Raw genomic sequence first — 56,610 nt, forward strand, 5'->3', positions numbered from 1 at the left:
TCGCAGATTTTCGCCATCGCCGCGGCCGCGCCGTCGATCACCTGGAGGGTCAGTTCGTTCAGCAGGCCCAGCCGGTTCGCCTCGGCTACCAATTGGTCCGGCGCGATGATGCCCAAGTCCTCGTCTTGGTAGCGGGCCAGCGCCTCGAAACCGACGATCGCATCCAGATCCAGTGCGACGATGGGCTGCAGCGCCACGCGCAGCAGGTGCCGGCGGATGCCGCGCTCCACGGCCACAGCCAAGCTGGTCTCGGAACCGGAGCCGGCGCGCTCGGCCTCACGCAGCCGCTGCTGCATCCGTTTGTTGCCGTACATGCAGGCGTCCGCGTTGCGCAGCAACTCCTCGATGTCCTTGGCCGGACGGTCGGAGTAAGCCAGACCGATGCTGGCCTGGGCCTGCAGGGTGCCGCCACGGATGGGGAGCGGGCGGGCGATCGCATCGGCGATGCGCTCGGCGGCGGTGCGCGCGTCGGCCTCGCTGCCGACGTCGCGGAGCACGACGACGAACTCGTCGCCGCCGATGCGCGCGGCCACGTCTGCCGGACGGATCTCCGAGCGGATGCGCTGGGCGGTGGCCGTCAGCAGCAGGTCGCCCACGTCGTGACCATGCTGGTCATTGACGGACTTGAACTCGTCCAGATCCAGATAAACGACGGCGATCGCCTCGCCGGGGCGGCGGCCGGTGTTGATTTCGGTCAGCCGGTGCCACAGCGTGCGGCGGTTGCCCAGCCCGGTCAGCGCATCGGTGTCCGCCTGCAGCCGCAGCTCGTGCACCAGTTCGTCGTGCCGGACCATGATGCTGCCCACGTGCGCCAGCGCGTCCAGCACCTGCTCGTCTTCTTCGGTGAACTGGGCCCCGCCGTTGCGGGACGCCACCAAATACTTGTCGCCGTCGTCCCAGCGGCGCATCCGGACGCCGATTTCCTTGTCCCCAGGAGCCTCGGGCTGGAGGGTGACCTTGTCCGCCCGCACGGAAGAACTGGCCGCGGCGAGCAGGGTTTTGTCGATCCCGTCGGGGCTCCAGGGCAGCTCCAGCGAGGCGTGCACCAAGCCGGTGAGGCGGCGGCGCAGGTCGGCATTGCGCAACCAGCCTGTCACGGCCAGCGCCAAGACCGAGGCGAAGACCAGGAAGAACGACTGAACGCCGTCGCGGTGGAACTGCTGGGCGGCGTGCTGCCCGGCCAGGCACAGGAGAAGGTTGATGGCCAGCGTGCCGAGCGCCGGGGGCCAGCCGATGCCGTTGCGGAACGTGCTGCGCCGTTTCGTCGACGTGGTGAAGGCGCCCTCGACCGCAATCGCCGTGAGGAAGAAGGCCAGCCAGCCGGCCAGCAATGCGGCCGGCCAGATCAAGCCGGAAGCTTGGGCAGCTTGGAACACCGCTATGAGGATTGCGGCGGCGAGCAGGCGGCTGATGAACCAATATAGATCTGCCCAGCGGAACCGCCGGAACACCACCCGGGTGGCCAGCAGCCCGACTCCCACCACCGCGACAGTCTGGTGAAGCGGTGCGGTGAGATCGTTACAGATAATCACGACGGCGGTCATCGCGGCCGTGGTCTGGCGCCGCATCAGCGGCGTATCCACGCGCAGGTGCCAGGCCAGGACCAGTACCGCCACGGAAATGGCAGCCACCAGGCCGAGACGCGGCGGCGCCGCGAATGAGGCAGCTACAACCTGCACTAGCACCAGGAGGCCCGCGGCCGAAATGCCGGCGATGGCAGCCCACGACAAAGCGGCCGCCGCTTTGGTGGCCGTCATGATGCTGCCGGCATGCCCGTACCCCACTTCTGCCGTCTGATGTTTTCGTTTCACCTATGGTAGCTGCGAGGCACAAGCTATCGGGGCTGACTCTCCGCGGGCACCGGTGATCGACCAAGGCCGCCGGCTTTTAGCGCCGGTGATCGACCAAGGCCGCTTGCGGCCGCGTGGAGATCCCCGCCCAACTAAGGTTTCCTGCCGGCAGTGCGGGAAGGGCCGGCCGGATGATCCGGCCGGCCCGCCCGGAGTTTCGCCGGTTTGGTCAGTGCTTCAGCAGGCCCCCGAGGAAGGAGGTGGGCCGTTGCATCTCACCGTGCTTGGCGCCCAGTGCAATGACCGTGCCGGCGAAGGCCGGGATGGTCCACTGCAGCGCCTTGAGTTGCGTCTGAGCGGCCTTCAGCTCCGGCGACGCGTCGGGGGAGGGCTCAGTGGCACCCTCGGCTCCCTCCTCAGCCAGCCGTTCCACCTTCTTGCCCAGCATGCCGGCGTAGAGGGTGACGGCCGCGCCGACTAAGGTGACAGCGGACTTGATGACGGTGTCCCGCATGACCCCTTCCTGCTTGAGCATCCGGCCTTTGTTGCCCATGAGCAAGGACGCGCCGGAAGCCAGATGTGCTGCAAAGGCAGCAGTCTGGACCGGCGCCCATTTCATCCATCCGGCACTAGACAATCGGGTGCGTTCGCGCGGATCCTCGGCGGTGGCGGCCGCTCCATTCAGGCCCACTGCGCCCATCAGCGAACCGCCGAACCAGGCGGCGGCAGTAAGGTCGTGCACAGAACGGGCCAAGAGATTTCCGGACATTGCTGACTCCTTAAATGTGTGGTGGGTGCCGTGCGGCAGGAACCGCACTAAAGGTCGACGACGTCGTTCTTGCCGATGTCGTCAGCTTTGTTACCGGTGACCATCCCCTTGGCCAGCTTGAACAGCGTGGCCACCTTGGGGGAGTCCGGCGTCCAGTATTCGGCTGTGTGCGCCTCGACATGAATCAACGCAACCGTCGGGTCGTCCTTGCCGTTCTCAAACCACGGCTCCATCGTGGGGCCCCACAGGTCGTCAATTTTCGCCTGGTCGCGGACGATCTTGGCCATGCCCGAGATGGACAGATAACCGTCTGATCCGCTGACGGAAACGTTGACGTGGGGGTTGCCGCGGATTTCATCGGCTTTGGGCGAGGGATCCTGCGTCACGAACCACAGGTCGCCGTCGAACTCGGCTTCCTGCAGTGCCAACGGGCGGCTGAACAGCTGGCCGCTGGCATTGACAGTGGTAAGGACGGCAATGTCCGCGTCCTTCAGGATTTTGGCGACTTCCTTGCGTCCTTCATCATCGTTGGCCATGTAACCACCTTTCGTATCGGGTGCAGGGAATCCTCAGCATACTTTCTAATCTCGACGACGCCAATGGTGGTGGCCGAAGACTGCCCGGCGGAAGGTGTGGTTAACTGCCCGAGCGAACGGCGCGGCGAAGGGGTCGGAGCCAGCAGACTCCAACCCCTTCGCCGCAGTGGGTCTCCTGCGGTTTACCCGGTCCGGACGCCGCAGAGCAGTTCGTCCAACCGCTCGTAGCCCTCGGTCATGCCGGCTTCCATGCCGGACTGGGCCATGCCGTCGCGTGCCTCGAGCGAGGGGTAGACCGAGTGGCCGATCAACTTGCAGCGTCCATTGCCGAGGTCCTCGAATGTCATGAACTCGATGCTGACAACATCCGGATAGCCGCCGAACTCGAACGTCTGGACAGCGAACTCGTTCTCGCGGACCGTATGGAAGACGCCAGTGAAGGCGTATTGAACGCCGTCGGGGCCAGTGTGGAGGTACCGGTAGCTGCCGCCGGAACGGAAATCGTAGTGGTCGATGTCCATCTTCATGCCGCGCGGCCCCAGCCACTGCTTGATCAACTCAGGGTCCTTGTGGGCTCGGAAGACCTCGGCGACTGGATAGTCGAATTCTCGTTCCGTTTCGATGAACGGGACGCCGTCGGGGACGGTCACTGTGAGTGCATTGCTCATGGTTTGTCCTTGGCTAGTTGACTGAGCACGGCATCCAGCCCGCGGTACTGCGCCTCGCGGACCAGCCTGTATTGGTCGATCCACGCCGTGAGCGTCTCGAGCCGTGCGGCGTTCAGGTGGACGGGCCGGCGCTGGGCATCCCGGGTGCGGGTGACCAGTTCCGCCTGCTCGAGGACCTGGATGTGCTTCGAAACCGCCTGCTTGGTGATGTCGAAGGGCTCGGCCAGCTCGTTGACCGTTGCCGGTCCGCGGCTGAGCCGGGCGATGATGCGGCGGCGGGCCGGATCGGCCAGGGCCATGAACGCCCGGTCCAGGAGTGCCTCGTCGCTGCCATCGGTCACGGTATTCAACTCTTCCCTTGATCAACCTTTCGGTTGACTAAGAACCTACTCCGATGGTGCGGGTGCGGTCAAGGGTGCCGGAACGTTGCCTAGGGCCCGTCCGGCATTAGGCTCCCGTTCGACGCGTTCCTCGGGAGTGGCCTTGAGGGGGCCGGTGGAACCTCGGTCGCATGGGCCGCCGGGCTGGCCGCAGTCGCACTGGCGCGCTGGTTCCTCCGCCGACCTCCGGCGTGGGCGGGTTGAGTGAAAGCCCCACCACTTCCGGGGCTGCCTTCCTTCTGGCGCGCCGGTAAGCGGCCAAGCCGGATGCGGAGCGGCGACGCGGTGTAACGGGTCGCTCTGCCCGCCGCTCGGGGCCGAACACCAGCACCACAAAAGGGGCGAAGGCGAGGACAACGTCGATAACAAAAAGGGTGACTTCCATGGCGAGCTCCTGCCCTTGGCAAAAGGGTAGGCGTCGATGTGTCGGTACACAATGGGGAATTTTTTGGGGCGGTAAGCCGTCAGAAGGAGTGCCGCCAGCCGGACTGGTCAAGGGGTGCGACGGCGGAATTTTCCTTGGCTGCCTCAGCGCCGCAACGGGGGCGGTGCGGTCAGCGGACGGTGACGTGGCCGGCGTCGACGTCCCAACGGGTGTCCAGCCGGACGTTTTCCAGCAGGCGGCGGTCGTGGGAGACCAGCAGGAGGGTGCCGTCGTAACTGTCCAGCGCTTGCTCCAACTGCTCGATGGCGGGCAGGTCCAGGTGGTTGGTGGGTTCGTCGAGCACCAGCAGGTTCACACCGCGGGCCTGGAGCAGGGCAAGGGCGGCACGGGTGCGCTCGCCGGGGGAAAGCGCGCCGACCGTGCTGGCCACCTGATCCGCCTTGAGCCCGAACTTTGCCAGCAGCGTGCGGACCTCGGCCTGGCTGTAGTCGGGCACCAGCTCCTCGAAGGCTGCGCCCAGCGGCTGGTCCTCCGCGAGCTGGCCGCGCGCTTGGTCGATCTCGCCGATGGCGACACTGGCACCCAAGGCGGCAGCGCCGTCGTCGGGCTCCTGATGTTCCAGCAAAAGGCGCAGCAGGGTGGACTTGCCCGCGCCGTTGGGGCCGGTGATGCCGATACGCTCGCCGGCATTGACCTGCAGCGAAACCGGACCGAGCGTGAAGCCGTCCCGGCGCACCGTGGCCTGGTTCAGCGTGGCGACCACGGAGCTGGAGCGCGGGGCGGCACCGATGCTGAACTGCAGCTGCCACTCCTTGCGCGGCTCCTGCACCTCGTCCAGCCGGGCGATCCGGGACTCCATCTGGCGGACCTTCTGCGCCTGCTTCTCGGACGATTCCATGCTGGCCCGGCGGCGGATCTTGTCATTGTCCGGGTTCTTCTTCATCGCGTTCCGGACGCCCTGCGAGCTCCACTCGCGCTGAGTGCGCGCACGGGACACCAGATCGGCCTTCTTCTCCGCGAACTCGTCGTAGGCCTCGCGGGCGTGGCGGCGGGCCACGGCACGCTCTTCCAGGAAGGCGTCGTAGCCGCCGTCGTACACCGCCACCTTGTTCTGCGCCAGGTCCAGCTCCACCACGGTGGTGACGCAGCGGGCCAGGAACTCGCGGTCGTGGGATACCAGCACCACGCCGCCGCGCAGGCCCTGCACGAAGGACTCCAGCCGAGCCAGCCCGGCCAGGTCCAGGTCATTGGTGGGCTCGTCCAGCAGCACCACATCGAACCGGCTCAGCAGCAAGGCAGCCAGCGCCGCCCGCGCGGCCTGACCGCCGGACAGACTGGTCATGGCTGCGTCCGGGCCAACATCCAGCCCGAGTTCGGCGAGCACGGGCGGAATCCGGTCCTCCAGATCCGCGGCGCCGCTGGCCATCCAGTGGTCCAGCGCGGCGGCGTAGGCGTCGTCGGCCTGCTTGGAGCCGGAGCCCAGCGCTTCGGCGGCCGACTCCATCGCTTCGGTGGCTTCGGCCGCGCCGGTGCGCCGGCCGATGTACGCGGCGATGGTCTCGCCGGGAATCCGCTCGTGTTCCTGCGGCAGCCAGCCGATGAACGCATCCGACGGCGCGGTGCTCACCGACCCGGCCAGCGGCGCATCCACGCCGGCCAGGATGCGCAGCAGCGTGGTTTTTCCGGCGCCGTTGGCGCCCACCACGCCCACCACATCGCCGGGAGCGACGGTCAGGTTCAGGTTGGCGAACAGGGCGCGGTGGCCGTGGCCGCCCGAGAGGTCTTTGGCCACCAGCGTTGAAGTCATGCCTACCAGTCTAAGGAGCGACGGCGATGGGGCCGGGCCTTGGAGCCCGGGGAGAGGCGCCATCGGCCGCTGGCTATGCTGGAGGAACCGCGTCGCAGCGCCACGAGCCGGACAGAGAGCCGGCCGCGCGCGACGCCATACCTGTGTGGGCAAGCGAGAAGGCGGGATGCAAAATTTCGGGCATAGTGGCAGCTTACGGAGACTTTGACGCGACAACGGGCGAACGAATGCTGGACAGACTGGCACACCGCGGGCCGGACGGTTCGGATTCGCGGCAGGTGGGACAGTCGTGGCTGGGAAGCCGCCAGTTGATGATTGTGGATCGCGAGCACGGGCAGCAGCCGCTGTCCGGGCGCGACGGCGGGACGTGGCTGGTAGGCGACGGTCAAATCTACAACTATCAGAGGATCCGCGAGCGGCTGGGGGCCGAGCGCTTCAGAACACGGTCCGATCTGGAGGCCGCGCTCCAGTTGTACGAAGAACGTGGCATCGCCGCCTTCGAGAAGCTATGGGGCCCGTTTGCCTTGGTGATGGCGGGCGGCGACGGGAGGTTCGCCGCCACCCGGGACGTCCTCGGATTGGCCCCACTGTACTGGGCGCGCCGGGAGGGGACGGTGCTGTTTGCCTCGGAGATGAAGGCGTTCGACGACGAATGGCGGCCCCTGGTGGAACCTTTCCCGCCGGGTCATGCCTGGACCCCGGAGGACGGGTTGATTGCAGGCCCGGTTTTCCCGGCCGGAGCCCCGGTGCTGCTCAAGAGCCGGCGACCGGACGAGGACCCGCCGCAATGGGTCTTTGATGCCCTCCGCGACACCCTGGTCCGGGCGATCGAACGGAGCCTGACCGCCGATGTTCCGGTGGGCGTGCTGTTGTCCGGCGGAGTTGACTCGAGCATCGTCACGGCTGTGGCGGCCCAGAAGCTGGCAGAGCGGGGGCTTACGCTGAGAACGTTCGCCGTCGGGCTGGAAGGAAGCGCGGACCTGCTGGCCGCCCGCACCATGGCGGACGCGGCCGGCACCGAGCACCATGAGTTGGTCTACACCGCCGAGGACGCGATCGAGCTGGTGCCTCAGGTCATTGCCAAGCTTGAATCCTTCGACCCCACCCTGGTGCACAGTGCGGTGCCGAACTACCTGGTGTCCCGGTTGGCGGCCGAACACGTCAAGATTGTGCTGGTGGGCGAGGGCGCGGACGAGCTGTTCGCCGGGTACACCCATTACGGCCGCCACGACACCGGCGAGGCGCTGCACGAAGAACTGCTGGAGACGATCGAAGGCATGCCCATCGGCGGGCTGCAGCGCGTTGACCGGGTGGCCGGCGCCCACGGCGTGGAGCCCCGGCTGCCTTTCCTGGACCTGGACGTGGTGGAACTGGCCCTGGCGCTGCCACCAGCGTGGAAGCTGACCGGCGAGGATCGGCCGGCGAAGTGGCTGCTGCGCAAAGCCTTCGACGGGATGGTTCCCGACGAGGTGCTCTGGCGGCCGAAGGAGCAGTTCGGCGAAGGCACCGGCATGAACGATGTGCTCCGGGAACACTTTGAGGCGTCAGTCAGCGAAGCGGATCTGGAGCGCGACGCCGGCGTCCTGGACCCGCCTCTGCGGACCCGTGAGGAACTGGCTTATTACCGCATCTTTGCCGCTGCCCTGCCGGGGATCGATGCACAGAAGACGGTGGGCCGCTTTGCGGAAGCCTGAGACCCGAGCCGCCTAGCGTCAGCATGAAGACGGCCGGTGGCCGCCAGTCCAAGAGACAGGCGGCCGCCGGCCGTGGATGGGTGCGGCGGTCGGCTGCTAGCCCGCCAAGCCTTGCTCCTTCAGCCATTCTGAGGCGACGTCGCGGGGATCTTCGCCGTCGTTGTCCACGCGGCCGTTGAGCTCGGTGATGACTTCATTGGTCAATGCGGCGCTGATCGGGGCCATGATCTCCGCAATGGCCGGGTATTCGTCCAGAGTCTCCTGGCGCAGGGTCATCGCACCCTGGTAGGGGACGAAGAAGTCCTTGTCATCCTGCAGCACTGTCAATTGGTTGGAGACGATTCTGGCGTCGGTGGAGAAGACTTCACCGAACTGGCAGGATTCGCCGACCTGCGGGTAGATGAGGTTCAGGTCGAGCTCCACCACCTTGCTGAATTCGAAGTCGTAGGCCTTTTCCAGGCCCGGGAGCCCGTCGTCGCGGTTGATGAACTCGCTGGCAGCGCAGACGGCGCCTTGGTCCGGGTTCTCCTTGATGAACGCGGCGGCTTCGGTCATGTTGGTGATGCCTTCGGCCTGCGCAAATTCCGTCTTCGCGGCAATGCGGTAGGTGTTTTCGAACGGTGCCGGTTCCAGCCAGGCGATGCCGTTCTCGGCGTCCTCCTTGGCGACGGCATCGTAGAGGTTTTCCGGCACGTCCTCGGTGGTGTGGCCCAGGACATTGACCCAGCCGGTTCCGGTGTAGTCCCAGTAGAAGTCCACCTGGCCCGACTCCAGGGCCTCGCGCACGGTTGCACTGCCGGAGATTCCGGTCTTGTCCTCAACCGTGGCACCGGCATTTTCCAGCGCGACGGCGGTGATCTGGGCCAACAGGATGGATTCGGTAAATTCCTTGGAGCCCGCGGCGAATTTCGCGCCCGCGAGCTCGCCGTCACCGGTCGAGCCGCCGGTGTCACCGCCGCCGCACGCCGTCAGCAGCAAGGCCAGGCCGGCGCCCAACGCGGCGAGCGCCGTCTTCGGTGAAGTTTTCGCTTTCATCGTTCCTCTTTCGTCGTGTCGGTGATGGTCTAAAGCCCCTTCGGGCGCAGGAAGTCTTCGGCGATGCTCGCCAAGTAATCGATCAGCAATGCCAGTATCGCGGTGAGCGTTGCGCCGACAATCTGGATCAGCACGCGGTTCGTCGACAATCCGGCCACGATGATGTCTCCGAGTCCGCCGGCGTTGATATAGGTCACCAGGGTGGCCGTGCCCACGTTGATCACCAGCGCAGTGCGGACACCGGCCAGGATGATGGGAACAGCCAGCGGCAGTTCGAGCCGGCGCAAGACGCCGAGCTTGGAAATTCCCATGCCGCGCCCGGCCTCCAGCACGGAGTCGTCAACCTGTTCCAGGCCCACCATGGTGTTGAGCAGCACAGGAATGATGGCGTAAAGCACCAGGCCCACGATGGCGGCCTGGAACCCCAGAAACAGAAATCCCACGGCCAGCAGGACCAAGACCGCGATGGTGGGAACAGCCTGCCCCAAGGTCAAGAGCGTAATCAGGTATGGCCGGACCCGGCGGGTGAAGGGACGGGTGAACAAGATCCCCAACGGAACGGCAATGACGAGCGTCAACAGCGTGGAGACTGCGGTCAGTTGCACGTGTTCCCACACCGCGCTAGCCAGATTGGCCGGGGCCAGCACGCGCGCCTCAATGCTGTCCAGTTCCTGGCTACTGACGTACAGATACAAGGCGAGGCAGGCCAGCGCCAAGAGCACCGGCATCACCAGATAACCGGTCAGGGTGCGGTGTCGCGTCCTGGCCGGTGTCTGCACAACAAGGTCCCGGTCGTGCGCCGTGTCCTGTGCGGTCGCCCCGGCCATGTCATTCACCCGCCTGTCCAGCGCCGGCCATCTCGCCCAGTCCGGCACGGGCGCGGGTCACCGCGTTTTCCCGCATTGCCCGGATGGCTTCGTTGATCTGCTCGATATCCACCACGCCCTGGTAGACACCGTGCGAGTCCACGACAATCGTCACGCTGTAGCGGGCGGTAATCAGCTCGTTCAGTGCATCCGACAGGGTAGCGCGCGGTTCCAGCACTGCTTCCGGCGGCAGCCCAATTCCATCCAGCGCGCGTGTGCCTGCCCGATGCAGGTCGTCCGCACCGACCCAACGGCGCGGCCGTCCGGCCTCATCAAGCACCAGCAGCGCAGAGCGGTCGCTGCGCCGCAGTTGCTCCAACGCTTCCTGCGCGGGTGTGTCCATTCGGACGGTCGGCCACTGCGTCAGCCCGATATCGGACACGCGGCTAAGGTTCAGCCGTTTCAACGACGCGCCGTTGCCAATGAAGTCCGAGACAAAGTCATTCGCGGGAGCGGTCAGAATCTGTTCCGGAGTGTCATATTGGGCAATTCGGGAGTGGTCTTGGAGGATGGCGATCCGATCACCCATCTTGATCGCTTCATCGATGTCATGGGTGACAAACACGATGGTCTTGCGCACCTCCGACTGCAGGCGCAGGAATTCGTTCTGCAGCCGGTCGCGGGTGATCGGGTCGATGGCACCAAACGGTTCGTCCATCAGCATGACTTCCGGATCAGCGCCCAGGGCACGCGCCACCCCGACACGCTGCCGCTGTCCGCCGGAAAGTTCCTTGGGATAGCGGTTGCGGTACGTTGCCGGTGGCATATTGACCATTTCCAGCAACTCGTCCACCCGGGCGGAAATCCGTTTGCTGTCCCAGCCCAGCAACTTGGGCACTGTGGCTACGTTGTCGCCGATGGTCATGTGCGGAAACAAGCCGACCTGCTGGATGACGTAGCCGATGCGGCGGCGCAGTTGGTCCGGGTCGGTGGAGGTGACATCCTCGCCGTCAAGGATGATCTGGCCCGAAGTGGGTTCGATGATCCGGTTGATCATCTTCATGGTGGTGGTCTTGCCGCACCCCGACGGGCCGACCAGCACCACGATCTCGCCCTCGTAGATGTCTATGGTCAGGTCGTCGACCGCGTTGTCCTGCTGTCCGGGAAACCGCTTGGACAGGTTTTGCAGGCGGATCTTCACCGGGCGGGGCTGCGGGGTCTGATGTTCAGGCAGGGTCATCGGATTCCTCTGGAGGTAGTCAGCTTGCTAACGGTGTAGAACAGCAGATCGAACAAGATGGCGAGGACAACGACGCCCAGGGCGCCGGCCAGCACCAAATTGACGGCCACGGGCGTGCCCACACGCGCCAGACCGGTGAAGATCAGCTCTCCGTAACCGGGGCCCAGCACGATGGCGCCGATGGCAGCAATGCCCAGCAGGACCAGGGTGGTGACACGGATGCCGGTGATGATCACCGGCCACGCCAACGGCAGTTCGATCCGCAGCAGCCGTTGGACACGGCTCATGCCCATGCCCTTGGCCGATTCGACGATGGCAGGGTCCACTTCGCGCAGCCCAGTGATGGTATTGCGGACAATGGGCAGCAGGCCGTACAGGGTGAGCGCGACGACCACGGGCGGGGCGCCCAGGCCCAGTGGGCCTATGAGGAGGATGAACAAGGCAAACGAGGGAACGGTCAGGAAGGCGCCGGTGACAGCGAGGACTAATTCACGCGGCCGTTCATGCCGATAGGTGAAGATGCCCAGAGTGACGCCAAATAAGGTGGCGAGCACAACAGACACGCCCACGAGCACCGCGTGCTCGATGCCCAATTCCAGCATGTCGTCGGCCCGGTTAACGAGGAATTCGAAGAAGTTCACGCATTCCTTTCTGCAGCCTCCGCCGGGAGCTAGGCACGGCTAGACCGCGGCGGGTGTGGGTTCTGGTGCCGAATGTGGCGGGTGGTACGACTGCCCTTAACTCTAGTTGATCTGTGCTGCCGCCCGCCCGGGCCGGTTTTCGGTTACGGCGTTGGGGCTGAGCACTCAGTCGCGAATCCGGACAGCCGTCTCCCGCAGGAACTGGTCCACCCGTGTGTAGGCATCCCGGGTGAGCGCTTTCCACAGACGCATCGCCAGCCGTGGGTCCCGTTCCTCCAGTTCCTCAATTGCCTCGGAGGAAAGCACCATGAGCTCAACCGGGCCGTCCGCTTTCTCGGTGGTTTCTTGCCGGTCTTCGCTGCCCAGCGCCAGTTCGCCGAATGTCATGCCGGCGCTCAGCGTGCTCAGCTTGACCCGTCGTCCCTCGGAGTCGGTGACGATGGTGCTGATCCGTCCGGAGACAATGAAGTACACGCCGCCAAACCGTTGGCCGACCCGGCGAACGATCTCGCCGTCGTCGTACTTGGCGGGCTCCATGCGTTCCACTAGCGCCACAATCTCATCCGGCTCCAGCGTGCCCAAGGCCAGCGAGTGCTCCACCGGCACCGACGTTGGCACGCCCAGCGGATCACCATAGCGGGAAATGAGCCGGTTTTCGGAGAACTCAACCGCGCCGGTGCGGGTATCGAAGACCGGCACGGGCCGACCGGTGTCGGTGAAGACGTCGGCGAGAGTGGCTTCGGGATCGATCAGCAGCAGTTCACGGTTGTCCGCGGCCAAGTTTTCCTCCAGGCGGGCGAACATGCGTAGTGCCACGCCGCCGATTTCATCTACACGGCGCAGGTCCAAGAGCACCAGTTCAACATCGTCCGGGAGTGAGCTGATCTCCCGGACCATCGATTCCGTACCGGCAAACAGCAAGTCACCGCTGAGCTCGATCACTTGCGCGCGATGACCGTTCTCCCGCAACACCTCGGCTGACTCTTCCGTGCGGCGAATGCCGGAAGGGACGGTCGTGATGTCGTAGCTTGCGCGGATCGCAGAACGTCCGGCACGCGCCGAGCGGACAAAGTGCATTTCCATGTCCTCCGACAACCGCCGGCTCACGGCAATGCCGCGGACCGACCCGCCGTGGGCGTCGAGCGGCGGGGAAAACACAGCTACTCCTACCTGGCCGGGAAGCACTGCCAAGGTGCCGCCGCCGACGCCGGACTTTGCCGGCATCCCGACATGGCTGACCCAGTCACCGGCGTCGTCGTACATGCCCGAGGTCATCATGACGGACAGCACTCGTTCCACCGGCCCGATGTCCATGACGTGGTTGCCGGTGACCGGGTTGGTGCCGCCGTTGGCCAAGGTCGCCGCCATGATGGAGAGGTCCCGGCAGGTCACCTGCACCGAGCACTGGCGCAGGTAGTTCTCCAACGCGGTAGTTGGGCTGTCTTCGATGATGCCGAACGAGCTCAGCAGGTAGGCCAGCGCGTGGTTGCGGTCGCTGTTGCGCAACTCGGCTTCGAACACGCGCGGGCTGCTCTTCAGCTTCCGGCCGGCGAAATCAGAGTACGTATTGACGATCCGTTTGATGGCTGACCGACCACCGGAACCTTTAATCATTCCGGTGACGGCGAGCGCACCGGCATTGATCATCGCGTTGGCGGGGCGGCCGGTACCTTCGGCCAGGGAAATCTCGTTAAACGGATCCCCGGATGGCTCCACATCCACTTTCTGGTCCACGGCGTCGAACCCAAGCTCGGCCAGCGCGAGCGCATAACTGAACGGCTTGGAGATCGACTGCAGCGTAAACTCCTTGCGCGTGGTTCCCACTTCATAGACGTAGCCGTCCACGGTGGCCAGGCAGATCCCGAAGTCGTCCGGATCGACCACCGCGGAGGCAGGACCAACCAGGTACGGGGTGCCGTCCCGGAGCTCAGAGACCTCGGCGTGCAGGGTGCGCAAGTAGCTGTCGATCGGCGATTCCATATCACCAGCGTAATTGGGGTGCAGGGTGTCCGGGGCAGCTGCCCGGTCCAGCCTCACGCCTCATTGTGTAGCCAGGCTGTTCCGCGCTGGGATGGTCATTGCAGCCACCTCTTTGAGCCGCGGGTGCAGGTGGTCGCCGTCGTCCACCACCCCTGTTTCCCACCGGATCCTCAGGCCGTCGCCATAGTCCTCGAGGCTGGCCAGGTTGTTGTCGAACCAGGGCCGTTTGAGACCCTTCCAGGAGAACGGCGGTTTCGGCACTTTGGCCCCCTTGGCCACCAGTGCACCGACCGGGGCGGCAACGCCGTAGGACATGAACGCGGTGAAGTAGCGCAGGAACCGGGGCAGCGGATTGCGGACGGGGGAGCAGACGGCCTGAATGATCCGGCTGCCCGAGGACCGCTGGACCTCGGACACGTAGGAGAAGTGGACGTCGCCCGAGAGGAAGGTGACGGTCTCCGGCGAAGGCCCGCGTCCGCCGTCGGCCACCTCCTGCACTATCTCTGCCACCTTCCGGAAGCTGCGCTGGAAGGCCGCCCAATGCTCCAGATCCACGGCCTGCCGAAGCTGCTCGCCGATGGCTGCGGGGAACCGGCCCCAGGCTCCTCCGCTCAGCGCCTCGTTCCAGGACTCGATGTGGTGCAGGCCCTGGGGGAGCAGGAACGGCAGCGAGGTCCCGATCAGCAGGTGCTTGAAACCGCCCTGCAGTTGCCCGTCCAGCCAGGCCATCTCCTCCGGGTCCAGCAACGCGCGCCGCTCCGGCTCCAGTTCCCGGGCCGCACGCGAGTCCATTACCACCAGCCTGGTTCCGCCGATATCGCGCGTGAAGCTCCACCGGTAGGTTTCCGGGTGCTGGTCCGCCCGCTCCGCGAAAGCCTCCAGCGCGTCGGTCAGGTCCAGTTCGGTCCGGTGCAGCTCGGCCGAGTCCAACTCGCCGTCGCCGGTGTGGTTGGTTACCTGCTGCCACAGTTCGTCCTGAACACGCTGTTCCGGCGACAGGTTGCCGAGGTGTTGGTAGACCCAATAAGACGCCAGACCGGAGACGATCCGGCCGTGCCACCAGGCCGTTTCCTCCATCTGCCGCTTCCAGGCCTGCGACGCGTTCCAGTCGTCACGGATGTCATGGTCGTCGAAGATCATGGCGCTGGGCACGGTGGACAGCAGCCAGCGGTTGGCACCGTCCGACCACGCGAGCATGTACAGGTGCGCGTACTCCTGATAGTCCTTGAGTTCCGCGCCCGGCGGTTCCTTGATGTCGCGCCGGGACCGGATGAAATCCTGCATTGCCTCGGTGGTGGAATCCGCATAGACCTGGTCGCCGAGGAAGAGGACCAGGTCCGGCCACCGGGAGTTGTTCCCCGCGGTGTCCCCGGCTTGGCCGGTCGTCGCTCGGTGCAGCGCGTACGCCCGCAGCGCGTCCACGCCATGTTTCCGGTTGCCCGCAGCGTCATGCTCGGTGCTGGTGCGGCAGGACCCGAACGCCAGGCTGAGCGGGCGCCCCGGCGCGAGGGTGCGGATCACCGGCGGCGGGTACGGCGAGTCCGGTTCCGGCCAGGCGGGAACGTCGTCGACCTCAAGCCGGTACGGCGTAGCGCTCCCGGGCTCCAGCCCGTCGACCTCGACCAGCGCATAGTGGTGGCCGTGCACGGCAAAGGTGCGTGCCTGACAGGACCGATCTCCAACAACGACGGCGATGCGGGCCGCTTCGCGGGTTTCCACCCAGACGCTGGCGGTCGTCTGATCCACGTAGCGAAGCATCGGGCCGAGTACCAGCGGCGATAAAGCCATGAATCCTCCTGCCTGATCTGACAGAACGGTGTCCCTCTGGGCGACACTCTGCCATTATCCGCGGTGCGCCGGAAGAGCAGAACGCGGCAGGCCGGCCGGTTAGCGTTGCGGTTCGGGTACGACCGGCAGTTCGGGGATTCGCGCCGGATCGGGCGAGGGCAGGCTGCCGTCCTGCAGTGGAAAGTCCTTGCCCGGGTGTTCGTTTAACCGGTCCGGCGTGGTCGGAGCAGGCAGCGTGCCGTCAAACGGAGGAGCGCCCGGCACGCGAAGTGGCGAGGCCGGAGGGTGCTCCACGCCGTTGTGCCCGCCCGTGACCGACCGGTGGTGCTCGCCCGGGGTTTCGGTTTGCTGCCCGGGCGCCAGGGAGCGTCCCGGTGCTACCTGTTCGGTTGCGTCGGTGGCGGGGGAATCTGCTTCCTTTTTGGCCGTTGCATCGTCGGCCGAGCCAGGGCGGTTCTCGGGGCTGTTGTTTTTCGACTCATCCTGGCCGGGCGCGGCAGGGACGCCGGCAGGACGGCCCAGCTCGGAGTAATCTGGGGCCTCGGCTTTACCTGGGGACGGCGCGAAGAAACCGACGACGTTTTGAACGGCCTGGTCCGCCGCAGCCCGGAAATCTGGGTTGGCCGCGGCCACTCCGGAGACGCCGAGGCCGGTCCCGGCCAGTGCGGCCGCGACCATCAGGGCACCCCGGACGTTGCGGCGCCGCCGCAGCGGGACGACCGGGGCAGCCGCCGTCGTCGTCATGAAAACCATCAGTTCCGGAGACGGATGAGGCGCCGAATAAGCTTCGCCGGCAGCGCGGAGGGCCAGCAGGGAGGATTCGAGCTGGTCAGAAGGGGCCACTTCGGCCTCATCCAGCAACCGGCGGACCGCATCGTCACCGGGAACCTCGAGGTGTTTCACAGTAGGGCCTCCTTCCTTTCCACCACGGATTTCAGTTTCAACAGGGCACGCCGTTGCAATTGCTTGATAGAGCCGGTGCTCCTGCCCATGATTTCGGCGACCTGTTCCAGCGACAGATCCGCCACCACGCGCAGCAGCAGCACTTCCTGTTGGTCGGGCTTCAGCTCTTTGAGTTGGCGGCCCACATCGCTTTCGCCGAGCGTCTCCAGTAGCACCGTTTCGGCTGATTCAACCGCCCGCCGATCGGCGTCGGGATCATAGGGCGAGAGTTGCGGTTGACGGGCACGGCGCCGGACATCGTCCACATAGCGGGCGTGCGCGATGGAGAAGGCCAGCGTGCGCAGTCCTTGGAAGCCGCCGCGCACAGATCCGATCCGCGAGAAGAGGGCCAGGAAGACCTCCTGCACCGCGGCTTCGTGATCATCCAGACCGCGCACTTTCAGGTACCCGGTGATACCGGGAGCCAGCGCCGCGTAGATCTCGCTGAAAGCCTCGGCCGTTCCTGATTGCGCAGCAGACACAACGTCGTCGGAGAGCATGCGAAGCAAACTAAGGTCCTTGCAACTGCGGGCGTCGGGTGCGGCGGCTTCAGTGTAGCCACCGCACCCGACAGCGTGCGAAATTACTGTCCGGCGTCGACCTTGACGGTAGCTGCACCGCGGAGTTCGGCGCGGGCTTCTGCCGCCTCGGTGCGGGCGTCGATCTTGGCCTGGGCGTCGGCGTTGGCGGATTCCGGCAGCTCCGGAACGGCCGGGATGGCGGGGACGGCGGGAGTGGCGGACTCGCCGTCGACGCCCGGAATGGCCGGGGTTGCCGGGACAGCCGGGGTCACCACGGCGCCCGAGCGGAGCTCAGCGGCGGCGCCAGCCTCATCGGTTCCGGCCTCGGCGCTGGCGTCGGCGCCGGCCTTCGCGTCAACGTCGGTGCCGTCCGCGCTCACGCCGGCGTTGGCGTCCGCGTTAGCCTCAACATCGGCCCCTGATTTGACGCCCTGCACGGCGGGCGTGGCCGGGACAGCCGGAACGGCCTGCTCACCGTCAGCGGCCGGAATAGCGGGGGTGGCCGGGACCGCGGGAGTGGTGATGGCGCTCGCGGTTTCCCCGGCAGTCAGCGCGGGCGCGGCAACGGCAGCGCCCGCTCCGCCAACGGCAATGACGGCGGCCAAAGCGGCTCCCTTGGCGGGCAGGCTCAGGGTACGGAAACGATTCGTCATGGATCTCCTCGATTTGTTGCTTGGCGCACGGCTGGCGGAAGCCCGCAGCGCGCCCGTACACCTGTCTAATCGAGCAGGGGAGGTGAAAGGTTACGCTTCCCCGTTTATTTTTTTGGCGGGGTAGACCCAAGCGTCTTGGCGAGGTCCGCCAGGCACAGATTTCGCCGACGAAGCCGGTGCCATCCACCCCTTTTGTCCTCCACAGACCGGTTAGCCGAGCGCCCGATCCACAACCGTCCGATCACACCGCAAACTGTCGTACCCGGCGCATAGGCTGTTTTCAGTTGTAGTTCAGCACCAAACGTTGGCCACCGAAGTGTATGTTCGGTGGCGTCCGTGGACTCGTGTTCCATGACCACTCGTATTCCTCGGTCGTGCCCTGTGGCACGCAGAAGATTGAGACGCTGACATGTTGGATTCGCCCGCACAACACCACCCGGAATGGCATGCCGCGGGCCGGCCGGCCCCAGCAGGCAGCGTGTCGACGGCCGGGACTGCCCCGGTTGGAGCGGCTGCAGTCAACGCGTTTGCCGGCTTCCTGGCGCATCTTGACCGTGACGTCTCCGATGCAGAACGGATCGAGCAGCTCACCGCGCTGGAGAACCTTAAAGACGCCGCTGCGGCCGCGCAGGCAACGGTTCAGGTCGGGCTGGATGAGTCCATCCGTGCCAGGCGCGCAGCGGCAGGGGTGCCGGAGGAGCGGCGCGGGCGGGGGATTGCGAAGCAGGTCGGGTTGGCGCGTCGGCAGTCACCGCACCGCGGCGGAATCCTGTTGGGCATGGCCAAGGTTCTGGTCAAAGAGATGCCGCACACCCTACATGCGTTAAAGGCCGGGGTGTTGAATGAGCGGCGGGCCCTCATCCTAGTCGGCGAAACGGCGTGCTTGACCCGTGAGGACCGAGCACAAGTGGATGAGGAACTGGCCGGAAACCCGGAACGCCTGCAGGGTCTGGGGGACAAGGCGTTGACGGCGGAAGCGCAGAGGATCGCCTACCGGTTGGACCCACATGCAGTGGTGAACCGGGCGGCGAAGGCAGAAGCCGACCGCCACGTTTCCTCCCGGCCGGAACCGGACACCATGGTCTCGGTCCGGACGCTGCTGCCGGTGGTCCAAGGCGTGGCAGTGATGGCCGCGCTGAACCGGGAGGCGGACCGGCTGCGCAATGCCGGAGATCCCAGATCCCGGGGGCAGGCGATGGCAGATACAGTGTTCGAGCGCCTCACCGGCCAGTCCACTGCCGATCCGGTGCGGCTGGAAGTGCAGGTAGTGATGACCGACCGGGCGCTGCTGCAAGGCGACAGCGAGCCAGCTTGGCTGACCGGCTATGGCATTGTTCCGGCACAGTACGCCCGCGACCTCATCCGCCTTCCACAAGACGCGCCGGAGAATGCCGGGTCGGCCGCAGCGCCCTCCCGGAGCGCGGCCCGGCCGCCAGATGGGCAGGCAGCGGCCGGGCCGCCGGACAGCAGGTTCGGACAGAAGGCGCCGCCGGCAGGAACCGAGCCGGGCTGGAAGACAGCACGTGAGGAAACCCGCCGCGCGAGGTTGAGAGCTCTCAGGGTCGGCGGGGTGGAGGACGTCTGGGTCCGGCGGCTCTACACCGCGCCGGGGACGGGGCAACTGCTGGGGATGGATTCGACCGCTCGAAAGTTTCCGGACGGGATGCGCCGGATGATCATGGCCCGCGACGCTACGTGCGCCGGTCCGTGGTGCGATGCGCCGATCCGACATATCGATCACATTGTTGCTTGGTCCGAAGGCGGAGAAACAACGCTGACCAATGGGCGAGGTCTCTGTGAGGCCTGCAACTACGCCAGAGAAGCAGAAGGCTGGTCCGCCCGAACCGTTGAGGGGCCGCTGCCCTGCGCGGAAACCACCACTCCGACTGGCCACGTCTACACATCCACCTCCCCACCCTTACCCGGCGCGACAACTCTGTATCCCAACACCGCCGAGATGGCGGCGTGGGAACCGGCCGAGGGCGAGAACAAAACAGACGCTGTAGCTGTTGAATCCCGACACATAGCTGGAGTCATCGGCAAGCAGGACAAGCGCACGGCGCGAAGCCGCCGACGCGTACGACTGATGCGGCGCCCTCGCACGGTGCGGGCCAGCCAAGTGGGTTGAACGCAGTTGCCCTCAGGTTAAAAAGCCGGTGGCCGGGACATGACGTCCTCGGCCACCGGCTTAGTCGCCCGGACCAGGCTCAGTAAGCCTTGACCCGCTGCTCAACCACCAAGTGGATCAATGCGAAGGTCTTGTCCTCATCAATGGCTTTCAGGGCAGCTTCAAGGGCGGCGGGCACATCGGCGTCGCGTTCAACCTTCACGCCGAAGCCACCGAAGGCCTGGGCCATCAGGGCGAAGTCGGGGTTCTTCAGCTGAGTGCCGGAGATGCGCTCGGGGTACCAGCGTTCCTGGTGGGTGCGGATGGTGCCGTATTCCTGGTTGTCCATAACGATGACCAGGGGGGTGGCGCCGTACTGGGCGGCGGTGGCCAGTTCCTGACCGTTCATCAGGAACTCGCCGTCGCCGGCGATGGTCACGACGCGGCGTCCGGGGTAGGCCAGCGATGCCGCGATGGCCGAGGGAACCGAGTAGCCCATGGAGCCGTTCCGTGCCGAGAGCATGGAGGGGTAGTCATGGGTGGGGAAGTAGCGGTGCGCCCAGTTGGTGTGCTCGCCGGCGCCCAGCGTGATCATGGCGTCGCGCGGCAGACCGCTGACCAGATTGGCCATCATGGTGTCCATCCGTGCCGGCCCGTCGGTGGGCTCAGCCGGCGGAAGGGCAGCAAACTTCTCCTGCTCGCCCCGCATGCGCTGGGTGAAGTCTTTCCACTCTTCCTTCAGCGGCAGGTCCATCATGACCAGGTCGCGGACAAACACGTCCGGTTTGGCCACGATCTGGTAGGAGACCGGGCCGGAGCGTCCGCGCAGCGATGGGTCGATGGTGACCAGGAAGTTTTTCTTGGACCAGTCCTGGCGGACCAGGAAGCCATCGGTGATGACGTCGCCCGGAACGGTGCCGACGAAGATCAGCAGGTCGGTTTCTTCGAGCAGGTCGTAGGTGGGCTTCGGCCGGCCGTAGCCGATCGGTCCTACGTAGGAGGGGGAGTCGAAGGGGATAGTGCCCTCGCAGCGCCACTCAACGGCAGCGGCAATGTTGTGCTCTTCGAGCCACGTGGTCAGCGTGCTGGCGCCTTCCTGCGTCCAGTCATTGCCTCCGACGACGAAGAGCGGCTTTTCGGCTTCCTTCAGGGCTGCCTGCAGCGCCTTCCAGTCGGTGACCGTCATGCCGCCCTGGGCAACGGGAATGACCGGATGCAGCGTGGCGTCGATTTCTTCGCGGATGACATCTTCCGGGAGGCCGACGACGACCGGACCCGGGCGGCCGCTGGTGGCAGCAAACATCGCTTCGGCGACGATCTCGGACGCGCGTTCGGGGTGGTCCAGAACCATGACGCGCTTGGCTCCGGTGTCAAACCAGGACTTGATGTCGAATTCCTGGAAGGCTTCGCGGTCGCGATGCGCGAAGGGGATCAGGCCCACGAACAGCACCATGGGTGTGGAGTCCTGCCAGGCGGTGTGCAAGCCGACGTGAGCATTGGCGGCGCCCGGCCCGCGGGTGACCATGGCGATGCCCGGCCGCTGGTTCATTTTTCCGTCAGCCTCGGCCATGTAGGCCGCGCCGCCTTCGTGCCGGCAGACGATGGTGTCGATGGTGGAGTTGTGGAGTCCGTCCAACACTTCCAGGTAGCTCTCGCCGGGAATGACATAGGTTCGTTCGACGCCGTGCGCAATCAGCGAATCGACAATGACATGTCCTGCCGATTTGCGGCCGGGCTGCTGCTCGGCTGCGACCGCTTCCTTTTGAACCTGTGTCACAGGAGACCTCTTTCACCTTTGAATCGAACTCAACCGCGGCATTCTTCTCGTGCGGATGCACGGTCCACGATGAATGCGCTTGAGCAAAAGTACATGATGACGTGTGTTATGACACCGTTCCTGTGACACGGCGAGGTAACGAACGTGACGTGGTTCGCATTAGCGGATTGAGGTTCTCCCGCCGGACAAGCTGAGCCCTCGTGCTGCGCCGGGGAATTGGGGATCCCGGAAAAGGGGCGAAAAGACCCGAGTCCAGCCGGTCTCAACAGCGTTGCACGCACAGCTGTGGCGGTTAGAGCGGATCTGCGGAGCCCGGCACCGGCGATTGGCAGGGCGCGGCGTGCATTTAGAGGTTGCGGTGACTGAGTGTCCAGAGGCGGCAGTGCCTAAGTGTCCAGAGGTGAAGGCACCTACGTTCTCAGAGCGGCGGTGCCCAAGTGTCCAAGGGTCGGTGCTCAGAGGCGGCGGTGGCGGGACATGAACCCGACGCTGCCTCGGATGGCGCCCGCCGCGAGAGCGATCAGTCCCAGCATGGCCAGAACCAGTGAATTGCCCGCGATGCCGATGAACAACAGGAGGGCACCGGCAACGGCCCACAGGGTTCCGGCGCTGAAGGCATGGCCGAAGACCATGACACTGCGAGCAGATAGGGAGCGGGCGAGGCGGGGATCATCGTTTTCAAGTTCATGCCCCAGCTTGTCTAGGCGCTGCTTTTCTTCATCCGATAGGGACATTCCGGCCTCCTGGAGTTCTCGGCGCCGCAGATGGTGCCGCGCCGGACACCGTGTATTAGACCAATCTAGCCGCGGGACGCAGTCTGCGGTACGGGTCGGAGCAAGCGAGGGCCGATTCGTTACGATCCGGGGTCCCCCACCTTCATTGAGGCTTCCTCTTTTGCTGGAGCCTGTCAGCCAGTGGTACCTTGTTCCGGATAAATCTGATTTATTGGCGAGAGATTAGTCACCAAATCAGATGTAATGATGCGTCTGAGGAGTTCTGCCACATGTCTCTGCAATATCCCCCATTGGTGGTGATGGGTGTCCAAGGATGCGGAAAATCCACCGTGGGTGCCGCCGTCGCAAAGCATCTGGGTCTGGAATTCATCGACGGCGACGATCTGCACAGCGCCGCCAACAAGGAAAAGATGGCCTCCGGGCATCCACTCACCGACGTGGACCGGCACCCGTGGCTGTCCGCCATTGGCCAGGCCATGGCAGACAAGTTGGCGGAGGGAACCACCGCGGTCGTTGCCTGCTCCGCATTGAAGCGCAGCTACCGCGACCTCATTCGCTCTTTCGCGCCCGGGGCCAGGTTCATCCACCTCACCGGCACCCGCGAGTTGATCGCCGCACGGATTAGCGGCCGCGACCACGAATACATGCCGCCAACCTTGCTGGATTCGCAGTTTCAGACCCTGGAGGCGCTCGCCGACGACGAGGCGGGGCTGGTAGTGCCCGTCACCGATTCGCCGGAGGAAATTGCCGTGCGGGTGGAGAACTATCTGCGGGAAACACGCGGCTCCACCGGCTCCACCGGCGCCTAAAGCTCAACCCACAACTAAACGGATAACCATCCGACATAACGAAGGACGATGATGACCGAACTCGAGCTCAACTGGACGTTGAGCACGCCCGGCCTCTTGCTTGTCGCCGTGGCAGCCATAGCGCTGCTGCTGGTGCTGATCATGCGGTTCCGGGTGCATGCATTCCTGTCGCTGATTATTGTCAGCCTGCTCACTGCCGTGGCCACCGGCATCCCGGCCGCGGACATCATGCCGACCCTGTTGGGCGGCTTTGGCGGGACGCTGGCCAGCGTCGCCCTTCTTGTTGGCTTGGGCGCCATGCTGGGCCGCATGCTGGAGGTTTCCGGCGGCGCGGAGGTGATGACGCAGGCACTGATTAAGCGTTTCGGCGAGAAGCGCGCGCCGCTGGCGCTGTCCATGGCGTCGCTGCTGTTTGGCTTCCCGATCTTCTTCGACGCCGGCCTGGTAGTCATGCTGCCGATCATCTTCACCGTGGCGCGCCGCCTGGGCGGCTCGCTGCTGTTCTACGCCTTCCCCGCCGCCACGGCGTTCTCAGTGATGCACATCTTCGTGCCGCCGCACCCGGGCCCGGTGGCCGCCACCGGCCTGCTCGGCGCCGACGTCGGACTGGTCCTGGTTTTGGGCATCATCGTGGCAATTCCTACGTGGTACGTGGTGGGCTACCTGTTCGGCCGCTTCCTGGGCCGCCGGTTCGACATCCCCGTGCCGGACATCCTGGATGCTCCGAAGGGTTCGGTAGAGTCCGAGTTCCGCTCCGCCCCGAAGCTCGGCACGATCTTCTTCCTGCTGCTGCTGCCGCTGGTGCTGATCTTCCTGAACACCGGCCTGAACATGCTGGCCACAGCCAAGGTGGTTTCGCTCGAGGACACTTGGGTGCAGATCCTGCGCATGCTGGGCGAAACCCCGGTTGCGCTGCTGATCACCGTGCTCCTGGCCATGTGGCTGCTGGGCAGCCGCCAGGGCAAGGAACGCAGCCTGATTGAAACCGTGGTGGACAGCGCGCTGGGCCCGGTCTGCTCGATCATCCTGATCACCGGCGCCGGTGGCATGTTCGGCGGCGTGCTGCGCTCGAGCGGCATCGGTAACGCGATCGCCGACTCGCTGGACGCGATCGGCTTGCCGATTATTGTGGCTGGCTTCGTCATTGCGGCCGTGGTCCGCGTTGCACAGGGCTCCGCCACGGTGGCACTGACCACGGCTGCCGCGCTGGTCCAGCCGGTAGTGATGGGCAATCCGGAATACAACCCTGTGGAACTGGCCGCCATTGTGCTGGCGCTGGCCGCGGGTTCGGTCTTCGCCGGCCATGTGAACGACTCGGGCTTCTGGCTGGTCAGCCGGTTCTTCCAGATGGACACTAAGACCACGCTGAAGACCTGGACCGTGGGCCAGGCTCTGGTGGGCGTCGTCGGCTTCGTGCTGGCGCTGGCCATCTTCCTGATCGCCACAAATTTCTAGTACTACCTTGAGCATCATGGACGGGGCGGCTTCGGCCGTCCCGTCCGCATTTGGAGAGATCAATGACTGTGAACCTGTTCGATATTTCCTCCCGGGTGGCCCTGGTGACCGGCTCCAGCCGCGGGATCGGCAAGGCCATTGCCCGCGGGCTGGCCGCCGCCGGCGCCGTCGTGGTGCTCAACGGGCTGGACGAGGAACGGCTGGAAGGCACCCGGGCGGAACTGGCGGCGGAGTTCGGCGAGGACAAGATTTTTGCGCGCGCTTTTGACGTCACCGATGCGCAGGCAGCGGCCGACGGCGTGGCCTGGGTCGAGCGCGAAGTGGGACCTCTGTGGGTGCTGGTCAACAATGCCGGCGTCCAGCACCGGGTCCCGATGCTGGACCTGGAAGTGGAGGACTGGGAACGCGTTCTGCGAACCAATCTAACCAGTGCGTTCCTCGTGGGCCGCGAGGCCGCTCGACACATGATTGAACGCGGCGCGGGGAAGATCATCAACATCGCTTCGGTGCAGACCGACCTGGCCCGTCCGACGATCGCCCCGTACACGGCCTCCAAGGGCGGCATCCGCAACCTGACCCGCGCGATGACCGCCGAGTGGGCGGCCGAGGGGCTGCAGATCAACGCGATCGCCCCGGGCTACATCCACACCGAAATGACCCAGAAACTGGTCGACGACGAGGCGTTCAACAGCTGGATCCTGGGCCGGACCCCCGCACACCGCTGGGGCACGGTGGAGGACATCGTGGGCCCGGCCATCTGGCTGGCGTCCGACGCGTCCAACTTTGTCAACGGCCAGGTGGTCTTCATCGACGGCGGTATGACCACCGTCGTCTGACCGGCGAGCGAAGCACCCAAGGCGGCGCACCGCCGTCGTACTTTTTCAGATTGAAAGGCAGTTCCGATGACAACCCTTCCCACGCAGTCCCTTGGCGTTGTGGCCCACGCGGCCGGCGACCTGCGGGTTGAACCGGTGGCGCTGGCGCCCGCCCGGCCGGACGAGGCAGTGGTGGAAATTGCGTACGGCGGGATCTGCGGCTCCGACCTGCACTACTGGCAGCACGGCGCGGCCGGCGAATCCATCCTGAAAGCGCCGATGCTTCTGGGCCACGAAGTGGTGGGCACCGTGGCGGCGGCTGCGGCCGACGGCAGCGGCCCGGCGGCGGGCACCGCGGTGGCCGTGCACCCGGCAACGCCCGGTCCGGGAGACGGCTCCAAGTACCCGTCGGACCGCCCCAACCTGTCCCCGGGCTGCACCTACCTGGGCAGTGCCGCGCGATTCCCGCACACCGAGGGAGCGTTCGCGCGCTACATCAACTTGCCCACCCGGATGCTGCGCGCGCTGCCGGAAAACCTGCCGCTGCGCCGGGCCGCCCTGGTGGAGCCGGCCAGCGTGGCCTGGCATGCGGTCTCGCGGGCCGGAGACGTGGCTGGCAAGCGGGTGCTGGTGATCGGCTGCGGGCCGATCGGTGCGCTGATCATCGCCGTGCTGAAGCGGGCCGGCGCGGCAGAGATCGTCGCAGTCGACATGCACGAGAAGCCGCTGGAGATCGCGTGCGAAGTCGGTGCAAGCAGGACGCTGCTGGCCACCGACGCAGAGGCGATCGCTGGGGTCGAGGCGGACGTTTGCCTGGAGTCCTCCGGCAACCACTACGGCTTGGCATCGGCGGTGCGCGGCGCTGCCCGCGGCGGCCGCGTGGTGATGGTGGGGCTGCTGCCGTCGGGTGAGCAGCCGGCGCTGATTTCGCTGGCCATTACGCGCGAGCTGGAACTGGTGGGATCCTTCCGCTTCAACGACGAGATCGACGAAGTCATTGCGGCGCTGGCCGACGGGTCGCTTTACGCGGATCCGGTGATGACGCACGAATACGCCGCGGCCGATGCGCTGGAGGCGTTCGGGATGGCGCGGGACTCGTCGCAGAGCGGCAAGGTGCTGCTGCGCTTCAACGACGCGGAGTAGCAGGCAGACCGGCCGGCCGGTCTAGGCCCCGGCTTCTTCGAACAGCCGGGGCTCGTCTTCCCAGACGCTGCGGACTTCCTCGATGGTCCGGCGCATGATCTGGTCCATCGCTTGCCGGGCGGCTTCGGGCCGGCCGGACTGGATGGCGTTCGCCACGTCCACGTGCAGCTGCAGCGCTTCTTCGTGCGGGTGAGCGGGCATCAGCCCGTAATCGGTCCGGCCGCGGAGCACCTCGGCGATCATGGAGTGCATCTGCGCGAACATCTCGTTGCCGGAGGCCGCCAAGACCAGCGCGTGGTACTGGATGTCCAGCTCCAGGAATTGCTGCAGATCGCCGGCCCGGCCCACCGCGCGCATCTTTGCGGCGATGGCCATGAGCTCTGCGGACATCTCCTCGGGGGAGTGCTGGGCCGCCAGTTCGGCGGCAGCAGGCTCGACGGCGGAGCGCAGCTCCGTGAGCGAGCGCAACTGGATGCCCTTGCCTTCTGCCGCCAGCCGCCAGCGGATGACTGACGGGTCGAACTTGTTCCAGCGCTCGGGCGGCAGCACACGGATGCCAATCCGCTTGACCGACTCCACCAGGCCCAGCGACTGCAGCACGCGCACGCCCTCGCGCATCACGGAGCGCGAGACCCCTAGCTCGGACTCGAAGTGCTCGGAATGCGTGGTGGCACCGGCCGGCAGTTCGCCCGAGACAATACGCTTGCCGAGCGTCTCGATGACGAGGCTGTGCAGGCGCGAACTCATGCGGGCCGAAAGGTAGCGGTCACCCGCTCATTGTAGGGTGGTCCGCCGTCCGCGTCCCTGCTTGTTGCCGCATGTCGCCGCGAGCTAGGGCCCGCGCGGCGGAACCATCGGCCCGGGATCGGGGAACGGGCCAGGCCCGGGATCCGGCGGCGCCAAGGGATCCGGATTTGGCTCCGGCGGCGCCATGGGGTCCGGGTTCGGCTCCGGCGGGAACGGCGGGTTGGGCCGGGGCTGGTTCGGATCGGGCCTGGGATCCGGCGGCGGGGGAATCGTCACGGTAGCCTCCTAGGGAAGCGGCGGGCCCGTCGGCCTGCTGTCCTGTCACGCTACAACTGCAGCCGGGACGTCTCAAGGGTCCGCGCCTCCTCACGTGCGAGGGTGCGCGATGGTCAGCAGCCGGCGCTCCTCGTCCGGTGTCAGTCCGGCGTTGCGTGGGCGGTCGGGGCCGGTTGCCAATTCCCAGTTCAGAATGTCGGCCAGTGTCTCTGCCAGAGGGCGCAAGGCCAGACCGGCCGTTTTGGCTGCCGCGTTGCTGCGGGACATGAAACCGGCGTAGTCGGGCAGCGGCAGCCAGAGCGGCAGGGACCGCTGGCCAGCCCACGGGTTGACGTCGGCTGCCGCCAACTCCTCCTGGTCCAGCATGAGGACCGGACCGGTATGGCCCGCAACGCCTCGGGCAACCTCCAGATGCTCGGCCAGCGCTAGGACGTCGCCCACGGCATTGAACTCCCCGGTCAGCTGCTGTTCCGCTGAAGCGACCAGCCAAGCCGCGAGGTCGCGGGCGTCGATGACCTGGGCGTCCAACCCTGGTGCATCGGGGACGAGGACGGAGCCGTCGTCGGCAACGGGCCGGGCGAAACGCAGCGGCCAATAACCGGTGCGGTCGGTGAGGTCGCCGGGGCCGGCGATCAGGCCCGGCCGGACGACCAGGCTCCGGTCGGGACCGAACGCGTTCCGGGCGGTGTCCTCGCAGGCGACCTTCGCCTCGCCGTAGACGTCCGGCGTGGTCATCACGTCGGACTCCAGGGGCGGCAGCAATCCGGCGGTTTCGTCGGCACCCGGGCTGCCGTGGTCGGCGTAGACACTGCAGGAGGACACGAAGGTGAAATGCCCGGCCGTGTCGGCCAGTGCAGCCACGGCTCGGCGGACTTGGCCAGGCTGACGGGAAACATCGAGCACGGCATCCCAGCGCTGTTCCGCGACGGCGTGCAGACCGTCCGGGGCGTCTCGGTCGGCACGAACCAGCCGTGCCCCTGCGGGAACCGATCCGGAGGTGCCGCGGGCCAGACAGGTGACCTGGTGGCCGCGGCGCAGCGCTTCGGCGGCGATTTCATGTCCTAGCCAGGCGGTGCCGCCCAGAATGAGAATCTGCATGCTGCCATCGAACACGTGTTTGGCGTTGAGCGCACCCGTTATACGCCCGGCGCAGAGAACAACGGCGCCGAGAGCAACACTGTCAATGCCGGCCGGAGATCTTCTGAGCGCACCGGCAAGCCTCCCGGCCGGAGAGCTCTCAGCTATGCTCCGAGGATGGCTAGACCGGACGATTTCACCCCGCGTATCGATGCCCCGGACCTGGGGCAATTGACCGACGGCGATGCGTCGGCCTTGGCGCCGGAGCGGCGCGTGACCGGCCTGCGGTTCGCCGGCGCAGAGCTGGACGGCCGGCGCCTGGCCGGTGTCTCGTTCACCGAGTGCACGCTTCAAGATGTCTCGGTGGACGGTGCCGACTTGCGGGCAGCGGGCTTCGTGGACGTAGCGATCGAGCGGTTGAACGCTCCGGTGTTCAGTGCTCCCCGCTCGCTGTTCCGGCGGGTGGTGGTTGACGGTTCACGGTTCGGGTCAGCCGAGGTGTACGAGTCCGAGTGGGAGTCGGTAGAGTTCCGCAACTGCAAACTGGGCTACGTGAACCTGCGCGGAGCGGAACTGCAGGACGTGCTGTTCACCGGCTGCATCCTGGACGAACTGGATCTTGGCGGTGCTGCTGCCCACCGATTGGCCTTTGCCGACAGCCGGGTGCGGCGGCTGGACCTGACCGCGGCGAAGCTGAAGCATGTTGATCTGCGGGGCTTGGAAATGCAAGAACTGGCCGGGCTGGAAGGCCTGCGCGGGGCGGCCATGACGCCCGTCCAGATCAGTGATCTCGCTCCCTTGTTCGCGGCGCACTTCGGCATCGTGGAAAAAACGTAGCTGGAATATGTGTAATTGCCGCGTCAAATTCACCCACAGTTCAGCATTTTTCTGTTTGTATGGTTTGTAGTGAACCGGACAGCACACGTCAGGCGAGCAGCAGAAGGTAGATGATGGACCTCCGTCAGGCCGAGCATCCACGGCCCAACCACTTCCTACTCCATATCAGTGACACGCATTTGGTGGGAGGCGACGGCCGGCTTTACGGAGCGGTGGACAGCGAAGCCAGACTGGGGCAGATCTTCGAGGATCTGCAAGACTCCGGTTCCCGGCCCGAAGCCCTGATCTTTACCGGCGACTTGGCGGACAAGGGTGAGCCGGAGGCCTACGCCAGACTGCGAAGAATCGTAGAACCGGCGGCGGTGAACCTCGGCGCCCAGGTGATCTGGGCGATGGGCAACCACGACGACCGCTCCGGGCTGAAGACCATGCTGCTGGACGAGCCCGCCAGCGCCGAACCGTTGGACCGGGTGTACGACGTCAACGGCCTGCGGGTGATGACGTTGGATTCAACCGTTCCGGGTGCACATTACGGCAAGCTGGAGGACGAGCAGCTGCAGTGGCTGGCCGACGAACTGGCCGAGCCCGCACCGCACGGAACCATCCTGGCCATGCACCACCCGCCGGTGCCCAGCGTGCAGGACCTGGCGGTGTTGGTGGAGTTGCGCGGCCAAGCCGAGCTGGCCGAGGTGCTGCGCGGCAGCGACGTGACCGGGATCATCGCCGGCCACCTGCACTACTCCACCACCGCCACGTTCGCCGGCATCCCGGTGTCCGTCGCCTCGGCAACCTGTTACACCCAGGACCTGGCCGCCGACGCCGGCAGCACCCGCGGCCGGGATGCCGCGCAGGCCTACAACATGGTCCACGTCTACGAGGACACAGTGGTCCATTCCGTGGTTCCGGCCCGCGGAGGGCTGCCGGTCGGACGGCAGGTCACCGCGGCGGAGACCCGGCAGCGGCTGGAGGACGCCGCCGTCGTTATTCCCGACGCCGTGCGGCCGGGCCGGATTCCGGCCCACCACTGACCGACGAAACCCCCGGACGAATCCGCCCCCCGGCCTGACATCGGGAGCCGAGAGGCTTTCTAGGCGGCCGGCTGCTTCTCCCACGGTGCGGGGAGCGGGAAGTAGCGGGCCAAGAAGTCGGTGACCACGCGCTGGCGTTCCTCGGCCGGGACCTCCGGGAAGCTGCCGTCATTAAGGCAGAAGAAGTCCCGGTTGCGCTTCTGCAGCAGCCTCTCCAGTTTCGCCAAGCCGGAATACATGGTGGTGTCCACGTAGCTGACCTTAGCGCCCGGATTCGTCACTGCCCGGCCGGTCAGCAGCGCGTAGTAGTGGTACAGCGAGTTGGTCACCGAGATGTTGTCCTTGGCGCGGAACCGGCTGGCCGCGGTGGACTTGAACTCGTCGGCGAATTCTTCCTCCATCTCCAGCAGCACGGATTTGCGCAGCGGCGCCGCGCAGTGCTCCAGATGCCTGGTGGTGATCCGGCCGAAGCGATCGTACAGCAGCTTGCGGTTCACCCGGGCCGCGTTTTCGAAACCGGAGCGGTCCAGATGGTTGTCGCCAAGCCCGATCCGGGTGTCGGCCTCCACGAATTTGGTGATCCCGCCGGGGGAGAAGAACATGTCCGGGCCTACCGGCCGGCCAAAGAACATGTCGTCGTTGGAATAGAGGAAGTGCTCACCCAGGCCCTCGATGTGCTGGAGCTGCGCCTCGATCGCCTGCGAGTTAAAGACCGGGAGCACCGACGCGTCGCGGAAGTGCTCCGCGCTGCGCACCACCTGGATGTCCGGGTGCTCCGCGTCCAGCCAGTCCGGCAGGGGCGAGTCGGTGCAGATAAAGATGCGCCGGATCCAGGGCGCGAACATGTACACCGAGCGCAGCGCATACCGCAGTTCGTCGATCTGGCGGAAGCGCGCATCGGCGTCGTCGCCTTCGCCCACCACCGCGTTTTCCATGAAGCTGTTGCGGTATCGCTGGTACTCGCGGTTGTTCCCGTCCACCCAGGAAAAAACGATGTCGATCTCGAAGTCGATGTCCGTGGCATGGTCGGCGAACATGTTCTCGATGGTCGGCCAGCGGTGCCCGTAGCGTTCCACCTCGCCGCGGACCGCCTCCGCGGCTGGCAGCGTGCGCCGGGTCAGCGAGTTTTCGATCGGCAGGTGGATCAGCCCGTTGTCCCAGCGCCACAGCTCCACCTGCACACCGGTGCCCTGGCCGTAGCGCAGCCCGCCGGTCGGCTCGATCCGCGGGCGGTACAGCCGGATGGCCCGCGCCTGGTCGCCCTCGGCGAGCTCGCCGTCCGCCACCAGCCGGGCGGTCTTCTTCTTCGCGTCCATGGTCAGCGAATAGAACGGCTCGTCCGCGCAGGCCGCCAGCAGGGCCGCGCGCAGCCCGTCGCGCTGTTCCCAGTTCACCGCCATCACCGGCCGGGCGTCGTTGCCGCGCACCAACAGGTAGGGAATCTGCGCTTGGTCAAGGACCCTGCGGACAAACAGCAGGTCCTCCACCATCGCCTGGTGCGGGGTGAGGGACGTGTTGACCAGCGCGTAAACGCCCTTGACCTTGACCACATCGGGGCGCTCGGTGAGGCGCACGACGGTGGCGGGCGAGGTGATCTCGACCGCAGCCTCGGGAGCGCGGTCGGGTTCGGGCTCGGCGTAGAACGCGTCCTGTGGTGCAGGCATGGTGGTCATTGAACCTCCGGAAGTTGGCGGCGCCAGCCGGCAGCCGGGCTGGTGCCACCCGTGGTAGAACGTGGGCGGGCGGGAATTGCAGGCGCTGCCGTGAGGACGGCGGCGGCGCAGGTGTCAGTGGGGGACCATACTGCGACGGTACATCGACTTAGACCTGCCCGTGGACGCGGTCGCGGACCGGCCCGCTGCCGGCAGGCGGGACCGAGCCCCGCCGGGCAGCAGCATGTTTCCGCTGAGCTCACGGCTCACGGGGGCGACATCGGTGGGCATGGAATCACTTTCTCACCGGCACCGGTTGGCCACAAGGGCCCATCCCGGCTGAGGTTCAGGGCCTGCGGGCGTCCGGTGCGGCGCTGTAGATTTGGAGCACCCGGAACCGCGTCCACAGACCCGGCTCATCCTCAGCACCACCTCGACGGAAGCGGGACAGTGGACCAACTGGCACTCATTATCGGACTGCTCTTTGCCACGGTGGTGGCCGTCGGCCTCGGCGAAAGGCTGCGGCTGCCCTACCCGGTGCTGATGCTGCTGCTGGCGGTTGCCTTGACCTTCATTCCGGGGTTTCCGCAAATCCACATTGTCCCGGAGCTGATCCTCCCGCTTTTCCTGCCGCCGCTGCTCTACGCCACCGCGCAGCGCAGCTCCTGGGCGGTTTTCCGGATCCGCTGGCGCACCATCGTCCTGCTGGCGGTGGCCCTGGTGGCGGTGACCACGGCGGTGGCGGCCGGGGCGGCGTGGCTGATGATCGGCAGCATCGGCATCCCGGCAGCCATTGCGCTGGGCGCCGTGATGGCGCCGCCCGACCCCGTGGCGGTGGAATCCGTTGCCGGACGCGTCCACATGCCGCGGCGGCTGATCACGGTGCTGCAGAGCGAGGGCCTGTTCAACGATGCCGCGGCGATCGTGATCTTCCAGGCCGCTGTGGGAGCGTCACTGTCCGGCAGCGACATCGGCGTGGGACTGTTGCTCCACTTCCTGCTGGGGGCCGCCATCGCCGTCGCGCTTGGCATTCTGATGGGCTGGATCACCATGATGATGACCCATTTCGTCACGGCGCTGGTGGCCCGCAGTGCCATTACGCTGGTGGTGCCCTTTGCCGCCTACATCCTGGCCGAAGAACTTCACGCATCCGGCGTGGTGGCGGTGGTGGTGACCGCGCTGGAGATTCAACGGCGTTCCCGGCCGCAGGATGCCGCCGAGCGGGTCACCCGCCGGGCGTTCTGGGACGTGGTGGAACTGCTGGCCACCGGCTTGGCCTTTGGCCTGATGGGGCTGGAGATCCGGCAGGTGGTCGCGGAGGAAGGCACCGCCGTCTTCGGCATGCTCGGCCTGGCCGTCACCGTGTGCGTCTTGGTGATCGCGGTGCGGTTCCTGTGGATGGCCGGGCTGGCGTGGCTGTCCCGCGGCAAGGACGACGCGCTGCCGCCGACCTCGACCAAGGACGTGCTGATCCTGACCTGGTGCGGCATGCGCGGGCTCGCCACGTTGGCGCTGGCGCTGGCCATCCCGGTGACGTTGCCGGACGGCACGGCCTTCGCGGGCCGGCACGAGATCCTTGTGGTTGCCTGCGCCGTGCTGCTGGCCACGTTGGTGCTGCCCGGCCTGACCCTGCCATGGTTGATGCGCGTGTTGAAGGCCCAGGACGGCGGCACCGAAGAACATGAAGCGGCGCGTGTCTTGGCCGGCCGGGCGCAGGAGGCTGCCATCGCCGCGCTTCACGACTCCGAGCTGATGAAGGATCTGCCGGCGGAAAAAGTTGAGGCGGTCAAGCAGCGGATGCACCGGCTGGGCAGCGACCTGCTGCATGCTGCCGGAGGCAAGCAGCCGAAGTCGCGCAAGGCGGGCCGCGAGGTGCTGGTCACCGCCCAGACGATTGCGCTGAATGCCGCCCGGCAGGAGGTGGTGGCGGCGCGCAGCGAACCGGACATGGATCCGGAGGTCGTTGACCGCGTGCTGCGGCAACTGGACCTGCGGACCATCTCCATCCGCTGAAACCACGACGGCGGAGGGCCGGTTCAGGCGGCAGAGCCTGCTTCCTGCCGGGACGCTAGGCGGCCGCGCCACCAGTTCACGGTCTCCGCTGCGGCCTGGTCCAGTGGAGTCGGCTGGAGCCCCAGGAGTTCTTCGCTCCGCGCCGAGGACATCACGAACGGTCGCTCGAACTGGTAGTTCATCTCCGCCAGTTCGCGCATTCCGGCGGCGAAGGGGCCCACGCCGCGCAGCAGCCAGCCCGGGATGGAGCCGACCCTGGGAGCGGGAGTGCCGGCGGCCCGGGCATACGCCTCGACGATGCCGCGCTGCGTGACGGCCGGAACGGTCGGGGCATGCAGCACCGTGTTCCATACCTCCCGGTTGCCGGCGGCGGCAATCATCGCAGCGGCCAGATCCGGAACGTAGGTGAAGGAGTGCGGCTGGTCCGGCTTGCCCAGTACCCGGATGGTCTTGCCGGACAGCACCAGCGGCACCATGCGCTCGCCGGCATGCGCGTTGAGCACATGCGGTCCGAAGAAGTCCGAGGCCACCACGCTCACGGTGGGCGTGGTCGACGCAGCCCGGCCGGCTAGCAGCGCAGTGCGCACGCCGCGTTTGCCGCCGTCGGCCCGGCGAGGACTGTCTTCAGTCATCACCTGATCCGGCCGGTCGTAGGAGTAGAGGCTCTCCGGAAAGACCACCACCGCTCCCGCCCGTCCGGCCGCGGCCAGGACATTCTGCTCGGCCGCCGGCAGTTCGGCCTGCCACGCAGCGGCACTGTAGGCGCTGCCGTGGATGCAGTGGAAGACCGCGACAGCGCCGGCGAAAAGTTCGTCCAGCTCGCCCGGACGGGAAACGTCCACGGACCGGCGCTCCACCAGTGGGTGGACCGGCCCGCTGCCGGAGCGGGTCAGGATCCGCACGCGGTGGCCCTGCCCGGCCAGTTGCTCGGCGACGGTGGTGCCAACAGGGCCGGCTCCGGTGACGATGTAGAGGTTGCTCATGGTGATGTTCCTATCCGTGGTTAAAGTCGGGTTCGTTGCGGCGTCGACGGGCGTCTCGGCAATTCCGAGAGCAGTGCTCTCGGCAACTACTGTGGACCCGGGTGCCGTGCTTGTCAAGAGCAGTGCTCTCGAAAGTTGACAGTGCTCTCGCCAGTGCGGCAGGATCAGGGCATGGCCGGCACCCCGCGCGAACGCGCCCGCGAGCAAACCATCAACGACATCGTCCGAATCGGCCGCGAACAGCTGAGCCAGGTGGGCGCTGCGGCGTTATCGCTGCGCGCCGTGGCCCGTGAACTCGGCGTGGTGTCTTCTGCGGTCTATCGCTACGTGGCCAGCCGGGACGAGCTGTTGACCCTGCTGGTGGTGGAGGCCTACAACGAACTGGGCGAGACCGTGGAGCAGGCGGTCGCGGCTGCCGGAGAGCACAACGCCGGGGCCAGGTTCCGTGCGCTGTGCCGAGCAGTACGGGAGTGGGGCCTGCGGGAACCGGCCCGCTACGCCCTGTTGTTCGGGTCGCCGGTGCCCGGGTACCAGGCTCCGGCCGAGCGCACCACCGGTCCCGGCATCCGGGTGGTCTCCGCGCTGGTGCGGATTATCGACGACGCCTACGGGGAAGGTGCGATCACGGCGCAGCCCGAAGCGGAGGGGGCCGGACAGCAGCCGGCGCGGCAGGAAGCGGTGGAGCATGAAGCCGTGCAGCATGAAGCAGGCCTGCACCGTGACCTCGCCGCCATCCGCCGGGAGATGGGTCTGACCGCTCCCGACGAGCTGGTGGCCCGCGGCGCACTGGTCTGGACGGCGCTTTTCGGCGCCGTGAGCTTCGAAGTGTTCGGCCAATACGGGCGGGAAACCTTCACAGAACCCGCGTCCCTGTTTGAACACCATCTGGACGTGTTCGCCGGCATCCTCGGCCTGCCCTAGCGCGCACGGTGGTCGACCAAGCGAGCGTCAGCGAGCGCGTGGAGGCCGGAGTGGCGGCCGGCTGCAGCACCGCCGTCGTCGTTGCTGCGCCGGCCGTGCAATGTTCAGCAAAATTTTCCCCGGAGAATCCGCCGGGTGGCATACGATCTGTCCATGCCAGATCTTGCCACGTCCATCGGCTTGGTGACCGAAGTGCTGACGTGGGCTGCGCTAGTACCGGGCGTGCTGTTGCTGTTGGTGGCCGCGGTGCTGCGGCTGGCCGGGATCCGCTGGCACAGTGCCGACGGCGTGGCGTTCGACGACGGCCGCCGCCGGGGCGTGCGCTGGTTCGACACCCGGCACGGGTTTTTGGAAGGTGTCTTCCCGACCGGATCCAGCTCCGACGTGGCGGCCGGCTCGGACGTGCTGGTTTACTACGACGCCCGCCGGCCCGACCGGTGGCAGGTATCCGAGCCTGAACCGCCGGGCAAAACCGTGCTGCTGCTGGGCAAGATCCTCACGGCGGTTGGCGTGTTGTCCGCCGTGGTCGGGCTGCTCGCCATGGTGCTGGCCGGATAGAAGACCGGTTCACGGGGCGCTCGCCCTGCGACTGTGCCCCTGCTGCCTGCCCGCCGCCCCCATGGGTCCCTAGTTGCCACCACACCTACTCAGCGCCGCCGGCTTCCCCTAGGGTGGGGGCATGGAAGAGGTCGTCCTGGTGGGATTCGACGGCTCGGAAACCAGTGGCCGGGCACTGGACTGGGCGCTGTCCGAGGCGCAGTCCCGGGGCTGGCCGGTGCGGCTGGTCACCGTGGTTTCGACCGCCGGGGTTGATGATCCGCAAGTGGACCACCAGTATCTGGCGACCGCCCGGCGCGGCGGGGAAGGCGTGCTGCAGACGGCGCTGGACCGCGCGGGAGCCTTGGGGCTGCGCGCCGAAGGGCACGTGGTCTCCGGGGATCCGAGCGAGGTGCTGGTGGACGAGTCGGCATCCGCCGGGCTGGCCGTGGTGGGCAAGCGCGGCCGCGGCGGCTTCGCCGGCCGGCTGCTGGGCAGTGTCTCCTCCGGACTGGCGGCCCACGGAGAATGTCCCACAGTAGTGGTGCCGGAGCGGTGGACACCCGGGAAAACGGCGGCTGAAGTCGACGACGACGCCGCTGCGGCCCTGCCCGTGGGGCCGGTGCCGTGGCTGGTCCCGTCGCCACAGGGCGGAACAGACCAGGGGTTGCATCCGCCGGACCCCAACGAGAAGTTCAGCTACGCCGGGCAGGTAGTGGTCGGTGTTGATGCTGCGGGCAGCTCCAATCCGGCCTTGTGGGCAGCCGCCGAACTAGCCGTCCGGCGTGCCAGCCCGCTGCGGATACTGTCCGCCCGGGCGCCGTTCTACCGCGACTCGCTCTGGCTGGACAATGCGGCAGGGGCGCAGCGGTTCCGCGAGGAAGTCACAGCCGAACTGGACGCTGCGCTGGGCGAAGTTCAGGGTCGCTATCCGGAGCTGGATGCCAGCTGGAACTTCTACCTCACCAAACCCGCCGAGGTGCTGATCCATGCCACCCGCACTGCCGGATTGATGGTGCTGGGCACCCGCGGCCACGGCGGCTTTCCCGGCCTGTTGCTCGGCTCGGTGAGCCAGGCCGTGCTGCACCATGGAATGTGCCCGATGATGGTGGTGCCCAAAGGCGTGCAGGTCTAGCCGGCTGTTCCGCCGGAGTTGGCATTCGGTCAGACTTTGACCGATCGGCGTCCGCGGCGCAGCGCCTGGCTGAACGTTGACACGGCGTAGCTGGGCACCGCCTGGGCCGCAACAAATCCATCCGGCCGGACCAAGTACAGTTGCTCCGGATCCAGCGTCGTGTTCCCGTTGCGCGGCAGCACGTGCATGGTCAGTCCCAGTGCCGACTGCACATGATTGACGACGGCGGGGCCCGGCTTACCGTATGAGTGCACCTGCCACTGCAAGCTGCGCAGCGTGTCGAAGTTGCTGCCGGTGTAGGGCAGCCGCCGTCCCACCACCTTGCCGCGCCGGCCACCGGACGCTTCCTTCGCGTCGGGGCTCATCCAGTAGTGGATCCGGGTCTGCGACAAGTAGCCGAACATGCGGGAAGCGCCCCGGGACCGCGGCACCACCCGGGTGACCACCGGAATCAGGAACTGCAGGGCCCACTTCCGGGCGGCGATGGCCCAGGGCGCGGTCGACGTGATGAACCCGAACACCCGGTCCGTGGTTTGCAGCAGCCGCACCGCGACCGGCCGCCGCTCGGCCTGATAACGGTCCAAGTAGGAGTCCGCGGCCCTGCCGCTCAGCACATCGGCGAACTTGAACGCCAGATTATGCGCGTCCTGCAAGCCGGTGTTCATGCCTTGCGCGCCTACGGGGGAGTGGACGTGCGCGGCGTCACCGGCGAGGAACACCGGACCGTCGCGGAACTGCCCGGCGATCCGGTGATGCACGCGGTAGGTGGAGAACCAGTTCGAGCCGCCGTAGCCGACGTCGAAATGGTGAGCCAGACGCTGCCGGATGGCCTCCTCCGAAACCTCCGCACCGCCGTCGTTGGTGGGTCCCAGGGAACTGACGGAGGGATCTGGGACCACCCCGATGAGCCGCTCGTGGCCGGGGCCTGCCATGGGGAAACCCAGCAGGAAGTCGTCGACGCCGGCGCGGATGTTGACCGAGCCAGGGGACAGGCCGTGGACGTCGGTGGCGTCGCAGACGAAGAACGTGTGCGGGCTGGTGGATCCCTCGAAGACGATGCCGCGGCTGGTGCGTACGGTGGACGAGGCGCCGTCCGCTCCGACACAGTAGCGGGCGCGGACCACGGCCTCGCCGTCCGGGCCTATTAGTTTGGCCCGGACCGGGTGGTCCGGGCTCGGAGTGCCGTCCGCGATGTCCAGCTCGCCCAGCCGGTGCTCCCAGAGCACTTCGCCGCCCAGTGCCTTCAGATTCCGCAGCAGCAACTCTTCATTCTTGCTTTGTTCGTAGAAGATGACACCCGGGAACGGCGTGATGCCACGGCCCATTCGACCCAGCGGGATCCGGCCGCGCGGCCGCGGCCCGAAGCCAATGATGATGGACTCAGCCAAGCTTCCTTCGGCCACAACCGTCTCGGCGAGATCCAGCTGGTCGTAGATTTCCATGCTCCGCGCTTGGACGCCCAACGCCCGCGATTCCCGGGTGGGGCCCGATTTGCCGTCCGCGATGATGTGCTTGATGTCCAGCTTGGCCAGCCAGTTGGCGAGCATGAGGCCGGTGGGGCCGGCCCCGATGACCAGCACGTCGGTCTGAAGTTCGGCTGCCATGGCGTTACCTCCTGAAACCGAGGGTACCGCTGGCGGCGCGGCAGCGGCAGGGGATCCAGCCCTGGTGGTCGGGGTCCGCCGGTAGAATTGATCGGTCCCCCGCAAGAAGATCGGAGCCCACTGGTGCCTACCACGACCGCGCAGCCGGACCTGACCCCCGAGGAGCGCCAGTCCGTGCTGCGGACGCTCACATCGCCGCGGCTGCTGAAGACGGAAGTGCTCGGCGGATTGGTGGTTGCGCTGGCCCTGATCCCGGAAGCCATCGCTTTCTCCATCATTGCCGGTGTCGATCCACGGGTGGGACTGTTTGCGTCGTTCACCATGGCGGTGTCGATCGCGTTCCTCGGCGGGCGCCCGGCGATGATCTCCGCGGCCACCGGTGCGGTGGCCTTGGTGATCGCCCCGCTGGTTGACAGCCACGGGCTGGACTATCTGGTGGCCGCCGTGATCCTGGCCGGGGTGTTCCAGGTGCTGCTGGCGCTGCTCGGGGTGGCCAAGCTGATGCGGTTCATTCCGCGGCAGGTGATGGTGGGCTTCGTCAACGCGCTGGCCATCCTGGTGTTCATGGCGCAGGTGCCCGAACTCTTGGGCGTTCCGTGGCTGGTGTACCCGCTGACCGCTCTGGCGCTGGTGATCGTTTTTGGCCTGCCGAAGCTGACCAGCGCAGTGCCCGCGCCGCTGGTGGCGATCGTGGTGCTGACGCTGATCACGGTATTCGCGTCCGTCGCCGTGCCCACGGTGGGGGACAAGGGCGAACTGCCGGACAGCCTGCCCGTACTGTTTCTACCGGACGTTCCGCTGAACATGGAAACGCTTCAGGTCATCTTCCCGTATGCCTTGGCCATGGCCTTCGTGGGGCTGCTCGAATCGCTGATGACGGCCAAGCTGGTAGACGACATCACCGACACCCGTTCGTCCAAGACCCGCGAGTCCTGGGGGCAGGGGGCGGCCAACATCATCACCGGCTTCTTCGGCGGGATGGGCGGCTGCGCGATGATCGGCCAGACCATGATCAACGTCAAAGCCTCCGGCAGCCGGACGCGCATCTCCACGTTCCTGGCCGGCATGTTCCTGCTGATCCTGGTAGTGGTCCTGGGCGATGTTGTGGCGCTGATCCCGATGGCCGCGCTGGTGGCCGTGATGATCTTCGTGTCCTGGGCAACCTTTGATTGGCACAGCATCAAGCCTTCGACCTTGAAGATGATGCCGAAGAGCGAGACCGCCGTCATGCTGGTCACCGTCGTCGCCACGGTGGCAACCAACAACCTCGCCGTTGGCGTGGGCCTCGGTGTGCTTACCGCCATGGTGCTCTTCGCCAACCGGGTGTCGCATTTGGTGACGGTGGAGCGGACGGTGTTGGACCTGAACGGCGAAGAAACGGCTACCTACGTGGTCGACGGCGAGTTGTTCTTCGCGTCTTCGAACGACCTCTACACCCAGTTCGACTATGCGCTGGACCCGGCCCGCGTGGTCATTGACATGCACGCTTCCCATCTCTGGGATGCCTCCACCGTTGCAGCGCTGGACGCGATCACCGAGAAGTACCGCCACCACGGAAAGGATGTGCAGATCATCGGGCTGAACTCCGCCAGCGTGGCCATGCGCGAGCGGATGGCGGGCAAGCTCAACGGCTGACCCGGCAGTCGCCCGGCCTTTTGACCGGGTGACCGCGCCGCGTCGGCGGCAACGGCGTATTCTAGGGGCACTCCGGTTCGGAAACCGCCGGACTGCGCGACGATGGGAGGCCAGCATGAGCGACCAGCTAACCCGGGACGAGGTAGAGCATTTCGCTGCCTTGCTGGATGCGCGGGAGGCGTCCGACCGGGAACAAGTTGAACGTCTTACCGTGGACATCGCGGAAGTCACTGCGGCGACCCGCGACATCCCGGCCGACGACGAACACGACCCGGAAGGTTCGACGGCCACACTGGAACGGGCCCGCGAGGTAGCCCTGCTGGTCAGCACGGAAAAGGCGCTGGCCAACATTGCCGCCGCACGCGCCCGGCTGGAGGCCGGAACCTATGGCCGGTGTACGTCCTGCGGCAACACGATTCCGCGTGAACGGCTGGAGATCAGGCCGGAAGCGCAGTACTGCGTCAGCTGCGCAGCGAAACACCGCAACTGAAGCGTTGCCGGTGCAGTTTCGTCCAGCCGCGAGTGGACTGAACCGCGTGGCGTTATCTGGCGGCTGTAGCCTCGTGGAGGCGGCCTGAGCCGCTGTTAGCCATCTAGGCCCGCGCAAGGAAACAACGACGCCGGTGCCCCGCCTCATGAAGGCGGGGCACCGGCGTCGTTGTGCTCTCCTGTGCTACTTTGAGGGAGAAAGTGCGGATTTGATCGATCTGTGGGAGGCCCGTCCATGCTGGCACCGGAACGGCGGCGCTACCTGCTGCAGGAACTCAGCGTCCGCGAGACCGTCCGCGTCTCCGAAGTGGCGCACACGCTGAGGGTATCCGAGATGACCGTGCGGCGGGACATCGACGCGCTCGACGGTGAAGGCGTGCTGCGCAAGGTGCACGGCGGCGCCACCAGGCTGCGCGGCACGCAGGAGGCGGAGCCGGGCTTCAGCGTCAATCTGGGCCGTCAGCGGCAGGCGAAGCTGGCGATCGGCCGGGCCGCACGGGAGTTGCTGCGGCCGGGCGCCACGATTGCCATCTCGGCCGGCACCACCACGTATTGCCTGGCCGGCCTGCTGGCCGGACTGGAGGGGTTGACCGTGGTCACGAATTCGCTGACCGGGGCGGACGTGGCCCGACGCTCCACCGGCGGCGAGGCGACGGTGATCCTGACCGGTGGCGAGCGCACGCCGTCGGAAGCACTGGTGGGTCCCGTTGCCACCGCGGCGATCCGGTCGCTGCACGTGGACATCTGCTTCCTGGGCGTGCACGGCATCCACCCCGACGGCGGACTCAGCACACCGAACCTGGCCGAGGCGGACACGAACGCCGCGCTCGCGGAGTCGGCGGACCGTCTGGTGGTGCTGGCCGACCACACCAAGTTCGGCATCCGCGCCCTCGCCCCGATCGTCCCGCTGGCTGCGGTGGACACCCTGATCACCGACGCGGGCATCCCGGACGAGGTCCGCGCAAGCTATGCCGAACTCGGCGTCAACCTGTTGGTGGCCGCCGGAACGGGGGAGCCGGCGTGACGGAACAAGACGCGCCCACGGCGGGCACCGCCGTCGTCGTTCCGGAAGGCCAAACGGTCACCGCGGTGACCAGCACCCGGCTGGCGGACGGCAGGGAACTGCTGTATTTCGACGACGGCGCGCAGCCGGTTCCGCGGTCCGCGCCGGACACCCGGGATCTTCCCGAGCGGCCGCCCGCCGGGGAACTGCGCTACGACGTGGTGACGGGGGAGTGGGTGGCGCTGGCCGCGCACCGGCAGACCCGCACCTACCTGCCGCCGGCCGACGCCTGCCCGCTGTGCCCGAGCACACCAGAGTACGCCTCCGAAATTCCGGCCGCGGACTATCACGTGGCCGTGTTCGAGAACCGGTTTCCCTCCCTCGGTCCGGACCTGCTGGCGGTGCCGGAGCAGCCGGAATGGGGCCGGACCTATCCGGCCGGCGGGCGCTGCGAAGTGGTCTCCTTCACCTCGGCGCACACCGGCTCGTTCGCCGGGCTGGACACCCGCCGCGTGCGGACCGTGATCGACGCGTGGGCACATCGGACCGCGGCCCTGAGCGCGCTGGACGGGATTGCGCAGGTGTTCTGCTTCGAGAACCGCGGGGCGCAGATCGGCGTGACGCTGCACCACCCGCACGGACAGATCTATGCCTATTCCTACCTGCCGCCGCGCGGCGCGGTGATGGCGGCGGCCGCCCAGCAGCACTTTACGGCTTCCGGCGGGAGGGAGACGCTGACCGGGTCGGTACTGGCGAAGGAGCGTACCGATGGCACGCGGATGGTGCTGGAGGGCGAGCACTTCAGCGCCTACGTGCCGTTCGCCGCGCGCTGGCCGCTGGAAGTGCATCTGGTGCCGCACCGGCAGGTGGCGGACCTGGCCGGGCTCACCGGCGCGGAGCGGGACGAACTGGCGGAGCTGTACCCGCAACTGCTGGCCCGTTTCGACGCGCTTTACGACAGCCCCACTCCCTACATCGCCGCGTGGCACCAGGCGCCCGTGGACCCCGCGCTGCGCGAGTCGGGCTACCTGCACCTGCAGCTGACCTCACCGCGCCGGGCCGCCGACAAGCTCAAGTATCTGGCCGGATCCGAAGCCGCGATGGGCGCCTTCATCAACGACACCCTGCCCGAACAGGTGGCTGCGACGCTGCGCGGGGCGGGTGTCGGGAATGATGCGGACACCGGGAGCGGCGCAGTCGCCGGGAGCGGGCAGTGAGCGCTGGCGCTGCCGTGAGCTCCGGCGCCCTGGCCGCCCGCACCGCCGAGGCTTTCGCCGCACGGTTCGGCGGCGCGCCCGCCGGAGTGTGGGCCGGGCCCGGACGGGTGAACCTGATCGGTGAGCACACCGACTACAACGGCGGCTTTGTGCTGCCGTTTGCCATCGACAAAATAACGACGGCGGCGCTCGCCGTGCGTGATGATCGGACCGTCCGGGTGGCCTCCGCGCTGGCCGGGGCCGAGGCCGTGGAAGCCGACCTGGAGCACCTGCGTCCGGGCAGCGTGACCGGCTGGGCGGCCTATCCGCTGGGCGTGGCTTGGGCGCTGGAGCAGGCCGGCGTTCGGTTGCCCGGCTTCGACCTGCTGGTGGACTCCGACGTCCCGGTGGGCGCCGGGTTGTCGTCGTCGGCCGCGCTGGAATGCGCCGTCGCGGTGGGCCTGGCCGAACTGGCCGAGGAGAGGCTGGCCGAGGCGGGGGTGGCCGGAGCGGGGTTGGCCGGAGCGGGACAGAATAGGCGGGCGCTGGACAGGCGGACGCTGGCGGGCGTCGGACGCCGGGCCGAGAACGAGATGGTCGGCGCCCCCACCGGGATCATGGACCAGTACGCCTCCCTGTTCGGTTCCGCCGGGTCCGCCGTCTTCCTGGACTGCCGCAGCGAAGAAGTGCAACTGGTACCGCTGGACCTGGACGCCGCCGGTCTGGTCTGCCTGGTCATGGACACCAAGGTGTCGCACGCCCACGCCACCGGCGACTATGCCAGCCGCCGCGACTCCTGCACCCGGGCAGCGGAAACCTTGGGAGTGCCGCTGCTGCGCGACGTGCCGATCGACCGGCTGCCCGAAGCACGGCAGTTGCTCGACGACGAGACCTTCCGCCGCGCCCGGCACATCGTGACCGAAAACCAGCGGGTGGTGGAGACTGTTCAGACGCTGCGAGCCGAGGGGCCTGCCGCCATCGGCCCGCTGCTCGAAGCCAGCCACGTTTCCATGCGCGACGACTTCGAGATTTCCTGTCCCGAACTGGACCTGGCCGTGGACACCGCCCGGGCCAACGGCGCCTTGGGCGCACGGATGACCGGTGGAGGATTCGGCGGCTCAGTCATCGCCCTGGTCCCGGAGGGTGATGTCGGCGCGGTGCGGGACGCGGTCCTGCGGGCTTTCGCTTCCGGCGGCTTCCGGCGACCGGAGTTGTTCACGGTGCACCCGGCCGACGGAGCCCGCCGGCTGCTGTAGGCCGCCGCTCCACCCACCCAAATCGACTATTCAGATAACGCCCTTTTCGAGCCTGAAAAGGGCGTTATCTGAATAGTCGATGGCGATGTGAGGGGAGACGGGCTCAGCTGTGTCGACGTCAGGCAGCTGTGCTGAGTTTAGGCGGACTGGGCGGCTTTGAGCTGCGCCTGCAGGCCGGCGATCAGAGCCTCCAGTCCCAACTGGAAAGCGGCGTCGGCGGCTGAGCCGGTGTCGCCGAGATCCTGCGACCGCACGGCGGAGGTGAACACCGGGTTGGCCTCGGCCAGTTCACCGGATTCGAAGATGTCTGCGGGGGCCGTCACGTCGAAGGCCGCACCGAAAATAAAGGACTCCAGGGCCACGATCGCGGGCACCACTTGAGGCTCCGGCCAGCCCGCCTGCAGGAAGCCGGCGGCGACGGCCTCGTACATGGCCAGCGTGTGCGGGGCACCAGTGACGGGCAGTACCGCGATGACCGGAATCAGCGGGGCATGGTGAGTAAAGACGTCGCGGTAGGACCAGGCCCAGCGGCGCACGGCGTCCGTCCACTCCAGCTCGGCAAAGCCGGCTACATCAACGCGCGCCATCAGGTGGTCCTGGAGCAGCAGCAGGACGTCGTGCTTGGAGGCCACATGGTTGTATAGCGCTGAGGGTGCAACGCCAAGGCTCCGGGCCAGGCCGGACATGGTGAGTCCTTCATAGCCGCGCGCTTCGATCAAGCTGAGCGCCGCCGTCGTCATGAGTTCCTTGGTGATCAGCTTCTCGGTGGGACGGCCGGCCGGTCGGTGTCCGTTCGAGGGAGGGGCAGGGGCATCGTCGCGCGCCGAGCGTGTTGTCACGACAAACTCCTCTTCCTTGTCCGCTCGGGGCTGCGGCGGTACAACCCGTGTAACCATCCTACGCAACGCTTTTCAAAATCCTGTGGCGCCGGTTACAGTTGTCGCTAAATGAATGCTGTTCATTTAAGCGGAGGCCGGCAACAAGCCGCGGCCCGCAGCAGTACGAACGGGAGTTGAACAACAGTGAGCAAGTTGAAGCGGGACGTAGTGGTGATCGGTGCCGGACCTTCCGGGCTGACCGCAGCGCGCGATTTGAAGCGGGCAGGCCTGTCCGTCGCGGTGCTGGAGGCACGGGACCGCGTGGGCGGCCGCACCTGGACCGATGTGGTGGACGGCGCCGTGCTTGAGATCGGCGGCCAGTGGGTGTCGCCGGACCAGTCGGCCCTGCTGGAGCTGCTGGAGGAGCTGGGCCTGGAGACCTACAGCCGCTACCGCGAGGGGCAGAGCGTCTACCTGGATCCCGCTGGCGAGGCCAAGCGCTACACCGGCGCCATGTTCCCGGTCAGCGACTCCACCGAGGCGGAAATGAACCGGCTGATCGGCCTGCTGGACGCACTGGCGGCCGAGGTCGGCGCCGAGGAGCCATGGGCGCATCCGCGGGCGCGTGAGCTGGACACCATCTCCTTCCACCACTGGCTGCGCCAGCAGTCCGCTGATGAGGAAGCCTGCAACAACATCGGCCTGTTCGTGGCCGGCGGCATGCTGACCAAGCCCGCGCATTCATTCTCCGTGCTGCAGGCGGTACTGATGGCTGCGTCGGCGGGTTCGTTCAGCAACCTGGTGGACGACGACTTCATTCTGGACAAGCGTGTGCTGGGCGGCATGCAGGAAGTGTCTGTCCGGTTGGCGGCTGAGCTGGGCGAGGATGTACTGCTGAACGCTCCGGTGCGCGCGCTGCGCTGGAGCGACGACGGCGTGACCGCCGTCGCGGACGGGGTCACCGTGGAGGCGCGCTATGCCGTGATGGCCGTGCCGCCGAACCTGTATTCGCGGGTTTCCTTTGAGCCGCCGCTGCCGCGCCGGCAGCACCAGATGCACCAGCACCAGTCGCTGGGCCTGGTGATCAAGGTCCACGCGGTCTATGAGACCCCGTTCTGGCGGGCCGATGGCCTCTCCGGCACCTGCTTCGGTGCCGGGTCGGTAGTGCAGGAGGTCTACGACAACACCAACCACGGGGATTCCCGCGGCACCCTGGTCGGCTTCGTCAGCGATGAAAAAGCCGACGCGATGTTCGAGCTCAGCGCGGAAGAGCGCAAGGCCGCAATCCTCTCCGCCATTGCCGAGTACCTGGGCCCGGCGGCGCTGGATCCTGTGGTCTACTACGAGTCGGATTGGGGATCCGAAGAGTGGACCCGCGGCGCCTACGCCGCCAGCTACGATCTGGGCGGGCTGTCCCGCTACGGCAAGGACCAGCTGGCGCCGGTGGGACCGATTTATTGGTCCTGCTCCGATCTGGCCGGCGCGGGCTACCAGCATGTGGACGGGGCCGTGCGAATGGGGCACGCGACTGCAGCCCGCATCCTTGCGGAAGCAGCAGCGTCCCGCGGCGAACTGGCCGCTGCCACCGGACGGAAGGGCTAGGGCGTGCGCAGGTACGTTGTTGCCTACACGGCCACCGACAGCGGACGTGAAGCGGTCAACCTGGCGACGGCGTTGGCGCGCCGGCAGGGCGGCAGCCTGGACCTGGTCATGGTGCTGCCGGAGTCCTCGCCGTACTCCGGCGCCTACCCGCGGCCGGAATCCGGATATGACGCGATTCTCTCCGACCAAATCCAGGAATGGCTGGCCGAGGGGCTGAGCCTGGTTCCCGACGACGTGACAGCCCGCGCCCATGTGCGCCCTGCCGAATCGAACGCGGAGGGCCTGATTGCCGCGGCCGAGGAATTCGGCGCCGCGCTGATCGTAATCGGCGCCGGACGCAACAGCGTGTTCCGCCGCTTCAGCGTGGGAACCGTAGCCAGCGGACTGCTGCATGCCTCGACCGTGCCGGTAGCCCTGGCGCCCCGCGGCTACCGCCGCACCGAGCCGATCAGCCGGATCACGGTAGGGGTGGGCAGCCGGGCCGGCGCCGACGACGTGCTGCACGTTGCCCTGGATGCGGCCCAGCGGCGCGGACTGGAACTGCGCCTGCTCTCACTGGTTGCCCTCGATTCGTCCGACCCAGACGCCGCGTCACGTGCCGAAACCCACGTGAAGGAGCGGCTGGCCCACGCCGAGACCTTGCTAGCAGGCCAGGTTACGGCGCACGTTGCGCAGGGCCGCTCGATCGAAGACGCCATCGATGCGCTGGACTGGGACGAAGGGGAGGTCATGCTGATCGGCTCCAGCCGGCTGGCACCTCAGAGCCGCCTGTTCCTCGGTGCTACCGCCAGTAAGGTGCTGCGCGCCCTGCCGGTGCCGATGGTGGTGGTGCCGCGCGGCTACCGGAGCGCGCCAGCAGTCACTGACAACCCCGGGCTGTCCAATGCTCCGGTTCTTTCCGACGACGACGGCCACCAGGAGGCATGACCATGACCAGCACCGTTGAACGGGCCGCAAAAACCGCGGGCGGATTGAGCCGCAAGGGATTGAAATCGGGGTCGGTCGGGTTGCTGGGCGCCGTCGTCATCGGTGTCTCCTGCATTGCCCCGGCCTACACGCTGACCGGGGCGCTCGGCCCCACCATCGCCGAAGTGGGCGTGCACCTGCCGGCGATCTTCCTGGTGGGCTTCATCCCGATGCTGCTGGTTGCGCTGGGCTACCGGGAATTGAACAACGCCATGCCGGACTCCGGCACCTCGTTCACCTGGGCCACCCGGGCCTTCGGCCCCTGGGTGGGCTGGATGGGAGGCTGGGGGCTGATCGCCGCTACGGTGATTGTGCTGTCCAACCTGGCGGCGGTAGCAGTGGATTTCTTCTACCTGATGCTCGCCCAGCTGACCGGCAACGAGGCGCTTGCCGACCTGACCAACAACCTCCCGCTGAATATCGCCACCACCTGGGTGTTCATCGGCCTGGCCTGCTGGATCTCGTACCGGGGCATGGAGACCACCAAGACCTTCCAGTATGTGCTGGTGGCGTTCCAAGTGGTGGTGTTGATCTGGTTCGCGGTAGCAGCCTTCGGCCATGTGTCCGGCGGTACCGCTTTCGACGCGCTGGAAATCACCCCCGACTGGTTTAACCCCTTCGGTGTGGAGTCCTTCTCCGCCTTCGCCGCCGGCATTTCGCTGTCCATCTTCATCTTCTGGGGCTGGGACGTCACCCTGACCATGAACGAGGAGACGAAGAACCCGGAGAAGACCCCGGGCAGGGCAGCAACGGCGACCATCCTGGTGATCGTCGTCATCTACATGACCGTGGCACTGGCCGTGCTGGCCTATGCCGGCGTGGGCACCGAGGGGCTCGGAGCAGGCAACCCGGACAACCAGGAAAGCATCTTCGCTGCACTGGCCGGGCCGGTCATGGGGCCGTTCGCCATCCTGATGTCGCTGGCCGTGCTTAGCAGTTCGGCGGCCTCGCTGCAGTCCACGTTCGTCTCGCCGGCCCGGACCATGCTGGCCATGGGACACTACAAAGCGCTGCCGGCCGGCTACGGGAAGATCAGCCCGCGCTTCAAGTCGCCCAGCTACGCGACCGTCGCCGCCGCGATTGCCGCCGGCGGGTTCTACACCGTGACCCGGGTGCTGTCCGAAAACGCGTTGTGGGACACGATCACCGCGCTGGGCATGATGATCTGCTTCTACTACGGCGTCACCGCGCTGGCCTGCGTCTGGTACTTCCGCGCCGAAGCGTTCGCCTCGCTGCGGAACTTTGGGCTGAAGTTCCTGGCTCCGCTGCTGGGCGGGATCATCCTGCTGGTGATGTTTGTGCAGACAGCCGTCGATTCGCTGGACCCCGACTACGGCTCCGGCTCCTCCATCGGGGGAGTGGGCCTGGTGTTCGTGCTCGGCTGTGGCGTGATCCTGCTCGGGGCTGTGCTGATGGTGCTGATGTACAGGCGCAACCCGGAGTTCTTCCGCGGCGCCACCCTGCGCAGGGGGGTCGCGGCGGACGACCTGGCGGACCGTTACTGACCCAAGGACTGCCAACGGCGGTGCCGCATCCCTTTGGGGGTGGGGCACCGCCGTTGTACTTCGCCAGACTCGTTATCCATGGCCCCAAGATGCCTTCGTGGCTACAGTGGCACCGAGGTTCAAGGAAGGTGCCCATGATCACTGCGGACGAATGCACGCCGGACTACGTGGCCGATCTGGCTTCCCAGAACGGGATGATGATCCAGCCGAAATCCGTGCGGTTCAATGAAGCCGGGCTGGACTACCTGGTGGCCTTCGCCACGGCCAAGGACGGCAAGAAGTGGGTGCTGCGGATTCCGCGGCGGCCCGACGTGTCCGCCAAGGTTTCGGACGAAGCCAAGATCCTGGACCTGGTCAAGAACAAGATCTCCGCCGCGGTACCGGACTGGCGGATCCGGAACCGTTCATTGATTGCCTATCCCGAACTCCCCGGCGAACTGGGCCTCACAGTCGAAGGCGGCGAAGCGGTCTGGCATTTCGACCGTGAGTCGCCAGCCTACTGCGCCTCGCTGGGGCGGCTGATCGCCCAGCTGCAGCGGATCAGCGCGGCTGAAGCGGCGGCCAAGGGCGTCCCGGTGCTGACTCCCGCCGAGGTGCGCGAAGAATGGCGCACCAACGTGGCCGCGGTCAGTGCAGAGTTCCACATTGCCGACGAGCTGATGGACCGGTGGAAGGCCTGGCTTGACGACGACAGCTACTGGCCCGACTTCACGGTGTTTACCCATGGAGAGCTCTACCCCGCCCATCTGCTGCTGGACGACGAATACGAAATCCGGTCAGTGCTGGATTGGACGACGGCGAGGGTCGGCGATCCGGCCGCGGATTTCAGCCTCCACCACATGATGTCCACCGCCGAAGCCTTCGACCTGACGGTCAGGGCGGTGCGGGACGCCGGCGGGCGGATCCCGGACCGGCTCGGAGAACACTGTGTGGAATTGGTGGCTGCCGGCCCCGTGGTCTACGCCATCTACGCGCTGCAAACGGGCCATCCCGATCACCAGATCACGGCTGCCGCCCTGCTGGATCCGTCCGGCGCGTGACCTGCGGCAGAGAAAGAAAATGACCGGCGCCCGTTCGCTGGCGCCGGTCATTGGTCTAGTGGGGCTGGCTACTTTTTGCGGCCCTTGCCCTTTTGGAGCGGATTGGCCTTGGTAAGCGGCCGGGCCGGAGCACCCTGGATGCCGTCTCCCGGGGTGGAAGCCTCGGCAGCGGAAGGTTCCAGCACCATGGCGGCGACTGCCGTCGCTTCCGCTACCTGTACGGCTGGTGCCGTGGGTGCGGAAGCCGGCCGCGCGCCGTCGTCGGTTGCTGCCTCTAGCTGGAGCCGGGCCGGAGCTGCGGGCAGTGCCGCAAAGATGTAATCTGCTACCGGTGCCGGGGCAGCGGAACCCTGGATCGGGCCGGCGGCGGCGGACGGAACGGGGCCAATGTCATCGGCGCGCTCGAACAGGGCACCGGTGAATCTGTCCGCGTAGCCCAGCCGCTTGGCAATCAGCCAGACGGACGCGCCGACAATGACCATGGTGGCTACCACCAGGATGCCCGTGCCGTAAATCCGCAGCAGTGCGTTGACCGGGGAGAGGGCATGGACCGGAGTGGTATCCAGCAGCCAGACGATGGACCAGAAGGCCGCGGTGGCGGCGAGGGTCAGCAAGGGGAACAGCAGACCGGCGGTACGGACTTTCCTGACCAGCATCTGCCGGGTGGCGGACAGCCGGGCAGAAAGCGAAAGCAGATCGTATTTGCCACCCTGCTCAAGAGCCTTTGATGACATCGCCTGTCGTGTTCCTTTCTGAGTCGGTTCGTTGTGAGGGTTCACCGCGCATGAGCTGCTCGGCAAAACGGGTAAAGAGTCGGGCAAAAGCTTCGCGGTCGTCGTCGGTCCAATCCGCCAGGATTTCATCGACGACGGCGGCGCCGGCCTTGCCGATGTTCCGGTGCATCCGTCGACCCGCCGTTGAGGCCGTCAGCAGGGTGGCCCGGCCGTCGTCCGGATCTGCCTGCTTGTCCACCAGCCCCTTGTCCTCAAGGCGGCGGACCTGCGGAGTCATGGTGGACTTGTCCACCCCTTGCTGCGTGGCCAGCTCCGAAACGCGGACCGGGCCCTTGTCGTCGATGTACTCCAGCAAGGCGACGTCGGTGGGTGTCAGCCCGGCTTCGCGCGGATCGAACAGCTGTTTCCGCGTGTCGGCATGGGAGGCCCAGCGCACCACCTGAGCCACGGCGTCACGGATCATGACACCCGGATCGGGCTGTTTGCGGGGGTTGGGGGGCATGTGTCAAGCATAGTCGATTCCGTTTGGTTGTGCCAATCAAACCAACTCGCCGTTTCGGGGAGGGTTTCGGAGGGTCGGTTTCGGCATTATCTGGCCATAAAACGTGAGCTGGATCATGGTGGGGGCGTCCTCGCCAGGGGGCCGACGACGGGTGGTGGGGTGGGGTGCTTGGCGAAGGGTTTGGTGACGGCCCACCAAGCGGATTCGCAGAGCCACAGCAGCAGTGAGCCGACGGCGGCTGCCGCGAGCACGGGGGAGAACAGGGCGAAGGCCGGGACCAGCACGGCAAGCACCGGCCAGTCTCGGGTCCACGCCAGGCACAGCACGGCGGTCAGCAGCACGGCTCCGGCCAAGGGCGCTAGGCCGGCACCGGCTGCGGCGAGCCAAGTGGCGGCGATGAACGCGATCGCGCCGACCGCGACCGACGCTGCCAGCAGCAGCCCGCGGGCCCTGGCATGTTCCAGGTAGGCCTGGATCGACACGGCCGCCCACATCAGCCGTGCACGCAACGCGGCAACTCCGGTATCCAGCAGGGCGCGGCGGAACTCCTCGTCGTAGACGCGGCGCCGCCGCAGCGCTTCCCCGGGCGGCAGCTTTGAGCACTCAGCCATCCGCTGGTCGTGCAGCAGGGCCGGGGCCGTCTGCCGACCGTAGCTGGCGATGAGGCCCCACATCCAGGTGGGCACCGAAGCCAAGTCCGTGGAGTTGTTCTTGAGCCCGGCGGAGAGATCGTGTGCTTCAATCCGCACGATGCCGGAAGCTGCATCCGCTTGGTAGTAGATCGGCTGCGCCAACTGGAAGCACCGCTTGGTGCGCTGGACCAAATGGATAGCCGTCAGGGGTTCGGTGGCAGCGGCGTCCTGGTAAAACGGCATGCGGCCAGTGTGGCATCCGGGGCAGACGTTTCCTATGGGCAACGTGGGGTAACACGGCGCCACGAGCCGCAATCACCACGGCTTGTGCTGGCGAACAAGCCCCCCGGCGCGGTAGCGTCCGGACCATGACCGTGACAGTTGTGGCAGGAAACCCCAAACCCGGCTCCCGGACGCTGGCCGCCGCCGGGCAGTTGGCCGAACAGATCACCGGTGCGCCCGCGGACCACGTGGTGGATGTGGTGACCTTGGGCCCGGGCCTGCTGGGCTGGGGCGATGAGGGCGTGGCCAGTGCCGTCAAGACGGTGCAGGGCAGCGAACTGATCGTCGTGGCATCGCCCACCTTCAAGGCCACCTACTCCGGTGTGCTGAAGTTGTTCCTCGACCAGTTCGCCACCGGTGACGGGCTCGCCGGTGTGGTGGCTGTGCCGCTGATGCTCGGCGCCGGCCCGGCCCACGCGCTGGCGCCTGAACTGCTGCTCAAGCCGGTGCTGGTGGAACTGGGCGCCACCGTCCCGGTCCAGGGTTTGTACCTGAACCAGGAGTCCTGGCAGGACCCGGAAAGCAGCGCCGCCTGGCTGGAGAAATGGCGTCTGGTGATCCAGTCCCTGCTCTGACCGCCCGGCAAACCCGGCAGTTACCATCGCGGCGAGGGCATGGCAGACTCGTGGCATGAGTCCTGTGAGCCGCAAGCGCAAGCCGAAAAAGCCGAAGAACCGGCAGCCCGGCTCCGGCAAGCAATCCGGGCCGGGCGGCGATCCGCTGCTGGAGCTGTACGTCGAGCTGGAACGGCCCTTCGCCGACACACTGGAGACGGCCAGCCCGATTGAAGCCCACTCGTTGGGCGGCTACCTGTTGGATCTGTGGGACACCCAGGACGACACCGGCCGGCAGCGCCGCAACGAACTGTTCTACGCGTGGCTGGATTTGGCCGAGGACCGCAACGGCCCCGCGGCGGTGCCGATGCTGCGCGCGCTGGCGTTCCTGATCGACCGTCCGGAGATGCGCCGCGACGCCGAAACGCTAGCCGACCGGCTGGTGGCGGACGGCTTCACCGAACCGGAGTGGGCTAAGCACCCGGTGACGGTGACGGCGCTGCACCGCTACGCGGACGCCTACGGCGACGAAGCCAACATGTTGTTCGAATTCACGGCCGGCAACGAAAAAGTGGGCCTGCTGGTGCTGCTGGACGGCAACATTTTCGGCGGGACGGTGATGGAAACCGGGCTTGTGGACGACCCGGCGGCGGCGCTCAGGGACCTGAATGAGGACGCCCAGGAAGAAGGCCTGGTGCTCGACGCCGACGCCGACCTGACCGGCACCGCGCTGGACGCGTGGGAAGGGCTGGACGCCTCGCTGGACCTGCCCGAACACATGGTGGACGAAGACTTCGGCGCCCGCCGCTGGGTAGCCCAGGCCTGGCTGCGCACCATCATCCAACTGGCGGACGAGACGGAGGACGAAAGCGAAGACTGGCTCTCCGACGAGGACTACGCAGAGCTCGACGACGCCGAGGCCGGGACCACCTCCGACGCCACGCTGCAGCACCGTGGCGCTGAACCGAAGGCCGGCGGCCTGGAAGCAGAGATCGAGGCGCTCCGGCAGGAGGAAATCGACGAGATGGCCGGCCGCTATATGCGGGAGACCGGACGCGAATCAGCGTCGGAACTCGGCATGGTGAACCTCATCCTCGGCTACAGCTGGGATTACGACGGCGGACGGTTCACCCGGGTGAGCCCGGTCAAATTGGATTTGATCAGCGAAACGCTGATGGCGGAAGGCGGTATGGAGCCGGTTGACCCCGCCGAACTCATCGCGTTCCTGCACCGCTGGGTGGACTGGTGCGCCCCGCGCGAAGAGCTGTCCGAGCACGCCGTGGCAACTCTGCATCAGCGGTTGGACGGCGAGTAGGCCGACGCAGGCCGACGCCGACCGGGCCAAACCGTCCGGGAACCGCACGCCCCGCCGTCGTCAGGAGCTGGCAGCGGCCAGCTGGTCCGGATCCGCGCGGTAGCCGAGCACCACGTCCGGGTCCAGTTCAATAGTTTCACCGTTGAGGATGTGGTCCCGGGGTGTTCCGTGCAGCACGTTCAACGTGAGCCGCAGGATGGTCCCGTGTGCCACCGCGATGATGTTTTGTTCCGGGTAGGTGCGGAGCAACGCCTGCAGCCCGGTGACACCGCGGACGGCCACGGCTGCCTCCGGTTCGGCCTGCCGCATTAGTTCGTCGATGAGCGGCCGGTCCATGCCGCGCAGCACTGTGCCTTCGATCCCGCGGTAATCGCGCTCGACGAGTTCCGGGACCGTTTCCGCCAGTTCCAAGCCCAGTCGGCTGCCGATGATCTGCGCGGTTTCCACGGCGCGCCCCAAAGGCGAGGACACCAAGACGTCCCAGCCGCCCGCGGATAGCGAGGTGCCGGCGTCGTGCGCCTGCTGCCTGCCCAAGCTGTTGAGCGGCACGTCGGTGTGTCCCTGCAGCCGGCCCGCTGCATTCCAATCGGTCTGTCCGTGGCGTACCAGTGCCAGCACTCTGCCCCCTCTATCCGGTGGACGGGACGGCCCGTGGCGACGGACAACCCCGGCTACCACCATAGCCCGACGCCGGTCCGCAGAGCCGACGGCGGTGGACGTGACTGGAACCATGGTCCGGGATGCCGCGGCCCCGGCGCGGACAGGGTTATCTTTAGTCCGTGGTCAAAGTTGTGGGAATCATTCAGCCGGTCGAAACCAAGGAATTGTCGGCCGAGGGCGAGTCCTATGCCGACGCCAGAGCCGCCCTCGAAGCGCAGGTGCCGGAGGGCTGGCGCTTGCTGCAGATCATGACTCAATAGCCCCGGCCATCCCGGCCTTCCCGGCCGTCCCGGCCATGCCGGTCCATAGCCGGCTCTAGTCGCCGAACAGGCCGCGGATGTCGGTGGCCGTGAGCTTGGACGAGAACATGGCATCGTCTTCGAGCACCGAGGAGATCAGCTTGGCCTTGCGCTCCTTCAGGGCCATCACCTTCTCTTCGATCGTTCCGCGGGCCACCATCCGGTAGACCATGACGTTCTTGGTCTGGCCGATCCGGTGGGTGCGGTCCACGGCTTGGGCCTCGGTCGCCGGGTTCCACCACGGGTCCAGCAGGAAGCAGTAGTCGGCCTCGGTCAGGTTGAGGCCGAAACCGCCGGCCTTGAGGCTGATCAGGAACACCGGCGCCTTGCCGTTCTTGAACTTTTCGATCACCTCGGCACGGCGCCGGGTGGAGCCGTCCAGGTAGCAGTATTCGATGCCGGCCGCGTCCAGCTCCTGGGCGGCCTTCTTCAGATAGCTGGTGAACTGGCTGAAAATCAGTGCCCGGTGGCCCTCGCCGATGACGTCTTCGAGTTGCTCGAAGAGCACGCCGAGCTTGCTGGACGGGACGGAGGCGTACTTCGGATCCACCAGTGCCGGGTCCAGGCTCAGCAGCCGCAGCAGGGTCAGCGACTGGAAAATGGTGAACCGGTTCTTGTCCATGTCCTCGACCAGCCGCAGGACCTTCTGCCGCTCGCGCTGCAGGTGCGTGTCGTAGATCCGCCGGTGCTTGGGCGTCAACTCCACCTCCAGGACCTGCTCCTGTTTCTCCGGCAGGTCCCGGGCCACCGCTTCCTTGCTGCGGCGCATCATCAGCGGCTTAATCCGGCGGCGCAGTTTCTGCAGCAGCTCGGAGTCTTGGCTGCGTTCGATCGGCC

At 66.8% G+C, this 56,610-nt stretch carries 52 protein-coding genes (2 of these 52 running past the window's edge); 24 read left to right on the plus strand and 28 right to left on the minus strand.

What is annotated here, in order from left to right; genetic code table 11:
* The 6 genes from AC5RW2_RS14390 to AC5RW2_RS14415 all read right to left on the minus strand — a co-directional run.
* On the minus strand, window positions 1-1,811 hold the 5' portion of the coding sequence (locus tag AC5RW2_RS14390) for a putative bifunctional diguanylate cyclase/phosphodiesterase (protein ID WP_493963297.1). Its footprint begins 559 nt before the window's first position; the window shows 1,811 of its 2,370 coding nt (coding positions 1-1,811); the start codon lies at window positions 1,809-1,811; the stop codon falls past the left edge of the window.
* A gap of 208 nt (window positions 1,812-2,019) precedes the next feature.
* On the minus strand, window positions 2,020-2,559 hold the full coding sequence (locus tag AC5RW2_RS14395; protein WP_493950946.1) for a hypothetical protein: 540 nt from the start codon (window positions 2,557-2,559) through the stop codon (window positions 2,020-2,022).
* A gap of 47 nt (window positions 2,560-2,606) precedes the next feature.
* Window positions 2,607-3,095 (minus strand): pyridoxamine 5'-phosphate oxidase family protein, encoded by a 489-nt coding sequence (locus AC5RW2_RS14400; RefSeq protein WP_493950945.1) that lies wholly within the window; start codon window positions 3,093-3,095, stop codon window positions 2,607-2,609.
* A gap of 182 nt (window positions 3,096-3,277) precedes the next feature.
* Window positions 3,278-3,763 (minus strand): SRPBCC family protein, encoded by a 486-nt coding sequence (locus tag AC5RW2_RS14405; RefSeq protein ID WP_493963298.1) that lies wholly within the window; start codon window positions 3,761-3,763, stop codon window positions 3,278-3,280.
* The gene (locus AC5RW2_RS14410) at window positions 3,760-4,062 is read right to left on the minus strand and encodes an ArsR/SmtB family transcription factor (RefSeq protein WP_493963491.1); all 303 of its coding nucleotides are present in this window, start codon (window positions 4,060-4,062) and stop codon (window positions 3,760-3,762) included. Before AC5RW2_RS14410 ends, AC5RW2_RS14405 begins: the two co-directional genes overlap by 4 nt.
* A gap of 635 nt (window positions 4,063-4,697) precedes the next feature.
* Window positions 4,698-6,335, minus strand: a complete 1,638-nt coding sequence (locus tag AC5RW2_RS14415; protein WP_493963299.1) for an ABC-F family ATP-binding cassette domain-containing protein — start codon at window positions 6,333-6,335, stop codon at window positions 4,698-4,700.
* A gap of 143 nt (window positions 6,336-6,478) precedes the next feature.
* Here AC5RW2_RS14415 and asnB point away from each other — a divergent pair, with 143 nt between their 5' ends.
* Window positions 6,479-8,029: an asparagine synthase (glutamine-hydrolyzing) gene (asnB, locus tag AC5RW2_RS14420; RefSeq protein ID WP_493963300.1), complete on the plus strand. Its 1,551-nt coding sequence runs from the start codon at window positions 6,479-6,481 to the stop codon at window positions 8,027-8,029.
* A gap of 96 nt (window positions 8,030-8,125) precedes the next feature.
* Here the strand turns inward: asnB and AC5RW2_RS14425 are convergent, their stop codons facing one another.
* The 9 genes from AC5RW2_RS14425 to AC5RW2_RS14465 all read right to left on the minus strand — a co-directional run bounded on the left by AC5RW2_RS14425 (window position 8,126) and on the right by AC5RW2_RS14465 (window position 17,635).
* Window positions 8,126-9,064: a glycine betaine ABC transporter substrate-binding protein gene (locus AC5RW2_RS14425; RefSeq protein WP_493950941.1), complete on the minus strand. Its 939-nt coding sequence runs from the start codon at window positions 9,062-9,064 to the stop codon at window positions 8,126-8,128.
* Between the two features lie 29 nt (window positions 9,065-9,093).
* On the minus strand, window positions 9,094-9,891 hold the full coding sequence (locus tag AC5RW2_RS14430) for an ABC transporter permease (RefSeq protein ID WP_493950940.1): 798 nt from the start codon (window positions 9,889-9,891) through the stop codon (window positions 9,094-9,096).
* A gap of 1 nt (window position 9,892) precedes the next feature.
* Entirely contained in the window at window positions 9,893-11,110 is a 1,218-nt protein-coding gene (locus AC5RW2_RS14435) for a betaine/proline/choline family ABC transporter ATP-binding protein (RefSeq protein ID WP_493963301.1), read from the minus strand.
* Entirely contained in the window at window positions 11,107-11,751 is a 645-nt protein-coding gene (locus AC5RW2_RS14440; RefSeq protein ID WP_493963302.1) for an ABC transporter permease, read from the minus strand. The genes AC5RW2_RS14435 and AC5RW2_RS14440 overlap by 4 nt, the downstream gene beginning before the upstream one ends.
* A 165-nt stretch (window positions 11,752-11,916) precedes the next feature.
* Entirely contained in the window at window positions 11,917-13,731 is a 1,815-nt protein-coding gene (gene glsA / locus AC5RW2_RS14445) for a glutaminase A (RefSeq protein WP_493963303.1), read from the minus strand.
* Between the two features lie 60 nt (window positions 13,732-13,791).
* Window positions 13,792-15,519, minus strand: a complete 1,728-nt coding sequence (locus AC5RW2_RS14450) for an alkaline phosphatase D family protein (protein ID WP_493963304.1) — start codon at window positions 15,517-15,519, stop codon at window positions 13,792-13,794.
* Between the two features lie 99 nt (window positions 15,520-15,618).
* The gene (locus tag AC5RW2_RS14455) at window positions 15,619-16,422 is read right to left on the minus strand and encodes a hypothetical protein (protein WP_493963305.1); all 804 of its coding nucleotides are present in this window, start codon (window positions 16,420-16,422) and stop codon (window positions 15,619-15,621) included.
* Entirely contained in the window at window positions 16,419-16,961 is a 543-nt protein-coding gene (locus AC5RW2_RS14460) for an RNA polymerase sigma factor (RefSeq protein WP_493963306.1), read from the minus strand. Before AC5RW2_RS14460 ends, AC5RW2_RS14455 begins: the two co-directional genes overlap by 4 nt.
* A gap of 83 nt (window positions 16,962-17,044) precedes the next feature.
* Complete coding sequence (locus AC5RW2_RS14465; RefSeq protein ID WP_493963307.1) at window positions 17,045-17,635, minus strand: hypothetical protein; 591 nt, start codon at window positions 17,633-17,635, stop codon at window positions 17,045-17,047.
* Window positions 17,636-18,113: 478 nt separating this feature from the next.
* Between AC5RW2_RS14465 and AC5RW2_RS14470 the strand changes: the two genes are divergently transcribed.
* Complete coding sequence (locus tag AC5RW2_RS14470; protein WP_494074088.1) at window positions 18,114-19,763, plus strand: HNH endonuclease; 1,650 nt, start codon at window positions 18,114-18,116, stop codon at window positions 19,761-19,763.
* 79 nt (window positions 19,764-19,842) lie between these two features.
* On the opposite strand, the gene AC5RW2_RS14475 is transcribed toward AC5RW2_RS14470, so the two are convergent.
* Both AC5RW2_RS14475 and AC5RW2_RS14480 read right to left on the minus strand, forming a co-directional pair.
* Entirely contained in the window at window positions 19,843-21,519 is a 1,677-nt protein-coding gene (locus tag AC5RW2_RS14475; protein ID WP_493963309.1) for a thiamine pyrophosphate-dependent enzyme, read from the minus strand.
* Between the two features lie 455 nt (window positions 21,520-21,974).
* Complete coding sequence (locus AC5RW2_RS14480; RefSeq protein WP_493963310.1) at window positions 21,975-22,253, minus strand: DUF3040 domain-containing protein; 279 nt, start codon at window positions 22,251-22,253, stop codon at window positions 21,975-21,977.
* A gap of 269 nt (window positions 22,254-22,522) precedes the next feature.
* On the opposite strand from AC5RW2_RS14480, the gene AC5RW2_RS14485 reads away from it, so the two are divergent.
* The 4 genes from AC5RW2_RS14485 to AC5RW2_RS14500 all read left to right on the plus strand — a co-directional run bounded on the left by AC5RW2_RS14485 (window position 22,523) and on the right by AC5RW2_RS14500 (window position 26,475).
* Window positions 22,523-23,062, plus strand: a complete 540-nt coding sequence (locus AC5RW2_RS14485) for a gluconokinase (protein ID WP_493963311.1) — start codon at window positions 22,523-22,525, stop codon at window positions 23,060-23,062.
* Between the two features lie 48 nt (window positions 23,063-23,110).
* On the plus strand, window positions 23,111-24,517 hold the full coding sequence (locus AC5RW2_RS14490; RefSeq protein ID WP_493963312.1) for a GntP family permease: 1,407 nt from the start codon (window positions 23,111-23,113) through the stop codon (window positions 24,515-24,517).
* 62 nt (window positions 24,518-24,579) lie between these two features.
* Window positions 24,580-25,353 carry an SDR family oxidoreductase gene (locus AC5RW2_RS14495; protein WP_493950927.1) on the plus strand — a complete coding sequence of 258 codons (774 nt, stop codon included), beginning with the start codon at window positions 24,580-24,582 and terminating at the stop codon, window positions 25,351-25,353.
* 66 nt (window positions 25,354-25,419) lie between these two features.
* Entirely contained in the window at window positions 25,420-26,475 is a 1,056-nt protein-coding gene (locus AC5RW2_RS14500) for an L-idonate 5-dehydrogenase (protein WP_493963313.1), read from the plus strand.
* A gap of 21 nt (window positions 26,476-26,496) precedes the next feature.
* Here the strand turns inward: AC5RW2_RS14500 and AC5RW2_RS14505 are convergent, their stop codons facing one another.
* Together AC5RW2_RS14505 and AC5RW2_RS14510 are read right to left on the minus strand one after the other, a co-directional pair.
* Complete coding sequence (locus AC5RW2_RS14505) at window positions 26,497-27,222, minus strand: FadR/GntR family transcriptional regulator (protein WP_493963314.1); 726 nt, start codon at window positions 27,220-27,222, stop codon at window positions 26,497-26,499.
* A 366-nt stretch (window positions 27,223-27,588) separates the two neighbouring features.
* A complete protein-coding gene (locus tag AC5RW2_RS14510; RefSeq protein WP_493963315.1) occupies window positions 27,589-28,596 on the minus strand; it encodes an NAD-dependent epimerase/dehydratase family protein in 1,008 nt (335 codons plus the stop codon).
* A gap of 156 nt (window positions 28,597-28,752) precedes the next feature.
* Here AC5RW2_RS14510 and AC5RW2_RS14515 point away from each other — a divergent pair, with 156 nt between their 5' ends.
* Window positions 28,753-29,412, plus strand: a complete 660-nt coding sequence (locus AC5RW2_RS14515) for a pentapeptide repeat-containing protein (protein ID WP_493963316.1) — start codon at window positions 28,753-28,755, stop codon at window positions 29,410-29,412.
* Between the two features lie 113 nt (window positions 29,413-29,525).
* Window positions 29,526-30,440 (plus strand): phosphodiesterase, encoded by a 915-nt coding sequence (locus tag AC5RW2_RS14520; protein WP_493963492.1) that lies wholly within the window; start codon window positions 29,526-29,528, stop codon window positions 30,438-30,440.
* Between the two features lie 59 nt (window positions 30,441-30,499).
* Here the strand turns inward: AC5RW2_RS14520 and AC5RW2_RS14525 are convergent, their stop codons facing one another.
* Entirely contained in the window at window positions 30,500-32,104 is a 1,605-nt protein-coding gene (locus AC5RW2_RS14525; RefSeq protein ID WP_493963317.1) for a stealth conserved region 3 domain-containing protein, read from the minus strand.
* A gap of 438 nt (window positions 32,105-32,542) precedes the next feature.
* On the opposite strand from AC5RW2_RS14525, the gene AC5RW2_RS14530 reads away from it, so the two are divergent.
* On the plus strand, window positions 32,543-34,105 hold the full coding sequence (locus AC5RW2_RS14530; protein WP_493963318.1) for a cation:proton antiporter: 1,563 nt from the start codon (window positions 32,543-32,545) through the stop codon (window positions 34,103-34,105).
* Window positions 34,106-34,128: 23 nt separating this feature from the next.
* Here AC5RW2_RS14530 and AC5RW2_RS14535 read toward each other — a convergent pair whose 3' ends face one another.
* Complete coding sequence (locus AC5RW2_RS14535) at window positions 34,129-35,088, minus strand: NAD-dependent epimerase/dehydratase family protein (protein ID WP_493963319.1); 960 nt, start codon at window positions 35,086-35,088, stop codon at window positions 34,129-34,131.
* Window positions 35,089-35,259: 171 nt separating this feature from the next.
* Here AC5RW2_RS14535 and AC5RW2_RS14540 point away from each other — a divergent pair, with 171 nt between their 5' ends.
* The 3 genes from AC5RW2_RS14540 to AC5RW2_RS14550 all read left to right on the plus strand — a co-directional run bounded on the left by AC5RW2_RS14540 (window position 35,260) and on the right by AC5RW2_RS14550 (window position 37,681).
* Window positions 35,260-36,009, plus strand: a complete 750-nt coding sequence (locus AC5RW2_RS14540) for a TetR/AcrR family transcriptional regulator (protein ID WP_493963320.1) — start codon at window positions 35,260-35,262, stop codon at window positions 36,007-36,009.
* A 153-nt stretch (window positions 36,010-36,162) separates the two neighbouring features.
* A complete protein-coding gene (locus AC5RW2_RS14545) occupies window positions 36,163-36,567 on the plus strand; it encodes a hypothetical protein (RefSeq protein WP_493963321.1) in 405 nt (134 codons plus the stop codon).
* 121 nt (window positions 36,568-36,688) lie between these two features.
* Complete coding sequence (locus tag AC5RW2_RS14550; protein WP_493963322.1) at window positions 36,689-37,681, plus strand: universal stress protein; 993 nt, start codon at window positions 36,689-36,691, stop codon at window positions 37,679-37,681.
* Between the two features lie 29 nt (window positions 37,682-37,710).
* Here AC5RW2_RS14550 and AC5RW2_RS14555 read toward each other — a convergent pair whose 3' ends face one another.
* A complete protein-coding gene (locus AC5RW2_RS14555; protein ID WP_493963323.1) occupies window positions 37,711-39,285 on the minus strand; it encodes an FAD-dependent monooxygenase in 1,575 nt (524 codons plus the stop codon).
* Between the two features lie 123 nt (window positions 39,286-39,408).
* Here AC5RW2_RS14555 and AC5RW2_RS14560 point away from each other — a divergent pair, with 123 nt between their 5' ends.
* The 5 genes from AC5RW2_RS14560 to AC5RW2_RS14580 all read left to right on the plus strand — a co-directional run bounded on the left by AC5RW2_RS14560 (window position 39,409) and on the right by AC5RW2_RS14580 (window position 44,864).
* Window positions 39,409-40,920 carry a SulP family inorganic anion transporter gene (locus AC5RW2_RS14560; RefSeq protein WP_493963324.1) on the plus strand — a complete coding sequence of 504 codons (1,512 nt, stop codon included), beginning with the start codon at window positions 39,409-39,411 and terminating at the stop codon, window positions 40,918-40,920.
* A 115-nt stretch (window positions 40,921-41,035) separates the two neighbouring features.
* Window positions 41,036-41,410 carry a TraR/DksA family transcriptional regulator gene (locus AC5RW2_RS14565; RefSeq protein ID WP_493963325.1) on the plus strand — a complete coding sequence of 125 codons (375 nt, stop codon included), beginning with the start codon at window positions 41,036-41,038 and terminating at the stop codon, window positions 41,408-41,410.
* A 234-nt stretch (window positions 41,411-41,644) separates the two neighbouring features.
* On the plus strand, window positions 41,645-42,433 hold the full coding sequence (locus tag AC5RW2_RS14570) for a DeoR/GlpR family DNA-binding transcription regulator (protein WP_493963326.1): 789 nt from the start codon (window positions 41,645-41,647) through the stop codon (window positions 42,431-42,433).
* A complete protein-coding gene (gene galT, locus AC5RW2_RS14575; protein ID WP_493963327.1) occupies window positions 42,430-43,629 on the plus strand; it encodes a galactose-1-phosphate uridylyltransferase in 1,200 nt (399 codons plus the stop codon). Before AC5RW2_RS14570 ends, galT begins: the two co-directional genes overlap by 4 nt.
* The gene (locus AC5RW2_RS14580; RefSeq protein ID WP_493963328.1) at window positions 43,626-44,864 is read left to right on the plus strand and encodes a galactokinase; all 1,239 of its coding nucleotides are present in this window, start codon (window positions 43,626-43,628) and stop codon (window positions 44,862-44,864) included. The genes galT and AC5RW2_RS14580 overlap by 4 nt, the downstream gene beginning before the upstream one ends.
* Before the next feature lie 137 nt (window positions 44,865-45,001).
* Here the strand turns inward: AC5RW2_RS14580 and AC5RW2_RS14585 are convergent, their stop codons facing one another.
* Complete coding sequence (locus AC5RW2_RS14585; RefSeq protein WP_493950910.1) at window positions 45,002-45,703, minus strand: TetR/AcrR family transcriptional regulator C-terminal domain-containing protein; 702 nt, start codon at window positions 45,701-45,703, stop codon at window positions 45,002-45,004.
* A 183-nt stretch (window positions 45,704-45,886) separates the two neighbouring features.
* On the opposite strand from AC5RW2_RS14585, the gene AC5RW2_RS14590 reads away from it, so the two are divergent.
* From AC5RW2_RS14590 to AC5RW2_RS14605, 4 genes are all read left to right on the plus strand, one after another.
* Window positions 45,887-47,284: a flavin monoamine oxidase family protein gene (locus AC5RW2_RS14590; RefSeq protein WP_493963329.1), complete on the plus strand. Its 1,398-nt coding sequence runs from the start codon at window positions 45,887-45,889 to the stop codon at window positions 47,282-47,284.
* Window positions 47,285-47,287: 3 nt separating this feature from the next.
* Window positions 47,288-48,211 (plus strand): universal stress protein, encoded by a 924-nt coding sequence (locus AC5RW2_RS14595; protein WP_493963330.1) that lies wholly within the window; start codon window positions 47,288-47,290, stop codon window positions 48,209-48,211.
* Between the two features lie 2 nt (window positions 48,212-48,213).
* Window positions 48,214-49,755 carry an APC family permease gene (locus AC5RW2_RS14600; protein ID WP_493963331.1) on the plus strand — a complete coding sequence of 514 codons (1,542 nt, stop codon included), beginning with the start codon at window positions 48,214-48,216 and terminating at the stop codon, window positions 49,753-49,755.
* A gap of 134 nt (window positions 49,756-49,889) precedes the next feature.
* On the plus strand, window positions 49,890-50,795 hold the full coding sequence (locus AC5RW2_RS14605; RefSeq protein WP_493963332.1) for a macrolide 2'-phosphotransferase: 906 nt from the start codon (window positions 49,890-49,892) through the stop codon (window positions 50,793-50,795).
* Window positions 50,796-50,863: 68 nt separating this feature from the next.
* Here AC5RW2_RS14605 and AC5RW2_RS14610 read toward each other — a convergent pair whose 3' ends face one another.
* The 3 genes from AC5RW2_RS14610 to AC5RW2_RS14620 form a co-directional block, all read right to left on the minus strand.
* Window positions 50,864-51,529, minus strand: coding sequence for a hypothetical protein (locus AC5RW2_RS14610; RefSeq protein ID WP_493963333.1), 666 nt, complete (start codon window positions 51,527-51,529; stop codon window positions 50,864-50,866).
* Window positions 51,510-52,031 (minus strand): MarR family winged helix-turn-helix transcriptional regulator, encoded by a 522-nt coding sequence (locus AC5RW2_RS14615; protein WP_493950904.1) that lies wholly within the window; start codon window positions 52,029-52,031, stop codon window positions 51,510-51,512. The genes AC5RW2_RS14610 and AC5RW2_RS14615 overlap by 20 nt, the downstream gene beginning before the upstream one ends.
* A gap of 113 nt (window positions 52,032-52,144) precedes the next feature.
* Window positions 52,145-52,906: a DUF1353 domain-containing protein gene (locus AC5RW2_RS14620; protein ID WP_493963334.1), complete on the minus strand. Its 762-nt coding sequence runs from the start codon at window positions 52,904-52,906 to the stop codon at window positions 52,145-52,147.
* 125 nt (window positions 52,907-53,031) lie between these two features.
* Here AC5RW2_RS14620 and AC5RW2_RS14625 point away from each other — a divergent pair, with 125 nt between their 5' ends.
* Window positions 53,032-53,520: an NADPH-dependent FMN reductase gene (locus tag AC5RW2_RS14625; RefSeq protein ID WP_493950902.1), complete on the plus strand. Its 489-nt coding sequence runs from the start codon at window positions 53,032-53,034 to the stop codon at window positions 53,518-53,520.
* Window positions 53,521-53,575: 55 nt separating this feature from the next.
* Window positions 53,576-54,814 (plus strand): hypothetical protein, encoded by a 1,239-nt coding sequence (locus tag AC5RW2_RS14630; RefSeq protein ID WP_493963335.1) that lies wholly within the window; start codon window positions 53,576-53,578, stop codon window positions 54,812-54,814.
* A gap of 60 nt (window positions 54,815-54,874) precedes the next feature.
* Here AC5RW2_RS14630 and AC5RW2_RS14635 read toward each other — a convergent pair whose 3' ends face one another.
* Window positions 54,875-55,432, minus strand: a complete 558-nt coding sequence (locus AC5RW2_RS14635) for a histidine phosphatase family protein (protein ID WP_493963336.1) — start codon at window positions 55,430-55,432, stop codon at window positions 54,875-54,877.
* A gap of 161 nt (window positions 55,433-55,593) precedes the next feature.
* On the opposite strand from AC5RW2_RS14635, the gene AC5RW2_RS14640 reads away from it, so the two are divergent.
* Window positions 55,594-55,734, plus strand: a complete 141-nt coding sequence (locus tag AC5RW2_RS14640; protein ID WP_493945203.1) for a hypothetical protein — start codon at window positions 55,594-55,596, stop codon at window positions 55,732-55,734.
* A gap of 55 nt (window positions 55,735-55,789) precedes the next feature.
* Here AC5RW2_RS14640 and AC5RW2_RS14645 read toward each other — a convergent pair whose 3' ends face one another.
* On the minus strand, window positions 55,790-56,610 hold the 3' portion of the coding sequence (locus AC5RW2_RS14645; RefSeq protein ID WP_493963337.1) for a DEAD/DEAH box helicase. Its footprint extends 2,581 nt past the window's final position; the window shows 821 of its 3,402 coding nt (coding positions 2,582-3,402); its start codon lies off the right edge, out of view; it ends in the stop codon at window positions 55,790-55,792.

Source organism: Arthrobacter sp. B0316-1-20 (assembly GCF_059091865.1).

Bases quoted from the DNA above. Each gene is read 5' to 3' on its own strand.
- AC5RW2_RS14435 (WP_493963301.1), bottom strand. From the start codon at position 11,110: ATGACCCTGCCTGAACATCAGACCCCGCAGCCCCGCCCGGTGAAGATC.
- AC5RW2_RS14505 (WP_493963314.1), bottom strand. From the start codon at position 27,222: ATGAGTTCGCGCCTGCACAGCCTCGTCATCGAGACGCTCGGCAAGCGT.
- AC5RW2_RS14630 (WP_493963335.1), top strand. From the start codon at position 53,576: ATGAGTCCTGTGAGCCGCAAGCGCAAGCCGAAAAAGCCGAAGAACCGG.
- AC5RW2_RS14395 (WP_493950946.1), bottom strand. From the start codon at position 2,559: ATGTCCGGAAATCTCTTGGCCCGTTCTGTGCACGACCTTACTGCCGCC.
- AC5RW2_RS14465 (WP_493963307.1), bottom strand. From the start codon at position 17,635: ATGACGAATCGTTTCCGTACCCTGAGCCTGCCCGCCAAGGGAGCCGCT.
- AC5RW2_RS14490 (WP_493963312.1), top strand. From the start codon at position 23,111: ATGATGACCGAACTCGAGCTCAACTGGACGTTGAGCACGCCCGGCCTC.
- AC5RW2_RS14480 (WP_493963310.1), bottom strand. From the start codon at position 22,253: ATGTCCCTATCGGATGAAGAAAAGCAGCGCCTAGACAAGCTGGGGCAT.
- AC5RW2_RS14515 (WP_493963316.1), top strand. From the start codon at position 28,753: ATGGCTAGACCGGACGATTTCACCCCGCGTATCGATGCCCCGGACCTG.
- glsA (WP_493963303.1), bottom strand. From the start codon at position 13,731: ATGGAATCGCCGATCGACAGCTACTTGCGCACCCTGCACGCCGAGGTC.
- AC5RW2_RS14615 (WP_493950904.1), bottom strand. From the start codon at position 52,031: ATGCCCCCCAACCCCCGCAAACAGCCCGATCCGGGTGTCATGATCCGT.
- AC5RW2_RS14450 (WP_493963304.1), bottom strand. From the start codon at position 15,519: ATGGCTTTATCGCCGCTGGTACTCGGCCCGATGCTTCGCTACGTGGAT.
- AC5RW2_RS14570 (WP_493963326.1), top strand. From the start codon at position 41,645: ATGCTGGCACCGGAACGGCGGCGCTACCTGCTGCAGGAACTCAGCGTC.
- AC5RW2_RS14410 (WP_493963491.1), bottom strand. From the start codon at position 4,062: ATGGCCCTGGCCGATCCGGCCCGCCGCCGCATCATCGCCCGGCTCAGC.
- AC5RW2_RS14400 (WP_493950945.1), bottom strand. From the start codon at position 3,095: ATGGCCAACGATGATGAAGGACGCAAGGAAGTCGCCAAAATCCTGAAG.
- AC5RW2_RS14540 (WP_493963320.1), top strand. From the start codon at position 35,260: ATGGCCGGCACCCCGCGCGAACGCGCCCGCGAGCAAACCATCAACGAC.
- AC5RW2_RS14525 (WP_493963317.1), bottom strand. From the start codon at position 32,104: ATGCCTGCACCACAGGACGCGTTCTACGCCGAGCCCGAACCCGACCGC.
- AC5RW2_RS14520 (WP_493963492.1), top strand. From the start codon at position 29,526: ATGGACCTCCGTCAGGCCGAGCATCCACGGCCCAACCACTTCCTACTC.
- AC5RW2_RS14565 (WP_493963325.1), top strand. From the start codon at position 41,036: ATGAGCGACCAGCTAACCCGGGACGAGGTAGAGCATTTCGCTGCCTTG.
- AC5RW2_RS14415 (WP_493963299.1), bottom strand. From the start codon at position 6,335: ATGACTTCAACGCTGGTGGCCAAAGACCTCTCGGGCGGCCACGGCCAC.
- AC5RW2_RS14500 (WP_493963313.1), top strand. From the start codon at position 25,420: ATGACAACCCTTCCCACGCAGTCCCTTGGCGTTGTGGCCCACGCGGCC.
- AC5RW2_RS14485 (WP_493963311.1), top strand. From the start codon at position 22,523: ATGTCTCTGCAATATCCCCCATTGGTGGTGATGGGTGTCCAAGGATGC.
- AC5RW2_RS14600 (WP_493963331.1), top strand. From the start codon at position 48,214: ATGACCAGCACCGTTGAACGGGCCGCAAAAACCGCGGGCGGATTGAGC.
- AC5RW2_RS14550 (WP_493963322.1), top strand. From the start codon at position 36,689: ATGGAAGAGGTCGTCCTGGTGGGATTCGACGGCTCGGAAACCAGTGGC.
- AC5RW2_RS14555 (WP_493963323.1), bottom strand. From the start codon at position 39,285: ATGGCAGCCGAACTTCAGACCGACGTGCTGGTCATCGGGGCCGGCCCC.
- AC5RW2_RS14620 (WP_493963334.1), bottom strand. From the start codon at position 52,906: ATGCCGTTTTACCAGGACGCCGCTGCCACCGAACCCCTGACGGCTATC.
- AC5RW2_RS14495 (WP_493950927.1), top strand. From the start codon at position 24,580: ATGACTGTGAACCTGTTCGATATTTCCTCCCGGGTGGCCCTGGTGACC.
- AC5RW2_RS14545 (WP_493963321.1), top strand. From the start codon at position 36,163: ATGCCAGATCTTGCCACGTCCATCGGCTTGGTGACCGAAGTGCTGACG.
- AC5RW2_RS14430 (WP_493950940.1), bottom strand. From the start codon at position 9,891: ATGGCCGGGGCGACCGCACAGGACACGGCGCACGACCGGGACCTTGTT.
- AC5RW2_RS14625 (WP_493950902.1), top strand. From the start codon at position 53,032: ATGACCGTGACAGTTGTGGCAGGAAACCCCAAACCCGGCTCCCGGACG.
- AC5RW2_RS14425 (WP_493950941.1), bottom strand. From the start codon at position 9,064: ATGAAAGCGAAAACTTCACCGAAGACGGCGCTCGCCGCGTTGGGCGCC.
- AC5RW2_RS14405 (WP_493963298.1), bottom strand. From the start codon at position 3,763: ATGAGCAATGCACTCACAGTGACCGTCCCCGACGGCGTCCCGTTCATC.
- AC5RW2_RS14510 (WP_493963315.1), bottom strand. From the start codon at position 28,596: ATGCAGATTCTCATTCTGGGCGGCACCGCCTGGCTAGGACATGAAATC.
- AC5RW2_RS14610 (WP_493963333.1), bottom strand. From the start codon at position 51,529: ATGTCATCAAAGGCTCTTGAGCAGGGTGGCAAATACGATCTGCTTTCG.
- AC5RW2_RS14605 (WP_493963332.1), top strand. From the start codon at position 49,890: ATGATCACTGCGGACGAATGCACGCCGGACTACGTGGCCGATCTGGCT.
- AC5RW2_RS14535 (WP_493963319.1), bottom strand. From the start codon at position 35,088: ATGAGCAACCTCTACATCGTCACCGGAGCCGGCCCTGTTGGCACCACC.
- AC5RW2_RS14460 (WP_493963306.1), bottom strand. From the start codon at position 16,961: ATGCTCTCCGACGACGTTGTGTCTGCTGCGCAATCAGGAACGGCCGAG.